This is a genomic window from Campylobacter sp. LR291e, from assembly GCF_008633915.1.
GTDB lineage: Bacteria > Campylobacterota > Campylobacteria > Campylobacterales > Campylobacteraceae > Campylobacter_D.
This window is the reverse complement of sequence record NZ_VJNV01000032.1, coordinates 1-57,187: the sequence shown is the minus strand read 5'-3', so window position 1 is coordinate 57,187 and position 57,187 is coordinate 1. Positions and strand designations below refer to the sequence as shown.

Annotated in this window: 64 protein-coding genes and 1 pseudogene (1 of these 65 cut by a window edge); 33 read left to right on the top strand and 32 right to left on the bottom strand. The window is 29.6% G+C overall.

Going from position 1 to position 57,187, the window contains the following annotated elements:
- The 6 genes in view from FMM58_RS07100 to panB are tightly spaced (at most 50 nt apart) and all read right to left on the bottom strand, a layout consistent with a single transcriptional unit that may run on beyond the window.
- Positions 1 to 1,341, bottom strand: partial view of a TolC family protein gene (locus FMM58_RS07100; protein ID WP_150141575.1) — the 5' portion only. 33 nt of this gene lie to the left of the window's left edge; 1,341 of the gene's 1,374 nt are visible here — the first part of the coding sequence; its start codon is at positions 1,339 to 1,341; its stop codon lies beyond the left edge, outside the window.
- A 1-nt stretch (position 1,342) separates the two neighbouring features.
- A complete protein-coding gene (locus tag FMM58_RS07095; RefSeq protein ID WP_150180538.1) occupies positions 1,343 to 3,268 on the bottom strand; it encodes an ABC transporter permease in 1,926 nt (641 codons plus the stop codon).
- Positions 3,268 to 4,422: an efflux RND transporter periplasmic adaptor subunit gene (locus FMM58_RS07090; protein ID WP_150180537.1), complete on the bottom strand. Its 1,155-nt coding sequence runs from the start codon at positions 4,420 to 4,422 to the stop codon at positions 3,268 to 3,270. Before FMM58_RS07090 ends, FMM58_RS07095 begins: the two co-directional genes overlap by 1 nt.
- 50 nt (positions 4,423 to 4,472) lie before the next feature.
- Entirely contained in the window at positions 4,473 to 4,865 is a 393-nt protein-coding gene (gene panD, locus FMM58_RS07085; RefSeq protein WP_150180536.1) for an aspartate 1-decarboxylase, read from the bottom strand.
- Positions 4,862 to 5,713 (bottom strand): pantoate--beta-alanine ligase, encoded by an 852-nt coding sequence (gene panC, locus FMM58_RS07080; RefSeq protein ID WP_150180535.1) that lies wholly within the window; start codon positions 5,711 to 5,713, stop codon positions 4,862 to 4,864. Before panC ends, panD begins: the two co-directional genes overlap by 4 nt.
- A 9-nt stretch (positions 5,714 to 5,722) precedes the next feature.
- Positions 5,723 to 6,550, bottom strand: a complete 828-nt coding sequence (panB, locus tag FMM58_RS07075) for a 3-methyl-2-oxobutanoate hydroxymethyltransferase (protein ID WP_150141565.1) — start codon at positions 6,548 to 6,550, stop codon at positions 5,723 to 5,725.
- 125 nt (positions 6,551 to 6,675) lie between these two features.
- Between panB and FMM58_RS07070 the strand changes: the two genes are divergently transcribed.
- From FMM58_RS07070 to FMM58_RS07040, 8 genes and pseudogenes are all read left to right on the top strand, one after another.
- Positions 6,676 to 7,287: an NAD(P)H-dependent oxidoreductase gene (locus FMM58_RS07070; RefSeq protein ID WP_150141563.1), complete on the top strand. Its 612-nt coding sequence runs from the start codon at positions 6,676 to 6,678 to the stop codon at positions 7,285 to 7,287.
- Entirely contained in the window at positions 7,284 to 7,883 is a 600-nt protein-coding gene (locus FMM58_RS08800) for a nitroreductase family protein (protein WP_150141561.1), read from the top strand. Before FMM58_RS07070 ends, FMM58_RS08800 begins: the two co-directional genes overlap by 4 nt.
- A 60-nt stretch (positions 7,884 to 7,943) precedes the next feature.
- A pseudogene (locus FMM58_RS09030) lies at positions 7,944 to 9,657 on the top strand (DNA methyltransferase).
- Complete coding sequence (locus FMM58_RS07060; protein WP_150180534.1) at positions 9,629 to 10,186, top strand: DEAD/DEAH box helicase family protein; 558 nt, start codon at positions 9,629 to 9,631, stop codon at positions 10,184 to 10,186. Before FMM58_RS09030 ends, FMM58_RS07060 begins: the two are co-directional and overlap by 29 nt.
- Positions 10,122 to 10,835, top strand: a complete 714-nt coding sequence (locus tag FMM58_RS07055) for a hypothetical protein (protein WP_190317968.1) — start codon at positions 10,122 to 10,124, stop codon at positions 10,833 to 10,835. Before FMM58_RS07060 ends, FMM58_RS07055 begins: the two co-directional genes overlap by 65 nt.
- A 22-nt stretch (positions 10,836 to 10,857) precedes the next feature.
- Complete coding sequence (locus tag FMM58_RS07050; protein WP_150180532.1) at positions 10,858 to 11,148, top strand: hypothetical protein; 291 nt, start codon at positions 10,858 to 10,860, stop codon at positions 11,146 to 11,148.
- 258 nt (positions 11,149 to 11,406) lie between these two features.
- The gene (locus FMM58_RS07045) at positions 11,407 to 11,934 is read left to right on the top strand and encodes a hypothetical protein (protein ID WP_150141557.1); all 528 of its coding nucleotides are present in this window, start codon (positions 11,407 to 11,409) and stop codon (positions 11,932 to 11,934) included.
- On the top strand, positions 11,891 to 12,178 hold the full coding sequence (locus FMM58_RS07040; protein ID WP_150141555.1) for a hypothetical protein: 288 nt from the start codon (positions 11,891 to 11,893) through the stop codon (positions 12,176 to 12,178). Before FMM58_RS07045 ends, FMM58_RS07040 begins: the two co-directional genes overlap by 44 nt.
- 23 nt (positions 12,179 to 12,201) lie before the next feature.
- Here the strand turns inward: FMM58_RS07040 and thiF are convergent, their stop codons facing one another.
- From thiF to FMM58_RS07015, 5 genes are read right to left on the bottom strand one after another with little or no spacing between them, the layout of a single operon-like run.
- On the bottom strand, positions 12,202 to 12,996 hold the full coding sequence (gene thiF / locus FMM58_RS07035) for a thiamine biosynthesis protein ThiF (protein WP_150141553.1): 795 nt from the start codon (positions 12,994 to 12,996) through the stop codon (positions 12,202 to 12,204).
- The gene (gene thiS, locus FMM58_RS07030; RefSeq protein WP_150141551.1) at positions 12,996 to 13,187 is read right to left on the bottom strand and encodes a sulfur carrier protein ThiS; all 192 of its coding nucleotides are present in this window, start codon (positions 13,185 to 13,187) and stop codon (positions 12,996 to 12,998) included. The genes thiF and thiS overlap by 1 nt, the downstream gene beginning before the upstream one ends.
- 8 nt (positions 13,188 to 13,195) lie before the next feature.
- Positions 13,196 to 14,293: a succinyl-diaminopimelate desuccinylase gene (gene dapE / locus FMM58_RS07025; RefSeq protein WP_150141549.1), complete on the bottom strand. Its 1,098-nt coding sequence runs from the start codon at positions 14,291 to 14,293 to the stop codon at positions 13,196 to 13,198.
- Between the two features lie 9 nt (positions 14,294 to 14,302).
- Complete coding sequence (locus FMM58_RS07020; RefSeq protein ID WP_150141547.1) at positions 14,303 to 14,899, bottom strand: LysE family transporter; 597 nt, start codon at positions 14,897 to 14,899, stop codon at positions 14,303 to 14,305.
- Positions 14,892 to 15,581, bottom strand: coding sequence for an SIR2 family NAD-dependent protein deacylase (locus tag FMM58_RS07015; RefSeq protein WP_150141545.1), 690 nt, complete (start codon positions 15,579 to 15,581; stop codon positions 14,892 to 14,894). Before FMM58_RS07015 ends, FMM58_RS07020 begins: the two co-directional genes overlap by 8 nt.
- A gap of 326 nt (positions 15,582 to 15,907) precedes the next feature.
- On the opposite strand from FMM58_RS07015, the gene FMM58_RS09385 reads away from it, so the two are divergent.
- The 4 genes from FMM58_RS09385 (at position 15,908) to FMM58_RS06995 (ending at position 17,394) form a co-directional block, all read left to right on the top strand.
- A complete protein-coding gene (locus tag FMM58_RS09385) occupies positions 15,908 to 16,063 on the top strand; it encodes a DNA methyltransferase (RefSeq protein ID WP_150141676.1) in 156 nt (51 codons plus the stop codon).
- A 45-nt stretch (positions 16,064 to 16,108) separates the two neighbouring features.
- Positions 16,109 to 16,351 (top strand): hypothetical protein, encoded by a 243-nt coding sequence (locus FMM58_RS07005; RefSeq protein WP_150141543.1) that lies wholly within the window; start codon positions 16,109 to 16,111, stop codon positions 16,349 to 16,351.
- A complete protein-coding gene (locus FMM58_RS07000) occupies positions 16,348 to 16,593 on the top strand; it encodes a DNA methyltransferase (RefSeq protein WP_150141541.1) in 246 nt (81 codons plus the stop codon). Before FMM58_RS07005 ends, FMM58_RS07000 begins: the two co-directional genes overlap by 4 nt.
- A gap of 597 nt (positions 16,594 to 17,190) precedes the next feature.
- Positions 17,191 to 17,394 (top strand): hypothetical protein, encoded by a 204-nt coding sequence (locus FMM58_RS06995; RefSeq protein WP_150180531.1) that lies wholly within the window; start codon positions 17,191 to 17,193, stop codon positions 17,392 to 17,394.
- A gap of 2 nt (positions 17,395 to 17,396) precedes the next feature.
- On the opposite strand, the gene FMM58_RS06990 is transcribed toward FMM58_RS06995, so the two are convergent.
- From FMM58_RS06990 to waaC, 8 genes are all read right to left on the bottom strand, one after another.
- Positions 17,397 to 17,807, bottom strand: a complete 411-nt coding sequence (locus FMM58_RS06990) for a hypothetical protein (protein WP_223810459.1) — start codon at positions 17,805 to 17,807, stop codon at positions 17,397 to 17,399.
- A 202-nt stretch (positions 17,808 to 18,009) separates the two neighbouring features.
- Positions 18,010 to 19,212: a transcriptional regulator gene (locus tag FMM58_RS06985; protein ID WP_150180530.1), complete on the bottom strand. Its 1,203-nt coding sequence runs from the start codon at positions 19,210 to 19,212 to the stop codon at positions 18,010 to 18,012.
- A 286-nt stretch (positions 19,213 to 19,498) separates the two neighbouring features.
- The gene (locus FMM58_RS06980) at positions 19,499 to 19,828 is read right to left on the bottom strand and encodes a hypothetical protein (protein WP_150141535.1); all 330 of its coding nucleotides are present in this window, start codon (positions 19,826 to 19,828) and stop codon (positions 19,499 to 19,501) included.
- A 44-nt stretch (positions 19,829 to 19,872) separates the two neighbouring features.
- A complete protein-coding gene (locus FMM58_RS06975; RefSeq protein WP_150141533.1) occupies positions 19,873 to 20,259 on the bottom strand; it encodes a DUF4878 domain-containing protein in 387 nt (128 codons plus the stop codon).
- 239 nt (positions 20,260 to 20,498) lie between these two features.
- Positions 20,499 to 21,020, bottom strand: a complete 522-nt coding sequence (gene msrA, locus FMM58_RS06970; protein WP_150141675.1) for a peptide-methionine (S)-S-oxide reductase MsrA — start codon at positions 21,018 to 21,020, stop codon at positions 20,499 to 20,501.
- A 93-nt stretch (positions 21,021 to 21,113) separates the two neighbouring features.
- On the bottom strand, positions 21,114 to 22,652 hold the full coding sequence (locus FMM58_RS06965; RefSeq protein WP_150141674.1) for a glycosyltransferase family 2 protein: 1,539 nt from the start codon (positions 22,650 to 22,652) through the stop codon (positions 21,114 to 21,116).
- Positions 22,639 to 23,532 carry a lipid A biosynthesis lauroyl acyltransferase gene (locus tag FMM58_RS06960; RefSeq protein ID WP_190317967.1) on the bottom strand — a complete coding sequence of 298 codons (894 nt, stop codon included), beginning with the start codon at positions 23,530 to 23,532 and terminating at the stop codon, positions 22,639 to 22,641. The genes FMM58_RS06965 and FMM58_RS06960 overlap by 14 nt, the downstream gene beginning before the upstream one ends.
- Positions 23,516 to 24,538: a lipopolysaccharide heptosyltransferase I gene (gene waaC, locus FMM58_RS06955; protein WP_150141532.1), complete on the bottom strand. Its 1,023-nt coding sequence runs from the start codon at positions 24,536 to 24,538 to the stop codon at positions 23,516 to 23,518. Before waaC ends, FMM58_RS06960 begins: the two co-directional genes overlap by 17 nt.
- A gap of 68 nt (positions 24,539 to 24,606) precedes the next feature.
- Here waaC and FMM58_RS06950 point away from each other — a divergent pair, with 68 nt between their 5' ends.
- From FMM58_RS06950 to FMM58_RS06915, 9 genes are all read left to right on the top strand, one after another.
- On the top strand, positions 24,607 to 25,404 hold the full coding sequence (locus FMM58_RS06950) for a 3'-5' exonuclease (RefSeq protein ID WP_150141673.1): 798 nt from the start codon (positions 24,607 to 24,609) through the stop codon (positions 25,402 to 25,404).
- 39 nt (positions 25,405 to 25,443) lie between these two features.
- The gene (galE, locus tag FMM58_RS06945) at positions 25,444 to 26,457 is read left to right on the top strand and encodes a UDP-glucose 4-epimerase GalE (RefSeq protein WP_150141530.1); all 1,014 of its coding nucleotides are present in this window, start codon (positions 25,444 to 25,446) and stop codon (positions 26,455 to 26,457) included.
- Between the two features lie 197 nt (positions 26,458 to 26,654).
- Positions 26,655 to 26,840, top strand: coding sequence for a DUF4878 domain-containing protein (locus tag FMM58_RS09380; RefSeq protein ID WP_150141671.1), 186 nt, complete (start codon positions 26,655 to 26,657; stop codon positions 26,838 to 26,840).
- 11 nt (positions 26,841 to 26,851) lie between these two features.
- Positions 26,852 to 27,004 carry a hypothetical protein gene (locus FMM58_RS08780; protein WP_190317966.1) on the top strand — a complete coding sequence of 51 codons (153 nt, stop codon included), beginning with the start codon at positions 26,852 to 26,854 and terminating at the stop codon, positions 27,002 to 27,004.
- Between the two features lie 29 nt (positions 27,005 to 27,033).
- Entirely contained in the window at positions 27,034 to 27,315 is a 282-nt protein-coding gene (locus FMM58_RS06935) for a DUF4878 domain-containing protein (RefSeq protein WP_150141528.1), read from the top strand.
- Positions 27,316 to 27,417: 102 nt separating this feature from the next.
- Positions 27,418 to 28,131, top strand: coding sequence for a DUF2726 domain-containing protein (locus tag FMM58_RS06930; RefSeq protein WP_150141526.1), 714 nt, complete (start codon positions 27,418 to 27,420; stop codon positions 28,129 to 28,131).
- 210 nt (positions 28,132 to 28,341) lie between these two features.
- Positions 28,342 to 28,749 (top strand): DUF4878 domain-containing protein, encoded by a 408-nt coding sequence (locus FMM58_RS06925; RefSeq protein WP_150141524.1) that lies wholly within the window; start codon positions 28,342 to 28,344, stop codon positions 28,747 to 28,749.
- An 85-nt stretch (positions 28,750 to 28,834) separates the two neighbouring features.
- The gene (locus tag FMM58_RS06920; RefSeq protein WP_150151951.1) at positions 28,835 to 29,179 is read left to right on the top strand and encodes a hypothetical protein; all 345 of its coding nucleotides are present in this window, start codon (positions 28,835 to 28,837) and stop codon (positions 29,177 to 29,179) included.
- Complete coding sequence (locus FMM58_RS06915; RefSeq protein ID WP_150141520.1) at positions 29,148 to 29,396, top strand: hypothetical protein; 249 nt, start codon at positions 29,148 to 29,150, stop codon at positions 29,394 to 29,396. Before FMM58_RS06920 ends, FMM58_RS06915 begins: the two co-directional genes overlap by 32 nt.
- Here the strand turns inward: FMM58_RS06915 and murG are convergent.
- Both murG and ftsW read right to left on the bottom strand, forming a co-directional pair.
- Positions 29,386 to 30,396, bottom strand: coding sequence for an undecaprenyldiphospho-muramoylpentapeptide beta-N-acetylglucosaminyltransferase (gene murG, locus FMM58_RS06910; protein WP_150141518.1), 1,011 nt, complete (start codon positions 30,394 to 30,396; stop codon positions 29,386 to 29,388). The two genes, FMM58_RS06915 and murG, sit on opposite strands and share 11 nt — an antisense overlap.
- Positions 30,390 to 31,553 (bottom strand): putative lipid II flippase FtsW, encoded by a 1,164-nt coding sequence (gene ftsW / locus FMM58_RS06905; protein ID WP_150141516.1) that lies wholly within the window; start codon positions 31,551 to 31,553, stop codon positions 30,390 to 30,392. Before ftsW ends, murG begins: the two co-directional genes overlap by 7 nt.
- Before the next feature lie 133 nt (positions 31,554 to 31,686).
- Between ftsW and FMM58_RS06900 the strand changes: the two genes are divergently transcribed.
- From FMM58_RS06900 to FMM58_RS06890, 4 genes are read left to right on the top strand one after another with little or no spacing between them, the layout of a single operon-like run.
- Positions 31,687 to 33,132 (top strand): acetyl-CoA carboxylase subunit A, encoded by a 1,446-nt coding sequence (locus FMM58_RS06900; protein ID WP_150141514.1) that lies wholly within the window; start codon positions 31,687 to 31,689, stop codon positions 33,130 to 33,132.
- Positions 33,132 to 33,302 (top strand): hypothetical protein, encoded by a 171-nt coding sequence (locus FMM58_RS08775; protein ID WP_190317964.1) that lies wholly within the window; start codon positions 33,132 to 33,134, stop codon positions 33,300 to 33,302. The genes FMM58_RS06900 and FMM58_RS08775 overlap by 1 nt, the downstream gene beginning before the upstream one ends.
- On the top strand, positions 33,302 to 34,021 hold the full coding sequence (locus tag FMM58_RS06895) for an arginyltransferase (RefSeq protein ID WP_150141512.1): 720 nt from the start codon (positions 33,302 to 33,304) through the stop codon (positions 34,019 to 34,021). The genes FMM58_RS08775 and FMM58_RS06895 overlap by 1 nt, the downstream gene beginning before the upstream one ends.
- Before the next feature lies 1 nt (position 34,022).
- Positions 34,023 to 34,829: an adenylosuccinate lyase gene (locus FMM58_RS06890; protein WP_150141670.1), complete on the top strand. Its 807-nt coding sequence runs from the start codon at positions 34,023 to 34,025 to the stop codon at positions 34,827 to 34,829.
- Positions 34,830 to 34,835: 6 nt separating this feature from the next.
- On the opposite strand, the gene metF is transcribed toward FMM58_RS06890, so the two are convergent.
- The 3 genes from metF to luxS all read right to left on the bottom strand — a co-directional run bounded on the left by metF (position 34,836) and on the right by luxS (position 38,693).
- Entirely contained in the window at positions 34,836 to 35,681 is an 846-nt protein-coding gene (gene metF / locus FMM58_RS06885) for a methylenetetrahydrofolate reductase [NAD(P)H] (protein ID WP_150141510.1), read from the bottom strand.
- Entirely contained in the window at positions 35,678 to 37,948 is a 2,271-nt protein-coding gene (metE, locus tag FMM58_RS06880) for a 5-methyltetrahydropteroyltriglutamate--homocysteine S-methyltransferase (RefSeq protein WP_150141509.1), read from the bottom strand. The genes metF and metE overlap by 4 nt, the downstream gene beginning before the upstream one ends.
- A 250-nt stretch (positions 37,949 to 38,198) precedes the next feature.
- Complete coding sequence (luxS, locus tag FMM58_RS06875; protein ID WP_150141507.1) at positions 38,199 to 38,693, bottom strand: S-ribosylhomocysteine lyase; 495 nt, start codon at positions 38,691 to 38,693, stop codon at positions 38,199 to 38,201.
- A 115-nt stretch (positions 38,694 to 38,808) separates the two neighbouring features.
- On the opposite strand from luxS, the gene gatB reads away from it, so the two are divergent.
- Positions 38,809 to 40,227 carry an Asp-tRNA(Asn)/Glu-tRNA(Gln) amidotransferase subunit GatB gene (gatB, locus tag FMM58_RS06870; RefSeq protein WP_150141505.1) on the top strand — a complete coding sequence of 473 codons (1,419 nt, stop codon included), beginning with the start codon at positions 38,809 to 38,811 and terminating at the stop codon, positions 40,225 to 40,227.
- Positions 40,228 to 40,244: 17 nt separating this feature from the next.
- On the opposite strand, the gene FMM58_RS06865 is transcribed toward gatB, so the two are convergent.
- The 5 genes from FMM58_RS06865 to ileS form a co-directional block, all read right to left on the bottom strand.
- Positions 40,245 to 41,030, bottom strand: coding sequence for a carbon-nitrogen hydrolase family protein (locus FMM58_RS06865; protein WP_150141503.1), 786 nt, complete (start codon positions 41,028 to 41,030; stop codon positions 40,245 to 40,247).
- Complete coding sequence (xseB, locus tag FMM58_RS06860) at positions 41,023 to 41,202, bottom strand: exodeoxyribonuclease VII small subunit (RefSeq protein WP_150141501.1); 180 nt, start codon at positions 41,200 to 41,202, stop codon at positions 41,023 to 41,025. The genes FMM58_RS06865 and xseB overlap by 8 nt, the downstream gene beginning before the upstream one ends.
- The gene (guaB, locus tag FMM58_RS06855; RefSeq protein ID WP_150141499.1) at positions 41,199 to 42,653 is read right to left on the bottom strand and encodes an IMP dehydrogenase; all 1,455 of its coding nucleotides are present in this window, start codon (positions 42,651 to 42,653) and stop codon (positions 41,199 to 41,201) included. The genes xseB and guaB overlap by 4 nt, the downstream gene beginning before the upstream one ends.
- 3 nt (positions 42,654 to 42,656) lie before the next feature.
- Positions 42,657 to 44,021, bottom strand: a complete 1,365-nt coding sequence (gene gatA / locus FMM58_RS06850) for an Asp-tRNA(Asn)/Glu-tRNA(Gln) amidotransferase subunit GatA (RefSeq protein ID WP_150141497.1) — start codon at positions 44,019 to 44,021, stop codon at positions 42,657 to 42,659.
- 106 nt (positions 44,022 to 44,127) lie between these two features.
- On the bottom strand, positions 44,128 to 46,887 hold the full coding sequence (ileS, locus tag FMM58_RS06845) for an isoleucine--tRNA ligase (protein ID WP_150180542.1): 2,760 nt from the start codon (positions 46,885 to 46,887) through the stop codon (positions 44,128 to 44,130).
- A gap of 86 nt (positions 46,888 to 46,973) precedes the next feature.
- Between ileS and FMM58_RS06840 the strand changes: the two genes are divergently transcribed.
- Both FMM58_RS06840 and FMM58_RS06835 read left to right on the top strand, forming a co-directional pair.
- Positions 46,974 to 48,074, top strand: coding sequence for a CinA family protein (locus tag FMM58_RS06840; RefSeq protein ID WP_150180529.1), 1,101 nt, complete (start codon positions 46,974 to 46,976; stop codon positions 48,072 to 48,074).
- Between the two features lie 103 nt (positions 48,075 to 48,177).
- The gene (locus FMM58_RS06835; RefSeq protein WP_150141493.1) at positions 48,178 to 48,717 is read left to right on the top strand and encodes a superoxide dismutase family protein; all 540 of its coding nucleotides are present in this window, start codon (positions 48,178 to 48,180) and stop codon (positions 48,715 to 48,717) included.
- A 141-nt stretch (positions 48,718 to 48,858) separates the two neighbouring features.
- On the opposite strand, the gene FMM58_RS06830 is transcribed toward FMM58_RS06835, so the two are convergent.
- Positions 48,859 to 49,125, bottom strand: coding sequence for a hypothetical protein (locus tag FMM58_RS06830; protein WP_150141492.1), 267 nt, complete (start codon positions 49,123 to 49,125; stop codon positions 48,859 to 48,861).
- A gap of 270 nt (positions 49,126 to 49,395) precedes the next feature.
- Here FMM58_RS06830 and FMM58_RS06825 point away from each other — a divergent pair, with 270 nt between their 5' ends.
- From FMM58_RS06825 to FMM58_RS06805, 5 genes are all read left to right on the top strand, one after another.
- Positions 49,396 to 49,896 carry a ferritin gene (locus FMM58_RS06825; RefSeq protein WP_150141490.1) on the top strand — a complete coding sequence of 167 codons (501 nt, stop codon included), beginning with the start codon at positions 49,396 to 49,398 and terminating at the stop codon, positions 49,894 to 49,896.
- Positions 49,897 to 49,931: 35 nt separating this feature from the next.
- A complete protein-coding gene (locus FMM58_RS06820) occupies positions 49,932 to 51,305 on the top strand; it encodes an MBOAT family O-acyltransferase (protein ID WP_150141488.1) in 1,374 nt (457 codons plus the stop codon).
- A 3-nt stretch (positions 51,306 to 51,308) separates the two neighbouring features.
- Complete coding sequence (locus tag FMM58_RS06815) at positions 51,309 to 52,301, top strand: GDSL-type esterase/lipase family protein (protein ID WP_150141486.1); 993 nt, start codon at positions 51,309 to 51,311, stop codon at positions 52,299 to 52,301.
- Positions 52,291 to 53,451: a GDSL-type esterase/lipase family protein gene (locus FMM58_RS06810; RefSeq protein ID WP_150141484.1), complete on the top strand. Its 1,161-nt coding sequence runs from the start codon at positions 52,291 to 52,293 to the stop codon at positions 53,449 to 53,451. The genes FMM58_RS06815 and FMM58_RS06810 overlap by 11 nt, the downstream gene beginning before the upstream one ends.
- 105 nt (positions 53,452 to 53,556) lie before the next feature.
- The gene (locus FMM58_RS06805; RefSeq protein ID WP_150180528.1) at positions 53,557 to 54,726 is read left to right on the top strand and encodes a pyridoxal phosphate-dependent aminotransferase; all 1,170 of its coding nucleotides are present in this window, start codon (positions 53,557 to 53,559) and stop codon (positions 54,724 to 54,726) included.
- Positions 54,727 to 54,730: 4 nt separating this feature from the next.
- Here the strand turns inward: FMM58_RS06805 and FMM58_RS06800 are convergent, their stop codons facing one another.
- Together FMM58_RS06800 and htpG are read right to left on the bottom strand one after the other, a co-directional pair.
- Entirely contained in the window at positions 54,731 to 55,195 is a 465-nt protein-coding gene (locus FMM58_RS06800; RefSeq protein WP_150141480.1) for a hypothetical protein, read from the bottom strand.
- Between the two features lie 55 nt (positions 55,196 to 55,250).
- Positions 55,251 to 57,080, bottom strand: coding sequence for a molecular chaperone HtpG (gene htpG / locus FMM58_RS06795; protein ID WP_150141478.1), 1,830 nt, complete (start codon positions 57,078 to 57,080; stop codon positions 55,251 to 55,253).
- Between the last annotated feature and the right edge of the window lie 107 nt (positions 57,081 to 57,187).

Sequence of the window (57,187 nt, the reverse complement as noted above, 5' to 3'; positions counted from 1 at the left end):
ATATTCAATAGTGGTTATTTGATAATAGCTATTGATTGTTGATAAAAGATTATAACGAGAACGAAGTAATTCTTGTGCTGTTGAATTTAAGCTATTGTTTGCGTCTAAATAATCCTTTAACTCACTTTTTCCAAGGCTGTATTTTTGATAATATGAGTTAGTGATTTGTTCTTGTTTAGTATAAATGTCTTGCAAATTTGCATAAAGGGCAATATAGCTTTGATAATCCTTTGTATTTAACCAAAACTCATTTATAGCACTTTGTAAAATTTGAACATATTCAAATAATAAGGTCTCGTAGGCAAATTGTGAAATTTTAATATTTTGACGCACCCTGCCATAATCTAAAAAAGGCAAATTTATTAAAATACTCCCACTTAAAACCTCAAATTTAAAGCTATTTTTTAAGCTCTCATCGCTCCCACTTAAACCACCACTTAAGCTAATGCTTGGCAAAATAGACTTTTGAACGCTGGTATAATCCTTAAAAGCTGAGTAAAGATTATGAATTTTTGATTTTACGTCCGGGCGATATGAAAAGAAATTTAAGGGCAAGTCATAATTTGGCTTTAATTCTACAAAATCCTTTAAAGAAAGACTTGAAAAATATTCTATGTAAGAAAAACCACTTTCATCTCCTATTAAATCTTTTAAGGTCTTTATCAAGGTGTTTTTATTTTGTTCGTTGCTTAATAAATTTTGCTTAGCATTTAAAAGACTTTGTTCTACGCTTAAAAGTTCTAATTCTTCTACCTTGCCAAGTTCGTATTTTAAAACATACAGCTTGCGCATTTGTTCTAAATTTGCAACATAATCTTTTAATAAAATATCTACATCGTTAAAATAAGCAAGTTCAAAAATTCCATTAATAGCCGAATTTAAAATACTTAGTTTTAAATTTTCTAAATCATAAGCACTAGCTATTGCATTAAATTCAGCTGCCTTAGTTTCATCGACTATTTTGCCATAAATATCAAGTTCATAACTTAAATTTAAATTATTTGAAATAACCCTTGAATTTGTAATGCCTGTATTTAAATTTTTACTCTTAGAAATTCCAAAATTTGCACTTAATGTTGGATACATATCATAATCAATTAAATTTGCATTTGCTATCATCGTTAAAAGCGTAGTTCTAGCCACATTTATATCAGAATTATTTGCTAAAATATAAGTCATAAATTCATTTATTTTTTCATTGTTATAGGCTTTCCACCAGGTCCTGCTTATATTTAAGTCGTTAAATTCATCTCTTGTAATGGTTTTTTCTTCAATCTTTGTAAGCTTTACCCCACAAGCACTTAAAAATATAAGTAAAAATATTAAAGATAATTTTTGCATATTATTCCTTTGATAAGGCACTTATTGGATTTAAATTTGCTGCATTTTTAGCAGGGAAAAAACCAAAAATAACGCCTATAAATACGGAGCTTAAAAGCCCTATTATAACAGAGGTAGCTGATAAAATCATAGGGAAATTTTCGCTAAAGGTATTAAAGGCAAAAACAACGCCTATTGATAAAATAACGCCTAAAATTGCCCCTATAGCACAAATCATAACAGCCTCAATTAAAAATTGCATTAAAATATCTTCTTTTCTAGCCCCTATAGCCATGCGAATTCCAATCTCTCTAGTCCTTTCGCTAACTGATACTAGCATAATATTCATAACCCCTATTCCACCGACAATCAAAGAAATAATAGCTATACAAGTAATCATTAAGGTTAGGGTTTGTTGATTTTCTTCAACAGCTTGTTTTATGCTATTTGAATTTATAGTAAAAAAATCCTTTTGTCCTCTTTTAATCTCTAAAATTCTAATAATAGCTTGTTCTGCTAAAATAGGGTCTGCATCATCCTTTATCTTAGTATTTATATCTTTTAACTCGCTTGAACCAGTGATTTTATTCATCATAGTAGTATAAGGCATGTAAACGCGAACCGTGCTATCATCAAACATTCTTTGAGTATTTTTTTCCAAAACGCCAATAATTCTAAAAGACTTGCCAGAAAAGATAATATTTTTATCTAAAATATCCCTAGCATTTACATTTGCAAATAAATTTTGATGTGCGTTATAATCAATCACAGCTACATTTGCACTCGTTTTTAAATCATTTTCAGAAAAAGATTGCCCTGCACTAAAGGTATAGCCCTTAATACTAAATTCATTTATCCCAACACCTTGCCCACTAGCATTTAAGGATAATTCTTTATAGGTTACTATGCCACTTGAACTAACCGTTGCTTCTACTGCATCAAGGTAAGGTAAGGAACGAAGCGTGGTTAAGTCGCTTAAATTTAGCCTTTTTGTATCTGAACGTGTATCACCAAAACCACGGCCTGTTTTTACCTCAATGGTATTTGTACCAAGCCTTGCAATAGAGGCTAATACCTTTTCTTGAGAACCAAGTCCAAGGGCTACGACGCATACAACAGAAGCAATCCCTATAATGATTCCAAGCATGGTAAGCAAAGAACGCATTTTATGAGCAATGATTGAAGAATAAGCAATTTTAAGGCATTCAAAAGCTTGATTTTTAAGCAATAAAAAAGTCTTTTTTTCAATTGGCATTTTTTTAACTTGAGGTCTTTGTTTTAACTCACCACCCTTGCTATCGCTTAAAATTCTACCATCCTTTATCTCTATGATTCTTTTTGCCCTACTAGCAATTTGTGGGTCGTGAGTTACTAAAACAATGGTATGACCTTCATCATTTAACTCTTTTAAAATTTCAAGCACCATAATACCACTTTTACTATCAAGTGCACCGGTTGGTTCGTCTGCTAAGATAAGTTCGCCACCATTCATTAACGCCCTAGCTATACTAACCCTTTGTTGTTGACCTCCGCTTAATTCATTTGGCTTTGAAAGATATTTATTGTTTAATTCTAAGTCATTTAAAAGCTTTTTAGCCCTTTCATCTCGCTCATAAGTAGATTTTCCTGCATAAACAGCAGGCAAGGATACATTGTCATTTGCACTAAGTAAGCTTAAAAGATTGTATCTTTGAAAGATAAAGCCTATTTTTTCGCGTCTAAGCCTTGCTTTATCATCTTTGCTAAGCGTGGTAACTTCATATTTATCAAAAATAAAACTGCCCGAACTTGGCTCATCAAGGGTGCCTATTATATTTAAAAGCGTGGTTTTTCCACTTCCACTTTGTCCTATAATGGCTACAAATTCACCCTTTTCTATGTGTAAATTTATATCCCTTAAAATAGCTGTTTGACCTATGGTTTTATTTATATCTTTTAAATGAATCATTATCTTACCCTAGGTTTTGACACACTTACGTCAAGGGACATTATAAGCTTATCGCCCTCATTTAACCCCTCTAAAATTTGAGTATTTAAAGAATCTTTTGCCCCAAGGGTAACATATTTTTTAGTCCTTACCCCATTTTCTAAAATATCAACATAATAGCCACCCCTATCATTTTTTATCAAATAAGTAGGCACAGCTAGAATATCTTTAACGCTATTTACTACTATTTCATTTTCTAAACTCATTCCTATGCGTAAAAAATTATCATTGTTTTGTACGAAAAAATTTGCATAGTAATAAATTGCTGTTGAAGATGAGCTAGAACTTGAACTTGAAGAACTTGTAGAAGAAGTAGAATCACTTACTTCTGTATTTGCTGGGTCTATTGAAGCTATGTTTGCTTCGTATTTTGTATCAGGATCGCTTAAAAGTGAGAAATTTACCACGTCCCCTATTTTAATCTTACCAACATCTGCTTCTGCAATCTCCATTTTTACTTCCATAATATCTAAATTTGCTATTCTAACAATGGTTGGCGTGTTTTGACTAGCATTAACAGTTTGTCCCTCATCAACTGCTACATTTATGATAACTCCATCAATGGGTGCGGTGATAGTGGTATATCCTAAATCTTTTTGAGCGTTTTTTAAGGTGATTTCATATTGTACTACTTGGGCATTTAACTCAGCCACATTTGCCTTTAATTCATAATAAGAATTTTTTAAAGTTTCTAAGCTTTCAAGCGAGGTAGCCTTGGCTGCAAAAAGCTTTTTTTCTCTTTCGTATTGTTTTGAGGCTATTTCAAAGGCTACTTTTTTACTTTCTAAATTTGCCTTTGCACTTTCAAGCTGGGCCTTTGTAATGTCAAGTTCATTTTGTTGTTTATCCTTATCAATTTGGGCTATTAAATCTCCTTGCTTTACCTTATCACCTATATCTACATAAAGTTTTATGATTTGTCCACTAACTTGTGCACCAACGTCAACTTGTTCTTTAGCATAGACCTCGCCAACTGCTTGAATTACTTCTTCTATATTTGATTTTCCTAATTCTTGGACCTTAATTTCACCTTGTGCATCCTTTTTAAAGAATAAAAAATAAATAACTATTATCAAAATACAAGCTAATAAAATAAATAAAATTTTCTTTTTCATTAAAAACCTTAAACTTAAATTTGTGCGTTATTGTATAGTATTATTATAAATTAATTGTAAATTTCAAATATTTTGCCATGTTTTTCATAGTTTGAAATTTGATAAGGCTTATTATTTTCATCAACTATTACAACCCTTGGTTTAAAATTACTTGCCTCTTCTATGCTTAAATTTGCATAGGCCATAATTATAACCTTATCATTGTTTTGAACTAGCCTAGCAGCTGCCCCATTTAAGCAAATCATGCCCTCTTCATTTGTAGCTATGGTATAGGTTTCAAAACGAGCCCCTGTGTTAATGTTTACAACTTGAACCTTTTCATATTCTAAAATTCCACTTGCCTTTAAAAGCCTTTCATCTATGCTTATACTTCCCACATAATCAAGCTTGGCCTCCTTTACAACAGCACGATGAATTTTAGCCCTTAACATATTTATCATCATTTTAAATCCCTTAATAAAAAATTATCAATTAATCTTGTTTTGCCTATATAAACTGCAATCGCCCCTAAAATTTTATCCTGTATAAAATCAAATTCTTGCATGGCATCAGGGTCAACTAAGCTTATATAATCAATCTTAGCTAAATTTTCTTTTTCTAATTCTTTTTGCATAGCATTTTTAATTATTTTTGTATTTCTTTCACCCTTTAAAACTAAATTTTGCCCTAAAAAAATCGCCTTTGATAAAATTGTCGCTGCCTTTCTTTCGCTATCATTTAAATACACATTGCGCGAACTTTTAGCTAGATTATCACTTTCTCTAACTATAGGGCAAACTTCAATTTTCACATTTAAATTTAAATCCTTAACAAGTTGCTTAACCACTGCACATTGCTGGGCGTCCTTTTGTCCAAAATAAGCAATATTAGGTTCTATTATATTAAAAAGCTTAGTTAAAATAGTACAAACCCCTCTAAAATGCCCCGGCCGGCTTGTGCCACAAAGTGAATTTGTAAGGCTTGAATTAATATCAACAAAGCTAGAAAAATCACTTGGATACATATCTTTTTCATTTGGTATGAAAAGAATGTCCACGCCGTTTTCTTCGCAAAGTTTTGTATCTTTTTCTAAATTTCTTGGATACTTAGCTAAATCTTCATTAACCCCAAATTGCATAGGATTAACAAAAATGCTTAAAACTAACTTATAATTTTTTTGACCTGCCCTAACTAAACTTAAATGCCCTTCATGTAGATAGCCCATAGTAGGCACAAAACCTATACTAAAGCCTTGTTTTTTCCACTGGCTAATACATTCTTTCATTTTTGAAATTTCATTAATAACTTGCATTTTTAAACCTTAATAAAGCCTATCTAACCACTCATCATTTATATTAAAACTAAAATTTTCATCAGGAAAAACCCCACTTTTAACCTCATCTATATAAGCTTTTAAAGCTACTTGATAATCTTCATTTAAATTTGCATAATTTTTTACAAATTTAGGCTTAAAATTTGTATTAATGCCAAGTAAATCATGCCATACTAAAACCTGTCCATCAGCGTACTTTCCAGCCCCTATTCCTATAGTTGGCACGCTTAAAGAATGGGTTATTTTTTGCATAAGTTTTAATGGTACGCATTCTACTAAGACCATAAAAGCCCCTGCATCTTGTAAAGTCCTTGCATCATCTAAAATTTTTTGTGCACTTTGCATGGTTTTTCCTTGTACCTTGTAGCCACCCGTGTTATTTATGTTTTGAGGCATTAAACCAATGTGTGCTATAACCGGAATTCCTGCTTCACTTAGTAATTTAATAGTTTTTGCCATTTCAGCCCCACCTTCTATTTTAACGCCATTTGCCCTACCTTTTTTTATAAATTTAGTAGCATTTTTTAAGGCGTTTTTTTGTGAGCCTTGATAAGACATAAAGGGCATATCAGCCACGACAAAGGCATCTTTTGCACCCCTTGTAACTGCCCTTGTAAAAACTAGCATTTCATCAACGCTAATACTTAATGTATCTTCATAACCTAGCATAGCCATAGCTAAGGAATCACCAACTAAAATCATTTCTACCCCGGCAGTATCTAGGGCCTTAGCACTAAAATAATCATAAGCAGCGACCATAACGATTTTATTATTATCTTCTTTTTGCTTTTGCAAGGTTAGGATTGTATGTTTCATTTACTTTCCTTGAAAATTTAAAATTTCATAATTATATTTTTTTTTCGTAAAAATACAATAAAAAATATTTATTATTTTTGATTTATTATTTTTGATTATAATTTTAAAATTACAAAGGAGAAAGTATGAAATTTAAAAAAATGTTAAAACTACGGCATGCTTGTAAGCTTTTTGATGATAGAAAAATTTCACAAAAGGATTTAAAATTTATCTTAAAAAGTGGAGTTTTGAGCCCTAGTTCTCACGGTTTTGAACCTTGGAAATTTTTAGTCATTGAAGATAGTGAAAAAAACAAGGCCCTTAGCAAATGTTGTCAAAATCAAGAAAATGTCGCTACTGCAAGTCATAATATCATTATCCTAGCCAGAACTGATTTACAAAGCAAGGATGAATTCGCTCAAAGTCAAATTCGCCGTTTTACAGGAAGTAGCGAAGAAAATTTTCAAAGGGTGTTAAAAATTTACACACATGATACGGATTTAATGGATGAAAAAGAACTTTTTCATTTTTCTCAACTTCAATGCTACTTAGCTCTTATGCAAATGAGCTTAGCAGCTATGAATAAAGGCATTGATTCTTGTATGATAGGAGGATTTGATAAAAAGGCAGTTGATGAGTTTTTAAATTTAAAATACCCATTTCAAACAGCAGTTATATTGTCGCTTGGTTATAAGAAAAACGAGCCAAAGTACGCAAAAGTGCGTTTAGATTATAAAGATGTAGTGGAGTTTATATGAGTTTAGATATTTTTAAAACAAGATATTCTTGTAGGAATTTTAAGGATGAAAAGATAAGTAAAGAAAGCTTGAATCAAATTTTAGAAGTAGCAAGGCTTAGTCCTAGTTCATTAGGCTTAGAACCTTGGAAATTTATAGTGGTACAAGATATCAATAAGCTTAAAGAATTAAGCGTTATTGCAAATGGACAAGCCCACGTTGCAAAGGCAAGTGCTGTTATTATCATAGTTTCAAGGCTTGATTTTGCTAAATATTTTGAAAAAAGGCTAAGACAAAGAAAGATGAGTGAAGAAGATATTAACACTCGTTTAAAGCTTTATAAGCCTTTTTTAGAAAATATGAACGCCTTTGAAAAAATAAATTATGCAAGAGAACAAGCCCATATCGCACTAGCTAGTATATTATACGCTGCAAATGCCTTAAATATCGCAACTTGTACCATTGGAGGCTTTGATAAGGCTAAACTTGATTCTTATTTAAAATTAAATGTAAATGAGATGCAAAGTAGCTTAATGATAGCCCTTGGAATAAGCAATGATGAGAAAATTCCAGCTAAAATGCGTTTTGATTTTGATGAAGTGGTAGAGTTTATTTAAAGGGAAAAAATGAAATCATTATTAGATGATTTATAAAAAGAATTTAAAACGCTTAGGGGCATTGAAAATTATGTTTTAGATAATGATGAAAGATTATTTGATTTTTTACTTGAAAAATCACAATTTAAAGATAAATATAAAAAGGAATTCTTTAAAAACATTAATACTTTCATTTTTGAAAAAGAAAAATTCCTAAGCTTTATAGCTAGTAAAAGCTTAAATGAAAGCTATACTAGCTATATTAAATAAAATAGGACTTAGGACTAAAAAAGATAGCTACATTAAGCAAGATTCAAGAGTTATTCTAAATTTTGCTTATAAGGATTGCGTTTTAAAGGGTTCTCAAAGCAAGGATGAAAAAGATAAAAAATATACTGAAATTTTTTTCAATGATATAATCGCAAAAATTGATGTTTTGCTAAGTTCTAAGGTCTTTTATAATTTTGAATTGATTAACAAAGATTCTAATAATGAAGAGAGAGAAAATACAAACAAACTTAAAGAAATCTTAAATAGCTTTGAAAACAATAATTTTTTAAATTTACTCATAAAAGGCAATAACCTTTTAGCCTTACATTCTTTGAAAGCTAAATTTGCTAAACAAGTAAAATTAATATACATTGACCCTCCTTATAATACAAGCAATGACAGCTTTAAATATAATGATAAATTTAAGCATTCTACTTGGCTAACTTTTATGAAAAATCGCTTAGAAATTGCAAGGGAATTTTTAAGAGATGATGGGGTGATTTTTGTAAATATGGACTATAATGAAGTTCATTACTTAAAGGTTTTAATGGATGAAATATTTGGCAGAGATAATTTTCAACGAGAAATTATTTGGAGAATGGGTTTTGTATCTGGGTATAAGACCATGAAAAAGATTATAAGAAACCATGATACTATTTTGCTTTATTCTAAAAATTATAATAGTGTCAAATTAAATAAAATTCATATATAAAACAAAGATTTTAAAGAGATTTTACCACAATCTAAAGAAAATATAAAATTATTTAAAAATTATGGATTAGATGAAATAAGTATAAATAAAATTTTTTATCAAATTAATCATGAGATGTGTGGAGATAAATACTCCTTAGAGGATACTTGGAATTGCAATAAATGGGATGAATTAAATAGTGTAGCAATAAAAAACTCTGTATCACTTGATGAAGAAACTGTTTTAGACAATAATAATGTAAATTTTAAAGGACAAAAACCCGAAGCCCTTTTAATAAAGAATAATCGAAATTTCAACACAAGAAAACGACCTAGTAATGAACTTTTTTGCAGGGAGTGGTACTACCTTAGCAGTAGCCCATAAAATGAAAAAAAGATATATAGGCATTGAACAAATGGATTATATTGAAAGTATCACAAAAGAAGGCTTAAAAAAGTAGTACAAAGCGAACAATGTGGAGTTTCCAAGGCTTTAAATTTTAATGGTGGAGATGAGTTTTTGTATTGTGAATTAATGCCTTTAAATGCTAAATTTAAGGAAAAAATAGACAATGCAAAAAATAACGATGAGTTAGAACAAATTTTTAATGAGATAAAACAAAGAGCTTTTATTGATTATAGAGTAGACATTAAAAGGCTTAATGATGATGAATTTAAAAAACTTAGCTTTGATAAGCAAAAAGAAATTTTAAGAAAAATTTTAGATACAAATATGGATTATGTTTTGTATTCTGATATAGAAGATTGTAGCCTTGATATAGATGAGTTTATAAAAAAGATAAACGATAAATTTCAAAGAAAGATTTGGCACTAAGGGCCTTGAAGAATTAGAAATTCCAAAACATATAAAAGATAATTTAAGCAAAGATTTAAGAGAATATCAAACAAATGCCTTAAAATACTATCTAACAAATGGAGAAAGCTTTAAGAAAAATCACCTTTTATTTAATATGGCAACGGGCAGTGGAAAGACCTTGATAATGGTAGCTTTAATGCTTGATTGTTTTAAAAAAGGATATAGAAATTTTGTATTTTTTGTAAATTCAAATCCTATTATACAAAAAACAAAGGATAATTTTTGTAATCAAATTTCATCAAAATACCTATTTAAACAAAAGATTATGATAGATAATAAAATCGTTAAAATAAATGAAATTTCTAATCTACAAGAAAGCGATAACTCGACTATAAATATCTATTTTACAACTATACAAAGCCTGCATTCTTTGTATAAAATTCCTAAGGAAAATAGCTTAACTTTTAATGATTTAAAAGAATTTGAATTTGTATTTAGCGGACGAGGCACATCATTTAAACGCTGGGACAAAGGGTGTAAAAAATAAAAAAGAAAAAGAATTAAAAGAAAATTGGGAAAGCGTTATAACACAAGCTTTTCAAAGCAATAAAGAAAATAAAATGTTTGAATTTAGTGCAACTATACCAAATGATAAAAATGTACAAGAAAAATACGAAGATAAACTCATTTTTGAATATAATTTAAAGAATTTTTGCAAGGATGGTTATTCTAAACGCATTTTTATAGAACAATATCCTAATGATAATATAAATTTACGCTTTTTAGGGGCTATGTTGCTTAGTTTATATAGGGAATTAGTTTTACATAAATATAATAGAGAATATATAAAACCTGTAATTTTATTTAAAAGCAATACCATTTCTAAATCAAAAGAAAATCAAGCTAAATTTGAGGAATTTGTATCAAATTTAAAAGAAGATGATATAAAAAATTTTTATGATACATTAAATAACAATAATCTTTTTACAAGTGAAGAACTTTTCAATAAAAGTCATATATTTTTTAAAGAATGTTTCAAGGATGAATATCTTTTAAAGCTTGTTGAAAGAATACAGCTTAAATTTAAAAAAGAAGTTATTATAAGTGTAAATGAGGATAAAAAAGATGAACCTTGGCAAGATGTTTTGAATAACCTTGAAGACAAAGACAATTATAAGGATAATTTTTGCTGTTAACAAGCTAAACGCGGGTTTGGATGTGCTAAATCTTTTTGATATAGTAAGGCTTGATAATAGTACAAAAGATACTATCTCGCAAGCCCAACTTATAGGCAGGGGTGCTAGGTATTATCATTTTTTAATAGATAATTTTGATGAAAAATTTAAAAGAAAATTTGATAATGTGGCTATCACAGAAAAAGAACTTGCTTGTCTTGAAAAACTAAGCTATCATAGCACAAATGATAGTGCTTTTATTAACGAACTTCAAAACGAACTTAGGCAAGAAGGTTTGATAGATTATATGCAAGAACATAAAAATACAAATTAATCCTACTTTAAAAGAAAAAATTAAAAATGAAAGAATTTATTTTGTAAACAATAAAAAATACGAGCTTAAAAGTAGCGAACGAAAGGCAAATAAAGAAAAATTAAAAAGTATATTAAAAGATGAAAAAATAGCATTAATAGGTGATAAAATTTTAGAAAGTGAGCAGTTTTTAAAATCTCAAAAAGCAAAAAGTAATGAAAGTTACTTTCCTAAAAAATTGAAGATTTTAATATAGAAGAAAGATTTTTTTTAAAGGCTATGAATATAATAGAACTTGAATTTAACGAACTTAAAAAGAATTTTAATTTTGAAAGCAAAGAAGAGTTTATAAAAGAATTTAAAACATACATAATACAATTTCACACAAATCAAAAAAAACACTTAAAAACTAATGGTAAACTCGAACTTGCAAAAGCAGTTTTGAACAAATTTAAAGACAACAAAGATAGGGTAATGGTCAATTATAAAATAGGAGATTTAAAAGTACATAAATTTGAGATTAAAGATAATCAAACTATATTGATAAGTAAAGAAACAAAAATAGTAAATAAAAATTATGAGTGGCTTTATTGCAATAAAATTATAAAAGATAGTGAGCTTGAAACTAAAATTTTAGACTATAGAAAACAAAAAAAAGAATTAGATGATGTTTATGATACTTGGTTTGTATTAAGAAACGAACGTTTTAAAGAATTTAAACTTTATGCTGATATAGGAAAAGAAGTGGTTAAAGCAAGAGGTTTTGAACCTGATTTTATATTGTTTGCAAAAGAAAAAAAATGGTGAAGATTTTGGTGTTGAATGTATATTAGAGGTTAAGGGAGAAATTTATGAAGAAAAAGATAAATGGAAAGAAGATTTTATGAAAGAAAATAATAATAAGGAATTTAAAATTATTAATAATATCTTTGATGATAAAATACTAAAATTGCTTGGTCTATCATTTTTTAAGGTTAAAAATAATAATAATTTTGAAAGAGAATTTGAAGACTTTGTATTAAAAAATAACAATAAACTTAAAGGACTTTAAATTCCTTTCAGTTAAATATCCTTTTACCTTGCCAAAAGTTCTAAAACCAAATTTGCTTGGTGTGCTGCACAGATATTAACGCGAGGGGCCATTAAACCATTACCATGTCTAGCTGCATTTTTTAAATCTCCACAAACATAAAAATTTTGTGCAATTTTTCGCGTTTGAATAGAATTTGAATCCCCATATCCAGCAAGACCAGAGGCACAGATTAAAATTTTATCCTTAAAAATAGAATGAAAATTTTGTGCTAACATGGCCTTAGCCTGAGCACTATCAAAGGCCTCACAAACTATATCATCATTTATAAAAAGTTCTTTGATATTATCCTTTGTAACCCTTGTAGTATGTATATTTACGCTTATAAAGGGGTTTATTTGCTTAATTTGAATTTGCAAAGCCTCGGTTTTAAACTTACCCAAATCATTAACTAAATAAGCTTGTCTATTTAGATTACTTGCATCAACTATATCAAAATCGATTAAATTTAAGTGCCCCACCCCACTTCTTGCAAGCATAATGGCTATGTTAGAACCAAGCCCACCAAGTCCACATATGCTAACACTTGCCTTTTTAAGCTTATCATGTAGTTTTGGCGTATGCCTTGCCCTCATCATAGCATCAAGGGCGTTTTCATCAGGCATAGTATTTTTAGGTATGCAAAAAAGCTCATCCCCCTCTTTCAAAGGCAAATTTTCCTTAGTAGCAAAGCCATTTACTATAAAAACATCGCTTTCATCCTTGCTTTGCGTTTTGAAAAAATCAAGGCTATTTTGAAACTGCGTCGTACATTCCTTGCCATTAAATTTAATACGCATCAACCACCTCCCACAAAATGCACAACCTCAGCTCTATCGCCTTCTTTAAAAACTAGGTCTTTAAACTCATCTTTTTTTATTATTTTGCCATTTAATTCTAAGGCTACAAATTCTTCCTTTAAGCCTCTTTGTGCTAAAAAATCCACAAATTTAAGTTCTTTAAAATCTAATTTTTCTCCATTAATTATCATTTTTATCCTTAAAAATTTTCTATTAAATCCTTGAAAATTAAACAAAGTTTTTCAAATTCATCAATGCTTACTCTTTCATCAACTGCGTGAATTCTATCATTACAAACGCCAAATTCAGCCACATTTACGCCAAATTGTGCAAAAAATCTCGCATCACTAGTACCTCCCTTTGTGTTAAGTTCAGGCACAACAGAGGTTATTTTTTGTACGCTTTTATTTAGAATTTGAACGATTTTATTTTGCGAATTTGTAAGAAAAGGCAAGGAACTTTGTTCTAAGCAAAGTTCGAAATTTAAACTCTCACAAATCTTTTCTACATAATTTTTAACATCTTCTATGCTAGTTTGACTAGAATTTCTCACATTAAACATTATTTTTAACTCACTTGGGGTTACATTGCTAAGCTCTAAACCCCCTCTTATATCGGTGATTACTATCTTTGAGGGGGCAAATTCAGCACTACCTCCATCTAGGTTAAAATCAGCCAAAAGCTTTAAAAGTGGGGCAAATTCATGCACTGGATTTATACATTTTTCAGGGTATGCTACGTGTCCTTGTTTTCCTTTTATACGCAAAATTCCATTTATAGAACCTCTCCTGCCTATCTTTATACTATCGCCTAATTCCTTAACGCAGGTAGGCTCAGCCACTATAGCAAAATCAGGCAATAAATCTTTTTCTTTTAAAAATTCCAATGCCTTTAAGGTACCAAATTTAGCCTCGCCTTCTTCATCGCTTGTAATGATAGCCGTTAACCTGCCCCCATTAAAACTAGCATTACTCATAGCCCATAAAAATGCTGCAAGCCCACTTTTCATATCTTGCGCACCCCTTGCGTAAATAAAGCCATCTTTTTCAACGGGCTTAAAAGGACTAGTATTCCAACAATCTCCTGGCGAAACCACGTCTATATGACCTCCAAAGGCTAGGTGTTCGCCCTCATCTTTAAACTTTTTGCTTAAAATTAAATTTCTAACCCCATTTTCATCAACAAAAAAGGCATCAAATTCGTTTAATTCTAAGGCTATAAAATTTAATGCCCCATCATCTTTTGGAGTGATTGATTTAAATTTTAAAAGCTCCATTAAAAGTTCTTTTGCATTCATTATCTTTTCCTAAAAAAAATTTTTGTATATTAGCATAATTGCGAAATATTCAATAATAATTGCTGAAACAAAATTTATAATATGTATAATTTTTGCCGTAAATAAGTGACTAAATTTACCCACAAAAAAAGATAGGCAAAATACCCAAGAAATAATGGCCAAAATCAATCCAAAAAACATAAAATTTGCGTGTTCATTTAAGGCACTAAGGGTTGCTACGCTTAGCCAAAAGCCTATTATGTAGGGGTTTAAAAAATTTAAAAATAAACCCTTGCTAAAACTTTTTAAAAGCCTTTCGTTTATGTTTTGACTTTGAATTTGTAAATTTTTTTGCTTACTTTTTAGCATTAAAAAGGCTATGTAGCTTAAAAAACAAAAGCCAAATATTGCTAGGGTTTTTAAAATATAATCTTGATTTAAAAATTTTAAAATTCCAAAGCTAAGCAAAAGAAAATAAATCATATCAGCACACATTGCCCCAAGCCCTAATAAAAAGGCGTTTTTAAAGGATTGTAATGCGTAAGTTAGTATTAAGATATTTAAAGGACCAAAGGGAACTGCTACCCCAAAACCTAATAACAAGCCATTTAATAATGCCTCAAGCACCTAAAAATTCCCTTATATCTTCTGAAATTTTAAGTATAGCCGTACTAGCATTTTCTTCATAAGCCTTATCAAAACATGGTCTTAACTCGGCTATATCAAGGCTATTTAAAATGCTTTGTTCGCACATTCTAGCATAGCAATGAACGGGTAAAACGGTCCCACTTGTGCCAATTGCTATAAATAAATGAGTTTGTTCTAAGAGTTTGTGAAGTGTATTATAGGCCGGGGCTTGTTCTTCAAACATTATAATATTATGCCTTATATGCTTACTATCACATTTAGGACAGCTTTTGTCTTTATAACTTTCATAGCCTATATTAAAGATATTTTCACATTCTAAACAGCGAAGTTCGGGTAAAAAGCCATGTAAATGAATGATCTCCTTACAACCTGCCCTTTCTAGTAAATCGTCTACATTTTGAGTTACTACAAAAAGATTATCTTTATAAGTATCTTTTAATTTGGCTATTACTTCGTGTGCCTTGTTTGGGACTACTTCTTTAAGTTGTGCCCTTCTTTCATCATAAAAATCAAGGACCTTGCTAGGATTTTTAGCAAAACCAGTAGCAGAACACACCTCCATTAAATCGTGTTGTTCCCATAAGCCTCCATTATCCCTAAAGGTTTTAAGACCACTTTCAGCACTTAAACCAGCGCCACTTAAAATCATTACATTTTTCATTTTTAACTCCCCTTTTATTAAAAGTTGAAATTTTAGCATATTTAGCTTGAAATTTAACAAAAAATTAATAATAATTAAAAATATATTCTTTTAACAATTAGTTATTAAACATAAGGAATTTATATAAAGTTTTTGCTAAAAAGCACGATATAGGATTGAATCTTTTCAAAATATTGCTTAAAAGCCTAGCTTAGCTAGGCTTTTTTTTATGTCTATTTTTTAATCTATAAAAGGTATAATTACACAAAAACAAGGCTCAAATATACAAGATATAATCATTAATTGCGATATGCTTGATTATGTAAAAACGCTAAAAAAACAATAGTATAGATTTAATCATTGCAGACCCTCCTTATTTTGAGATTAAGGGCGAGTTTGATTTTGGTGTTTTTAAAGATAAGAATGAGTATTTAGCTTGGTGTAAAAAATGGCTTATGCAGATGCAAAGAATTTTAAAGGATAATGGGACCTTGATATTATAGGGTGGGGTTGGACATAAACCACTTACCTTTGCAAGAGTGGCTATTATGATTGAAAATGAAAAATTATTTAAGATTAAAAACTGGATAACCCAAAGAAATAGTCGTGGTATAGGGACTAAGAAAAATTATATGTCAGCAAGGGAGGATTTTTTATTTTTAACAAAAAGCGAAAATTATACCTTTAATATCCCTTATACTAATGAAAAATCTACTAGAAAAGACTTAGGGGCTAATGGAAAGCCTAGAAAAATACACATAAAAGGGTTTCTAATGTATGGGCTGATATAACGGAAGCTTCTCAATCAAGCATTGAAAGGTGTGGCCATCCTACTATAAAAGCCCAAAAGCTTTGCGATAGGATAATTCAAACGCATTCAAATGAAGGAGATATTATCTTCGTGCCCTTTGTAGGAAGTGGAAGTGAAATAATATCTGCAATTCATAACAATAGAAAAGCCTTTGGCTGTGAAATAAATAAAGAATACTGCAAACTAGCAAAAGAAAGGATGAAGAAGTTTTTAAATGATTGACATAAAAGATATTATTTGTATTGATTGTGCTAAATTTAATATAAACGATAAAAATATACAAAGATTACAAACCATACACATAACACTTGGCAAGAAAACAGATATAAGCTAACAAAGAAAAAAGATACTAAGCTTGGAAAAATAGCTGAATTTTGTGTTAATCAATATTTAAAAACTAATATAAAAACTCTAAATTTACCTAGTTATAATGATTTTAGAACAGATAATTTTAAAAAACACGCACCCTTTGATTGTCTTTTATTTAATGATAATGTAAATATAGAACAAATCATAAATAAAATAAATAATGAAGTAAGTAAGTTTGCTTATGGGAGTATAAGCGATAAATTAAAATATGAGTGTTTGCAAAATAAAATTTATATTTGTAAGATAAAATCAACTAGGATTAACAAAAGACATTTATTAAATAAAAAAAATAAATTTTCAAGCTATTTTAAATGATGATTTTTTAACATATCTTAAATATTTAAGGATAGATAAAAACAATTTAATAAATAGCATTGAAGATTATAAAAACTATATAAATAAAAGATTTAGCGTAAATATAATTAAATTTTAAAAATAGAACTTCAAAACATGGTCCATATTTATATAAGAGTTTACATAGACGAAATAAATAAAAAGGCTTATATTATAGGAATGGTTAGCAATAAAAGCTTTAAAAATAATCTTACTATAAAACATATGAGACAAAAAAATAAAAGTGAAAATGCCTTATATTTGGCTACAAATTTAAAAAATGGAGTTTGTATAAAATTATTATCAAAATTAAGTTTTTAATTTTATCTAGTACGCACCCTATTTTTATTAAGCTTAATTGAAATTAATTTATCAAACCACACAATATTTTTATATAAATTTAACTCATTATTTTTTATTTGTGCTATTAATTCGTAATTTTTGCTATTATCATAGATAAAAACATTATCACAAAAGGAAGTAACTTTTAATAAATTTTGCATACTCTCATAATATCTTTTTTCTATCAAATTTGAAGCTACATTATGCTTACCCTTGCTAACTCTTATTTTTACCCTTTCTTTTGCAATATCTACGCTATTAACCCCCATAAAATACAAGATTATATTATAGTTTTTTTCTTTTAACTCATTAAATAATCTTAATATAGACTTGCCACAAAACGTACTTTCTTTATTAAAACTTAAATTATCATTAATATACATATCACGCATTTTTATGGCTATCTTTGAGGCCCTAATTTGAGTTTGTCTATCTCTTGGGTCGCCTATGCTTTAGGCTATCTCATCCACATTAGTTCTATATCCTAAATTTATCTTTTCTTCTTGCATTTTATAATATAAAGTAGAGTTTTTCCTGTCCCATTAACACCCCTAAAAATGCTAACTTTAAGCATAATTACTCCTTATAAATTTTTTAACAACTTCTGCCCTTAAAAGATAATTTTTTAGTTTTTAAATCCTTGCTTTTTTCTTTTAAAATGTTAAGGGCCAATTTGGCTTGTTCTTTAATAAAAGTTTCAAAGGCATTTAACCATTCATCACTAAGATTAAAAAGTTCATGTTTTTTAATCTTAAAATTTAAAAGTTGTTTTAAAGAATTTTCATGTCTAGGTCTAACATAAATTGAAAGTTGTTGTTTAAAAGTATAATTCATGCTAGTAATATAGTTTTGTGCAATACTTAAAATATTTTTTAAATCCTGTGTTTGCATTAAATTTAACAAGACTAAGCCATTGTCAAAAATGGGGGCAGGTCTTAAAATTTCATTTGTATCATTATCAATAATCATTCCAAAATTTCCCAAATGCCTATCTGTATTGCCAATAATTGCATCAAAAAGCATTAAATTTTCAAAATTTTCCTTGCCAAAAATATCTTCAATATATTTTTCTTTTTTAAACGAAAATTTCTCTTTTCTTTCTTCTTTTGGCAAAAAATAATAAATCGGTACATAGCCTTCTTTTTCATTTGTAAATATAGGGCATGCACTAACTAATTCTTTATGAAATTCTTTTAAATCATAAAAAACAGCATCAAATCCTAAAATTTTAGCTACTTGATAAGAATAATACTCGCTAAATACTTCTTTTCCTTGAAAATTTCCCTTATACAAATAAATTTTTTCATTGAGTCTATGCCAGCATTTTTTAAGCATGCCATTTGTAGTAAACTCAGGTGAAATAGTTAAACCACTTATGCTTTCATTTTTACCAATAAAAGCCACTAGTTCTAAAATTTCACTAAAATTATTTTCATAAAGATTATAATCTTTCCATTTATAATTTTTATCAAAGGGCGTAATCCAGTAAGTATCATTTAAGGATAAGCCAAAAGAAATATCTATATAAGACATAAAATTATTTGGGTTATAATCTTTATGTGCTTTTAAAATTTTATTTGCAAAAGCCCTATTAGAAGGAATTTTTCTTTTTTCTATCCACTTGCTTATATTATCTTTGGTTAATTGAACTTCGTAATTTAAGGGTATAGGCAATAAATCTTTTTTTAAAACTAAAAAATTGACAATATGATATTCGATCCTAAATTTATCAATTTTTTCTTTTTTAATTTCAAATTCCAAAATATCGATATCTTTATTTTTTAATACATATCTCATTTTTCTAAACTTTGCATTAAGTCATTAATATTATAAAATGGTCCTTCAACCTCGCCATTTTCAATCTCCTTAATAGCCCTTAATGTATCCTTGCTAAACTTTTTAGTTAAAATTTTAGCTTTTTTAACTTTTTTTGTATATTTTTTTTATTCATAATCTGTGTATTTACCTTCTTCTATAAATTGTTTTTTAACTCCTAAATTTTTAAAGTCATATTCAGTAATTACAGCATGTTTTAGATTTTTTATATCAAAAAAGCATCCTTTTCCTATCAAAATAGGATTAACTAAAAAAAGTTCTTAAAATAGGAACCTATGTTAAATTTTTTTGCTAATTTATCATTAAATTCATAAATTACTTCTTTTTCTAAAAGCCCTTTAAGACTTCTATAAAAAGAACTTTTTGACATATAACCCTTAACGCAACCTTTAAATGAAGTACCCGTTATAACAATACCTTGATAATTCATGCGATCTAAAATATTAAAAAACAATTTCTTTTCATTTTTATCTAAATAAATAGCATAAGTAGTAAGATTATCAATCAAAAGTTGTAAGAATTCGTCTCTTGTTTGTGCTTTTGTTATTATAACTTCACTTTTAGTCTCATAATCCATTTTATCCTTTTCCTAAATGTAGTTTTTAAAATTATAACAAAAACTTAAAATTTAAATTCCACTTTCCACTCGTTATTTATATTTTTTAAAGTAAATGTTTCGGTGGCTGTTTTGCCATTTGTTAAATTTAATTTTAAAACAATCTTAGCATTTTCTTTTTCTATTATTTCTTCTAAAACTTCCACACCCTTAATCTCGCCATAGTGCTTAAAGCCCACATTTAATGCATTTACTAAAAAATCAATATCAGCGTCAATCTCTGCCTTTTCTAAGTTCTCAAATTTCTTATCGCCCATATACATTAAGGACTTTACCTTTTCATTGTCCTTATCTTTTATAGCAAAAAACATTTGAGAAGCTATTTCGCTAGGGTTAGCAAAAGAAAAATTTACAAAAAAGACTAAAAGAAAAAATCTAAATATTTTTAACATTAAATATCCTTTTTTTAAAAAAATATTATTTAATTTTCTTTAAATTTTTCTTTAATTTTTTAAAGATTAAGGAAATTTCACATTTTCTTTTAAATTCATAAAAAACCTTAAAAAAATATAAAAAAAATTTGTGAAAATATAAAGCTTAAAGTGCCTTTTTATAGGTATTTAAAAAGAAATTCACAGCGTGAAAAGGCTGTGAATAAAATGTAAAATTTCTTTAACTTAAAGGGAGTAAATTAGTGATTTTTAACCTTATCAAGCTTTGGAGCTATAACAAAACGACAATAAGCAGCGTTTGGATTTTTCTTAAAATAATGTTGATGATAATCTTCTGCCTTAGTATAGCTTTCAAGCTTATAAAGCTTAGTAACTATAGGCTTAGAATAGCTATTTTGAGCGTTTTTTATAAAATCATCTATGATTTTTTTATCATCATTACTTTCATAAAAAATAGCCGAACGATACTGAATTCCAGCATCTGCCCCCTGTCTATCAAGGCTAGTTGGGTCATGCATTTTAAAAAATAACTCAAGCACCTTATTAAGCGAAATTTTACTATCATCAAAGCTAATCTTTGCTACTTCTATATTGCCATCTCCATTACTTACTGATTTATAAGTGGGATTCATAGGTCCACCTGAATAACCAACCTCGGTATTTGTAACACCTTCAATAGTCTCAAAAACTGCCTCAACGCACCAAAAACAACCTCCTCCTAAAATTATACTTTTTTCGCTAGCATTTGAAATTCCAAGCATTAAAAGCACTCCTAAAATAATTTTTTTCATTATCTATCCTTAAAATATATTTAAAATCAAATTATATAAGTACTTTTTAAATAAAGACTAAATTTATATTTTTTTCCAAGAAATTTTGCGATTTTTAATGGTATCTAGGTAAAGTTGATGATTTTTATCTAACATATTTTTATCATTTTCAAGGTGATAAATATGATAAGCAATGGCATAAAATTTAAGCCTATGAAAAAATCCACCATTAAATAAAAATCTTGCCACAAATTCACTATCTTCCCTGCCCCAGCCCTCAAAATTTTCATTAAAACCATCAATTGCGTTAAAATCGGCCTTAAAAAAGCTCATATTGCAAGTCTTACTACCTCTAACAATCTCTTTTTTATCAAAAAAATTAGCCTTAGTTTTTGAAAATTTATACATAAAAAAGGCAAGTATTTTACTTCTTAAAGCCTTTATATCCTTGTGCTTAAAAGCCAAAGCAAAATCATTTGTTTTTAAAATTTTATCGCTTTCATTTTCATTTAAAATAATCCTAGAACCTTGCAACAAAACGCCCTTTTGTGCAAATGCTAAATGGTCTTTTATAAATTTTTTTTCTAAAATCATATCCCCATCGATTAAAATTATATATTCATTTTTTGCTGCTTTTATGGCTAAATTTCTACTTTTAGCTGCACGAAATCCCTTATCTTCTTGCCATACATGCTTTAAAGGACAAGAAAAATCTAGCATAAATTTATTTATAAGTTCTTTTGTATCTTCCTTGCTTCCATCATCTGCGATTATTACTTCATTGGGGGAAGGTGTTAAATTTTTTACAGAGTTTAAAACTAAATTTAATCTTTCTTTTTGATTGTAAGTAGTGATTATAAGAGAGGTTTTAGGAATGCTTAATTCAAAGGCTTTCATGTATTTAAACACCCCTCCCAGTGCGTTACAAAATGAGATTATAAAACCCTTATAGCCATAGCAAATTCCCTTTTTTAAAAAATAATGCTTAAAAAAGGTAAAAGCACCATGATTTAAAGCCTTCATAGGAGTTGATTTTTTATGTAAATTTTGCTGCGCCCATAGGGTTGAGTACTTTTGCATTTTAGTAATCAAATGTGAAATATCATTAAAAGCATAGTGAATAAGGGAAGTTTTAAGATAAATTTTTTGCGTTTCTTTTGGTAAAATAAGGCTTTCATGCACTAAATTATCATTAAATTTGCTAAAATTTTTATTAAAAATTCTAAATACAAAATCAGGATCCCATCCACAAGCCTTTATCCACTCATTTTTATAAAGATTTTTTCTAGGCAAGGCTACAATAGAATTTATATTTAAATTTATGTTTTTAAGCTCGTCTAAACTTTCAAGTATCTCATCGCTATCAATTAAAAAAATCCACTCATTTTTAGCCTTTGAAATGGCTAAGTTTTTTAAGGGGCCAAAGCCTATAAATTCGCTTGAAAAAAGTTGTAAATTCTTATAATTTTGTCTAAATTCTTCTATAAGTTCTATGGTTTTATCATCGCTTTGATTATCAACTATTACAATCTCACCAAATTCCTTAACCGAATTTAAACACCTTAAAATATGGTTTTGGGCATTTTTTACTATCATGCAAACTGAAATTTTACTTAAATTCATTGTCTCTCTCGTAAAGTTTTTTATCAAATCTCCTATGAAAGAAAAAATACTCATCAGGCTTAAATTTAATCATTTCTTCACAACACCTTGCTTGATAAAGAGTTAATTCTTCTATATTATGATTTGTACTATCCATAGTCTCAAAGCTTTTTATATGATATTTATTATCTTTTTGATATATAAAACAAGCAATCATTAAGGCATTTGTTTTCTTAGCTATAACACTAGCTGCCATGAAAAAATTTACTTCTTGGCCAAAAAATTTTATTTGTAAGCCCTCGGTGTGTGAAGATTGCTGGTCTGTTAAAAGGGCTAACATTCTATTATTTTTCAAGGCTTTTAGCATTTGTTTAACGCTTGTGCCACTTTTTTTATCTATTAATTCTATGCCAAACTGAATTCTATTTTTACTTAAAATTTTATCCATAACCTTACTATCAAGTCCCCTGCTAACTACTGAAATAGGACCAAAATTTATTGCAAAGGCTAAAGAACCAAGCTCCCAATTTCCATAATGGGCTGTTGTTAAAATGAGTGGTCTTTTTGAATTTAACGCCTTTTTAATGCTTTCTTCATCATCAAAAACTACTTTTTTTAATACTTTTTCCTTTGTAGTGTTTTGATTTTGCAAACAATCTATACCAAAATTTGCAAAATTATTATAAATTTTAAAAGAAAGTTTGTTTCTTGCTTTTTTGCTTAAATCCTTAAAACAAATTCTAAGATTTATATCAATTATGCGTCTGTGCTTTTTATCAAGCAAAAATACCACTTTTGCAACAAAATAAGCTAGAAATTTTAGTATGAAATTTGGCAAAATGCTAACTATAATTTTAAGCACATAATAAGTGCTTAAATAAAGCCTATCTATCATTGTCATATAAAATTTCCTTAGCTAAGTCATAAATATCTTTTTCGTTTATGTTTTCTATGCAATTATCATTTTTATCGATATGATAGACATCAATATCCTTTTTTCCAGCATTTATGCTTTTATTAATATGAGTTTTAAAAAAATTTCTTGCACTTGGCGTTGGTCCAAAAATGGTAATTGAGGGCTTATTCATAGCAAAGGCCAAATGAGTTGGACCGCTGTCATTTCCTATTACTAAGCTTACTAATCTAGTTAGGGCTATTAATTCTTTCAAATTTAATCTTGGCAAAATTTCAATTTGTCCATTAAGCATACTTAACTTTAAAACTTCCTTGCTAAAATTAAGTTCTTTTTCACTTCCATGACAAAGCCAAATTTTTATATTTTTATCATCGCAAAGCAAAGTACAAAGTCTAGCTAAATTTTCTTTTGGGTAAATTTTATTTTCAACGCTAGAACCCACATGAATTAAGATATTTTTTTGACTCAAATTTAAATTCTTAGCTAATCTTTCTTTGATACTCTCATCTGCTTCAAAAACGCTTTGTTTAAAAATGATATTTTTTGGCTCAAAATCAGCATTTAAAGCAAAGGCAACAAGACTTAGGTATCTTACATAGACATTTTCACTATAAGATAAATTTAATTTTTGATTATAAAAGTTATGGGCTAGACTTTCTTTTAAGCTTTTTGCATCAAAGCCAAAACTATTGCGACTTAAAATCCTTGAAACAAGGGCTGATTTTATAAGACCTTGCAAATCTAAAACGCTATTGTATTTATTTTTCCTAGCATTAAATAAAATCTTAAAGCTTTTAAAAATTTTTTTATCCTTTAAAGGCAGGGCATATAATTTATCAATCAAGGGGTGATTTTCTAAAATTTCTTTAAATTTTTCATCAATAAACCAATGAATTTTTATATTTGGATTATTTTTTTTAATAAAATGCAAAACGATAGCACTTTGGATAATATCACCAAGTGCAGATAAACGAACTATTGCTATTTTCATGCATACCTAATTTTTATAATTTTTTGCTATGATTTTAACAAATTTTTTTAAAAAAAGGGTAATGAATGATGCAAAACAATATAGAATATATTTGCGTTTTTGATTGTGAGACAATCCCTGATACAACGCTTATTAAAAAAATTTATGGCTTTGATGGTGATGATTTAGAAATTAGCCAAATGGCTCAAAGTGTGCAAAAAGAAAAAACAGGCAGTGAGTTTTTACCCATTCCCTTTCATAAAATAGTAAGCATTTGTGCGGTAATATGTGATAAATTTGGTCGTTTTATCAAGGTTGATAACATAAATGGGGAAAATGAAGAAGAAATGGTAAAGAATTTTTTTCACTTTGTTAATAAACGTAGGCCTCGCCTTGTTAGCTTTAATGGTAAGGGTTTTGATATGCCCGTGCTTATTTTAAGGGCATTAAAATACAATGTAAAGGCACATGCTTACCTTGATACTAGCGAAAAATGGAATAATTATAGAACAAAATATACAGAAAATAAGCATTGTGATTTATTAGAAATTTTAAGCAATTTTAATAGTAGTGGACGAATGACACTTGATTCTATTTGTTCTATGGCAAATTTACCTGGAAAATACGATATAAGTGGCGATAAGGTAATGGAACTTTACTATAACAACGAACTTGATAAGATAAATGAATATTGTGAAAGCGATACACTAAATACTTACATGCTTTTTTTAAAATATGAATTTATCAAGGGTTATGTAAATGAAGAAGATTATATGAATTATCTTTTTAAAATGAGTGAATATTTGCAAAAAAATAAAAAAGAAAGGGGCTATACGGAAATTTTTGTTAAGGCTTGTGAGGATGAGATAGAAAGGATTAAGACCTAATTTAAAAATTTATTTTAAAATAACAAAAAAGGATAAAAAATGAAAATTTTAATTACAGGTGGGGCTGGTTATATAGGCTCTCATACCCTAAGACAGTTTTTAAATACAAAACACGAACTTTTCGTGCTTGATAATCTTAGCAAGGGTTCAAGTATAGCTATTAATGATTTACAAAAATTAAAAAATTTTAACTTTATAAAACAAGATTTAAGCGATTTTAAGGGCGTAAAAGAACTTTTTAAGAAAGAAAAATTTGACGCAGTGGTTCATTTTGCAGCAAGTATAGAGGTCTTTGAAAGCATGCAAAATCCTTTAAAATACTATATGAATAACACTATAAACACTACAAATTTAATACATTCTTGTCTAGAAGAAAATGTAAATAATTTTATCTTTTCATCTACTGCAGCTACTTATGGAGAGCCAAAAACTGAGATTGTTAGCGAAACAAGTACTTTACAGCCTATAAATCCTTATGGTCGTTCAAAATTAATGAGTGAAGAGGTTTTAAGGGATGCAAGCAAAGCAAAACCAGAATTTAAGCATTGTATTTTAAGATATTTTAATGTGGCTGGTGCTTGTATGGACTTTGATATAGGTCAACGCTACGACAAGGCTACGCTTTTAATAAAGGTAGCTGCTGAATGTGCTGCAGGTAAGAGAGATAAAATTTTTATCTTTGGGGATGATTATAATACAAGGGATGGAACTTGTATAAGAGATTACATACATGTAGATGATATTTCAAGTGCTCATTTAGCAGGACTTGAGTATTTGCAAAATAATGAAAGTTCAGTTTTTAATGTGGGTTATGGCCATGGATTTAGCGTAAAAGAGGTGATTGAAACTATGAAAATGGTTAGTGGGGTTGATTTTAAGGTTGAAATTTCACAAAGAAGACCAGGAGACCCTAGCATTCTTATATCAAATGCAAATAAAATCAAAGAAAAAACCTCTTGGAAGCCAAAATTTGATGACTTAAAACTCATTTGTAAAAGTGCTTATGAATGGGAATTAAAACTAATAAAGGAAAAAAATGTTAAAAATGTTTAAGTTGAGTTTTTTAGCTCTTATTTTAATGTGCTTTATGCAGTGATGGTCCAGGTAAGGTTGTAGAAAATTTTACTAAGGATTCTTTTAGTAGCAATGTGAAAAAAATGTTTTCTCACATTTATATACCAGAAGAAGAATTGCAAAAAACAAGTACTAAGAAAGTATTTATAGGTAAAATGTCAATGATGGCAGGATAGATTAAAAAAGAAGTTGAGAAAAAAGGTGGTTTTAAATCAATAGAAATTTTAGATGAAAAAATATATAGTGAAACTGATACTGCTGTGGTAAAAGTTAGAGTAATTTTTAAAGATGGTAGTAGTGGTGATGAAAGTTACACTCTTCATAAAACAAAGAATGGTTGGAAAATTAACATGAATAAATAAAGCTTAAACCCTTGGGGTTTAAGGTTATAATAAAGGAAAAAAATGTTTATATTAAGTTTTTTAGCACTTATAATAGTTATTTTATAGCTTGTAGCAAGGAAGATACTAGTATTTCAAATAATAATATAACTAGTCCAAATGTGGTAGCACAAGATTTTATATAATAGCCTTTTCAAATAAAAATTATAAACAAATGATTGATTTAATTGATTTAGATGAAGAAAGATTACAAGACAAAGATTATATTAAAACTGATTTAAAACAAGATATAGATAAAATAAGCGATAGAAAACTACTAAATGGATATACTGAGATTAATCTTATAGAATTAATAGATGAAGAAATAAAAGAAGATGAAGCTAAGGTTATACTTAAAATAGAACTAAGAAGAGAAACTTCAAGCGTTCAAACTATAAGGCTTAAAAAGATTAAGGGCAATTGGAAAGTAAAAATGGACCAAAATTCTAGCCTTTAATTTTGTGTAAAATTGTTTCAAAAAGCTTAAAATAATTTAAATTTAAAGCATTAAAATAAAATTTTTGCTAAAATATAAGAAAGTTTATACAAGGATTAAAATATGGATAAGGAAATTCAAAGACTTCGTGCTGAAAATGAGCTTTTAAAAGAAGAATGTTTGCATTTAAAAAAATTATTAAAACCAAACGAAAAAGAAAACAAAATAAGGGTTGAGATAAATGAACTTATAAAGGATATGTTAGAATTTAATCTACTTGATGAGTTTTTACAAGAAATTAGTTTTAGCAAAGATGCCCTGGTTGCAAATTTGCTTAAAAAAACAGATGATGAAAGATATAAAACTATTAATTTTTTGCGTCATTTATGTTTTGAAGAAAGTATAAAAAAAGATGAGATAAGCACAAAGAAAAATATCTTTAACAAACAAGAAAAGGAGATTTACAAAGCACTTTGCAAGATAGCAAATAAACATAGTGCTAGTGTTTATCCGCAAATTTCTTTATCGGCTATTTTAGAGCATAAAAATAGGGCTTGTTTTGCAATGAGTGGAAAATTTGTTGATTTTTTAATAGCTTGTAGCGAACATTCAAAACCACTTTGCGTGATAGAATACTTTGATAATAATCACTATACTACAGATGATGATTTAAGAATTCATAAACAATACACAGATAAACTTAAAAAAATGCTTTTAAAAAAGGCAGGTGTAAAACTCATAATTTTAGACTTTGCAAATTTACAAAATGAAAAAGGCGAACTTTCAAAAGATAAGCTAAACAAGGCTTTAAAAAAGGGTTTGAAAGAAGTTTTTTAAGTTATTATTTTTCAAAATACCTAAATTTCAAAAAAATTAAAAAAAATATAATTTTGTATTTGATTTAAAGGGATAAAAATGAGCGAGTCTAATCATATAGACAAGTATAAAGAATTAGAAAAACAATGTACAAAATTAGAAAATGAACTAAAAGAAAAATTACAAAATTATTTTGATGAAAAAATTGAAATTTAACAAAAATAAGAAAAAATGTTAAAAAAATGTTTAAGTTGGATATTAGCCCTTATTTTAGTTAGTTTTGTGGCTTGTAGCAGTGATAGTCCAGGCGATGTTGTAAAAGATTTTACTAATAATGCCTTTAATAACAAAACAGAAAAAATGCTATCTAATCTTTTATCAAAAGAAGAAATGAAAGAAGAGTTTAAAAAAGAAGGAAAAAAAGAAGCATCAATAGGTAAAATGCAAATGTTAGCAGGACGCGTACAAAATATGACAGCTAGTCATGGAGGCCTTAAATCAGTAGAAATTTTAGAAGAAAAAATAGAAGGTGATACTGCAAAGGTAAAGGCTAGAACGAATTTTAAAGATGGCAAAAGTAGCGATGATAATTTTAGACTTCGCAAAGCAAAAGATGGCTGGAAAATTCAACTTAACTAAAAATTTTTAAGCCTTTATATGCTTAAAAATTTAAACTCAAATGAAGAAAAAATTATTTTTAATTTTATGCTTAATATCTTTTTTATTGATAATTATCTTTTTTAAACCCTTTAAAAATACTGAAAATAATGGCTTAAAAATACAAGATTTAAAGGATTTTCCAAAGTTACAAATAGCAGATTTGATTTTTAGACAAGGCATTGGGGCTGATAGCCTAATTATACAACAACTTAGCCAAAGTCCTTTTTATCATATAGGAATTATTGTTAAAACAAGCCCTATAATGATACTTCACGCAAGTGCTGATTACGAGGATAAAGACTTAAATAAAGTTGAAATTATAAGCCTTGAAGATTTTTTAAAACTTTCAAAAAACATAGCTATAAAAAAGATTAAATTTGACCCACGTACAAAAAGAAGAACTTGTTAAAAATTTAAAAAATGAGATTGGAAAGGAATTTGTTTTAAGTAGCGATGAGGATAATTTGTATTGTACTACCTTGCTTGAAAAGGCCATAAAGCCATTTTTAAATTTTGATTTAAATTATTCACATGTACAACTTCTAATTTTTCGTGGAAAATACCTATATCCAAAAGCATCTTATGATGATAATAATAGCGTTTTGATATATAAATTTAAAGATTAAGCGCCCTATAAAGCAAGATATCAGCCCCGTTTTTTTGAGTCACATTTGAAAGCTTAGAACTTATAAATTCTAAATTTAGCCTAAATATGCTTTTTAAGACATTTTCATTACTTAGTGTATTTTGCATAAAAAGATCGCATAAGTTTTGATTATATAAAAAAAGGGCGTTAAAAAATTGATGATTTTTTGTAGCATGTGGATAGGGGATAAATATGCAAGGTAAGGCATTTGCACAAAGTTCAAAAAGTGTGCTAGCTCCTGCTCTTGAAATAGCTAAATCAGCCTTAGCCATTTTTAAACACAAATTCTTATCAAAGTCAAAAATATCAGCACTAATTCCTAAATTTTCATAAGCCTTTTTACATTTTTCAAGATCATTTTTTCCACATTGATGAATGATTTTAATGCCCTTTTCATTTAAAACGGGGGCTAAATTGAGAGCTAATTCATTAATAAAACTCGCCCCTTGAGAACCACCTAAAAAAATGATACTTTCAAGTTTTTTTCTAATTCTTGCATTATCAAAAAATTTATCACTCACAGGATAAGGACAAGGATTTTTAATAAAAGCAGAATAAAAGCCCTTAGCAAAAGGTTTTAAAAGCATATTTAAAGACCCACTTTTTGAATTTTGTTCGTGTATAAAAAGAGGAATTTTACTAAATAAAGCCCCAAAAGAAGCAGGGGCTGCACTATAACCTCCTACGCTAAAAACAGCCTTAATATCATATTTTTTAAAAATTTTCTTACACTCAAAGGCAAGTTTTATTATGTGAAAAAAAGCACTAAATTTACCAAATTTAGCCTTATTTACAACCCCACTTGAACTTAAAAAATACTTAGCTTTAAATTTGTTTTCATTTTCAAACCAAGCCTTATCCTGCCCATTTTCACTTCCTATATAAATGCACTCAATACCCTTTTTTGTTGCACTTTCAAGTAGTGCACGAACTATAGCAAGGTGACCACCAGTGCCACCACCTGTTAAAACTATCATAATTTAACCTTTTTTGAAATCATTAACACATACCCAAGCCCTATACAAATAGCCCACATCGAACTACCTCCATAGCTTAAAAGTGGTACAGCAACGCCCTTTAAAGGTGTTAGTGAGATAACGCCAAAGGCATTCATAAAAAAAGAAAATAAAAGCAGCAAGGCAATGCCTGAACAAAATATAAAATGTTCTTTTTTTTCACAACGACCCGCAATGCGTAAAATTCTTAAAATCATATAAAGATATAAAACACAAATAAAGCCAAGCCCTACAAGCCCTATTTCTTCGGTAATACCTGATAAAACAAAATCGGTATGCACCTCGCTTAAAAAGCCTAATTTAAAGGTACCAAGTCCAAGGCCTTCTCCAAAAAAGCCTCCATGTGCAATAGCGTTTAAGGAGTGAGAAATTTGATAGGGTTCATTTTTTTCACTTACCTTTAAAGCTACACTCATCCACTCAGGAAAGATAGGTAAAAAGGCATCTTGAATATTGCCCCACCAACTTTTTATACGCTCTATTCTTCTTTGATTGCTAAAAATTACCATAAGCCCTATGATAAACACAAAGACACCACCAAGGGCAAAAAGCCTTTTACTTGTACCTGCAAAAAAAGCTAGGGAAAACACTAAAAATAAAGAAATAATACTTTGTCCTAAATCATTTTGCGTAAAATAAATATAACCAATAATCAAAGTAGATACGATTAAATAGGGAAGCAGTATTAAAATTTCGTTTTTAATAGCCTTTTTATCATCGTTAATTCTTCTTGTATAAGACCAGGCTAAAAAATATATCAAGCCTATTTTAAAAAACTCAACAGGAGAAACAGATATGGGCCCAAGTCTTATCCACCTTTTTGCCCCTCCACTTGCAGTAGCTAGTGAGGTTGGCAAAAAAGGTAAGATTATAATGCTTATAAAGGATATTAAAAGCACAAATATAATAAATTTATTTGCATAAGGGCTATCGGGGTTAAGTTGCGAAAGTAGAAACATTATTAAAATTCCACTTAAACCAAAAAAAAGTTGTCTTATAAAAAAATGAAAGTCATCATATTCAAAATATAACACGGCAAAAGAACTTAGCGAGTAAGAAAAAATTATGCCTATGGTGATTAAAACAGAACTAGAATAAAACAATTTTTTATCTGCACACATTAAAGACCTTGTTTAAATTATAAATTTCAATTATAGCTAAAATGAGTTTATGCTTTTTTATAAAAATTATCTTTTTACAAAGAATTTAAACTTAGTTTTGCTAAAATTAATGAAAATTTTTTAAGGTTGCTTTATGATACATATTCACAAAATTTTAATTGCAAATCGTGCTGAGATTGCCGTTAGGGTAATTAGGGCATGTAGAGATTTACATATAAAAAGCGTTGCTGTTTTTACTGAACCTGATAGAGAATGCTTACATGTTAAAATAGCTGATGAAGCTTATAGAATAGGAACTGATGCCATTAGAGGATACTTAGATGTAAATAGAATAGTAGAAATTGCTAAGGCTTGTGGGGCTGATGCAATACATCCTGGATATGGTTTTTTGAGTGAAAATTACGAATTTGCTAAGTCTTGTGAGGATGCAGGTATCATTTTCATAGGACCAAAATCAGAAGTAATTCATAAAATGGGTAACAAAAACATAGCAAGAAATTTAATGTCAAAAAATGGAATTCCTATAGTGCCTGGTACTGAAAAGCTAAATTCTCATACCCTAGCTGATATAAAAGGCTTTGCAGAAAAAATAGGCTATCCTGTTATTTTAAAGGCAAGTGGAGGAGGTGGGGGGCGTGGCATACGCGTAGTTTATAAGCCAGAAGAACTTGAAAATTCCTTAGAAGCTTGCAAAAGAGAAGCTTTGACTTATTTTAATAATGATGAAGTTTTTATGGAAAAATATGTGGTTAACCCTAGACATATTGAATTTCAAATAATAGGCGATAATTATGGCAATATAATCCACCTTTGTGAAAGGGATTGTTCTATACAAAGAAGGCATCAAAAGGTAATTGAGATTGCCCCTTGTCCTGGAATTTCTGAACATTTAAGAAAGACAATAGGCGTTACAGCAGTTGCTGCAGCTAAGGCGGTTGGCTATACAAATGCAGGAACGGTTGAGTTTTTACTAGATGATTATAATCGCTTTTATTTTATGGAAATGAATACAAGAATTCAAGTTGAACACCCGGTAACCGAAGAAATTACAGGGGTTGACTTAATAGTTCGCCAAATTCGCATTGCAGGGGGTGAAATTTTAGACCTTGAACAAAGCGATATTAAGCCAAGAGGCTTTGCTATAGAGGCTAGAATTACAGCTGAAAATGTGTGGAAAAATTTCCTTCCAAGCCCAGGTAAGATAGGCGAGTACTACCCTGCTTTAGGACCTTCTGTACGCGTGGATAGTCATATTTATAAAGATTATGCTGTGCCTCCTTTTTATGATTCTTTACTTGCAAAATTAATTATCAAAGCAACTAGTTACGATTTGGCAGTAAATAAGCTAGAAAGAGCATTGAAAGAATTTGTTATAGATGATATTAGAACCACAATTCCTTTTTTAATAGCTATTTGTAAAATGAGAGAATTTAGAAGAGGTTATTTTGATACCTCTTTTATAGAAACTCATATGCAAGAACTTTTAGAAAATACAGAAGACAGGCACCAAGATAATAAAGAAGAAGTTATCGTAGCCATTGCAGCGACCTTGAAAAAGATTAGAGAAAGTAGGCAATAATGGACTTTTTAGATAGCTTAAAAGACATAAAAAAACAAATGCAAAATGATGTTAAAAAAGAAGAAAAGTCTGATAACGAAGATGAATTAAAACAAATTTTTTTAAAGGAAAAAAAACTAAGAGATGAATTTAGCGAATTTATAGCTAGTGAAGATATTAAGAAAATTTAATGCTTAGTATTGATTTTTGTAGCTTGGAAGATGAGTGCCCTTATTTAGCAGATAAAAAATCAAGAATGGAATTTAAGTGTATTGTGGGTTGTTCTAAAAAATTGAATTTAGAACTTGTAAAAAGGGGCTGGAGAAGATTTGGATATTATTTTTCAAGGCCAATTTGCAAGGATTGCAAAGAGTGTTTAAATTTAAGGATAAATGTAAAAAATTTTGAATTTAGTAAAAGTCAAAAAAGGGTTTTAAGGAAAAATGAAAAAACTAAATTCATACTTAGAAAACCAAAACTTACAAACGAACACATTTTTTTATACGATAAATATCATACAATAATGCGTGAAAAAAGGGGCTGGAAAGAAGGTCTTATAAATTTTGAAAAATATTATAATTTATATATAGCAAATTCTTTAAATTTTGGCTTTGAACTTGATTTTTATATAGATGAAAAGCTTGTATGTGTGGATTTTATAGATATTTTAGAAGATAGTATTTCAAGTATTTATTGTTTTTATGACCCTGATTTTTCGCATTTAAGTTTAGGTAAACTTTCTTTATTATATGAGCTTAAATTAGCTAAAATTAACAAACTTGATTACATATATTTAGGATATTATGTAAAAAATTGTCAATCTTTATCTTATAAAGCCGATTATACACCAAATGAAATTTTAAAAGGAACTTTTTCACTGGATGAAAAAGTTTTTCTATGGGAGAGTTAAAATGCAGATAGTACAAACCTTAGAATCTCTAAATGTCAATACAGATGACATATCTTTATTTCATTATTTTAAGGATTTGATTATTAAAAATTTTAGCAAGGTTGTGGGTAGAAAGGATAAAGTTTTTTCTTTCTTTGATGAGAGTGAAATTCCACAAAGAAGGTATTTTTTAAAGCTTTTAAATCAAAAATTTAAAAAACTTTCTAATGAAAACATAGAAAATTTAAACGATGCACACCTAAAGACCTTTAAATTAAATTTCAAGCAAGAAAATATGCTAAAACCTATGCTTTTTATTAAGGTAAGTTTTGCACAACAAAATATTTTAATGAAACTAAGTTCTAATGAAAAAATTTTTCTAACCTATATGAGAAATTATTTTAAAAATCACCTTGTAGAATACGATGAAAGCACTAAGATAGCAATGTTAAAATATAATGATGAAATTACCTTTGAACTTTTTGAAGCCTTTGCTGATGAGAGTGAGCATTTAAAGTATTGTGTTGATTTTTGCATAGATAGCAAAGAATATAAGGATTTTAGGGATAATATCCACAAAAAAGAAAATATGAAATGGAAATTTAACGCCCTAGCAAAGCTTTTTAATAATTATTTTAATATCTTAGAGTGTACCCCACAAAATGATTTAAGCGAGATAAGGCAAAAATATCTTGTTATGGTAAAGCTTTATCACCCAGATTTCCACCAGGATAAAAGTGCTATTGAAAAGGCTTATTGTAGAGAACAATTTGAAAAAATTCAAATCGCTTATGATAATTTAAAGGCACTTTATAAAAATAATGCTTAGTCAAATTTATTTATCTAGCATATATTTAACTGTGTTATAAATTTTAATCGCAGCCTTTGATTTATTCATAGTATAAAGATGAATTCCACTAACCCCACTTGCGATTAAATCAACTATTTGGTCTATCGCATAAGCAATTCCTGCTTCTTCAAGTGCTAAGGGATTGTTTTCGTATTTATCTAAAATTTTTTGAAATTTAAGAGGAATTTTAGCCCCACATAAACTTGCAATCTTAGTAACCTGTCTTTTATTTGTAATTGGCATAATGCCCGTTAAAATAGGCACTTTAATACCTGCTATTTCGCAATGTTCTTTAAATTTATAAAAGTCTTCATTGTCAAAAAACATTTGAGTTATAAGCTTATTAACCCCTGCGTCAATTTTAATTTTAAGATTATGTATATCTTGTACAAAATCCTTTGCCTCGTTGTGTTTTTCAGGGTAAGCTGCAGCATAAATTTCAAAATCCCCTTGGGTTTTAATGAATTTTACCAAATCACTAGCATAAGAAAAATCCCTACTTTTTTCTTGTCCCTCGCACACATCGCCCCTTAGGGCTAAAATATTTTTTATGCCTAATCTTTGGCATTCTTTTAAAATTTGGCTTACTCTTTCTTTGCTAGAATGTATGCAAGGTAAATGAACAATACTGGGGATTTTATACTCATTTTGTATTAAATTTGCTACTTCTAGGGTATGTTTTGAGTTTATACTACCACCAGCCCCAAAGGTAACGCTAATAAAATTTGGCTTTAAAATACTTAAATCATCAAAAATTTGAGTTAAATTTGAGATATTATCCTCTCTTCTTGGAGGAAATATCTCGTATGAAAAGCTAAATTCAGCACTCATTTTAATTCTTTTCTTAACTCAATTGTCGCACTTACTAAATTTTTAAGGCTTTCAATGACCTCTTTATAAGCCCTTGTTTTAAGACCACAATCAGGATTTATCCAAATTTGATTTTGTGGCACTTTTTCTAAAATTTTTCTAATTGTATTTTTTATCTCATCAACACTAGGAACCCTAGGACTATGTATATCATAAACTCCAGGCCCCACTTGTGTTTGAAAATTCACTGCTTTTAGCGTATCTAATATGCTTAAATTTGATCTTGAAGCCTCAAAAGATATAACATCGGCATCCATTGCGTCAATTTCTTTTAAGATATCGCTAAATTCACTATAACACATATGAGTATGAATTTGAGTACTTTTTTTTACCCCACTATGTACTAAATTAAAAGCAGGAATGGCCCAATCTAAATACTCCTTATGCCAATCACTTCTTCTAAGTGGCAATTTTTCACGCAAGGCCGCCTCGTCTATTTGTATAATTTGAGTTCCCACGCTTTCAAGGTCTAGCACCTCATCCCTTATGGCTAATGCTATTTGTTGAGTACTTTCTTTTAAGCTAATATCTTCTCTTGGAAAGGACCAGTTTAAAATAGTAACAGGACCTGTAAGCATTCCTTTTACAATCTTTTGGCTTAGACTTTGGGCGTATTTTGTCCAAGAAGTAGTAATGGCCTTTTTACGAGAAACATCACCCCAAATAACAGGAGGTTTAACGCACCTTGTACCATAGCTTTGAACCCAGCCATTTTGAGAAAATAAAAAGCCTTGCAAATTTTCTCCAAAATATTCAACCATATCATTTCTTTCAAATTCGCCATGAACTAAGACATCAAGCCCTATTTCTTCTTGTATTTTAATACATTCTTTGATTTTTGCCTGATTAAATTCAGTATAGGTAGTATCTGAAATTTTTTGTTGCTTAAAGGCAAGTCTATTTGCCCTAACATCAGCACTTTGTGGGAAAGAACCTATTGTTGTGGTTGGTAAAAGTGGAAGTTTGAAAAGTTCAGTTTGAGTTTTAATTCTTTCTTTAAATTTAGGCAATCTTACAAAGTCACTATCCTTTAAATTTGCTACCCTCTCCCTTACCTTTTCATCGATTCTATTTGGAGCTTTTTTAAATAATTCTTCATTAGCCTTTAATAATGGGTGATTTGCATCCTTTGAATTTAGAATTTCTTTTAATTCTTTAAGTTCTATTAATTTTTCCTCAGCATAAGCAAAATGTTCTAAATAAGCCTTATCAAGCTTTGTTTCATACTTAATGCTGTAAGGTACATGCAAAAGAGAACAAGAAGTATTTAAAACTATATTTTTAGCCTTTTTTTGAAGTTTTTCTATGATTTTTAGGCTTTTATTATAATCATTTTTGTAAATATTTTTACCATTTACAACACCTGCAAAAAGAATTTTATCATCAGAAAAACCATATTTTTCAACCAAATTTAAACTTTCTTTACCCTCGATAAAATCAAGCCCAAGGCCGTCAATATCAAGTTTAAGCAAGTTTTCATAAATGTCTCTAATATCACCAAAATAAGTTTGAATCAAAACCTTAATATTGTTTTTACTTGCTAAAATTTCCTTATAAAAGCTTTCAAAAAGTGAAATTTCATCTTTACTTAAATCATAAACTAAGAATGGTTCGTCAAATTGAATCCACTGAACACCTAAATCATTTAGCTTTTTAAGCAATTCTTTATAGACATTAACAAGCTTAGTTTTAGCTAATTCTTTATTTGTTTCATCGCTAAAATTAATAAGCTTAAATAGGGTAAAAATTCCAACAATCACAGGCCTAGCCTCTATACCTAATTTTTTAGCCTCCTTATAAGCATTAAAAATCTTATCTCCTACAAGGGCGATATTTTCGGCATCATCGCATTCTGGTACCAAATAATGATAATTTGTATTAAACCATTTTTTCATAGCCAATGCTACCTCATCGCCTTGTTCGCCTTGATAACCTCTAGCCTGTGCAAAATACTCATCAAGCTTTGGTAAATTAAGCCTTTTATATCTTTTTGCAACTATGTTAAACAAAAAGGCAGCGTCTAAAATGGTATCATAAAATGAAAAATCATTACAAGGTATATAATCAATCCCTGCATCTTGCAAGCTTTTAAAATGTTTAAATCTTAATTCTTGTGCTAGAGTTCTTAACTCACCTGCTGAACTTTCTTTTTTAAAATACTTTTCAACTCCAAATTTAAGCTCTCTTAAAGCACCTATTCTTGGGTAAGATATAATCGAATTTTGCATATTTTTTCCTTAATAAATTTAATAAAGCTAAACTAGCAACTTTTTTACAAGAAAAGAAGTGATTAAAGTCAAAAGATAAATAAAACTAAATGCAACCTTTTCCTTGTCTTTTACAAAAGGCAGCTAAAAGTGCCTTAAATTACATATATTTGGCACATCAGTTTCATTTACATTCTCCTTCAAAGTTAAGAAATTTTTGAAAAAATTATAAATAAAAATCTATTAAATGAAACTGAAAATTTGCTCAAATTTATAAATTTTTAAGTTTTATATCCTCATTATTCATAACGCTAACGCCTAAATTTAAAACACTCTTAGCTATTTCTTGAGCCTCTTTTAAAGAATGCATTTTACAAGTACCACATTGATAAATATTAAGTTCAGGTATATCAGCTTCGCTTTTTACATTTAAAATATCTTGCATAGAAGCTTCCCATGAACGTGCAACTATCTCTTCATTAGGAGTTCCAATTAAACTCATATAAAAACCCGTTCTACAACCCATAGGAGATATATCTATAATCTCAACTAAGTCATTATTTAAATGTTCTCTCATAAAACCAGCAAAAAGGTGTTCAAGTGTATGAGTGCCTTTTTCACTCATTATTTCTTTATTTGGCAAACAAAAACGAAGGTCAAAAACGCTAATATTATCACCCTTAGGAGTAAGCATTGTTTTGGCAAGTCGCACGGCTGGTGCTTTCATTTTAGTATGGTCTACTTTAAAACTATCAAGTAGAGGCATTTTTTCTCCTTTGTTAAAAAAATTGAAAAAATTATAACTAAATTTGATTAAAATTTAAAATCCTTAAAAGACTTATTTTATATAATAGGGATTAAAAATTTTTCAAGGAAAATAAATGTTTGAAGTGGTTATAGGGCTTGAAGTTCACGCCCAATTAAATACAAAAACAAAAATTTTTTGTGCTTGTGCAATCTCTTTTGGAGAAGCACCAAATACCAATGTATGTCCTACCTGCCTTGCATTGCCTGGTGCCTTGCCTGTTTTAAACGAAGAGGCTGTAAAAAAAGCAGTTGCCTTTGGAAAAGCTATAAATGCTACTATTAATAAAAAAAGCATTTTTAATCGCAAAAATTATTTTTATCCAGACCTGCCAAAGGCCTATCAAATTTCACAATTTGACATTCCTATAGTAGAAAATGGGGAACTTTTTATTAATTTAGATGAAAAGTCTAAACGTATAGGCATTACAAGGGCACATTTAGAAGAAGATGCCGGCAAAAACATACACGAGGGCAATCATTCAAAGGTAGATTTAAATCGTAGTGGAACGCCCTTGCTTGAAATTGTTAGCGAACCTGATTTAAGAAGTAGCGACGAGGCAGTAGCTTACCTTAAAAAACTACATGCTATTATTCGTTTTTTAGATATTTCTGATGCAAATATGCAAGAAGGGAGTTTTCGTTGCGATGCAAATGTTAGCATTCGTCCAAAGGGCGATACTAAGCTTTATACAAGGGTTGAGATTAAAAATTTAAATTCCTTTCGCTTTATACAAAAGGCCATTGATTATGAGGTAAAAAGGCAATCAAGTGCTTGGGAGGATGGGACTTATGAAAGTGAAATCGTACAAGAAACTCGCCTTTTTGATACTACAAAGCTAGTTACAAGAAGTATGCGTGGTAAGGAAGATAGTGCTGAGTATAGGTATTTTCCAGACCCTGATTTATTGCCTGTTTTATTAAAGGATGAGTTTTTAAATATTAAAATACCAGAACTGCCCGATGAAAAAAAGGCTAGATATATAAGGGAATTTAACATTAAAGATAGCGATGCTAGTTTGCTTATAAATAGCCTTGAAATGAGTAGATTTTTTGAAAAATTAATAGATAAAAAATTAAATCCTAAGCTTTGTGTTACCTGGTTAAATACTGAATTAATGGGGCTTTTAAAGGGAGAACTTAGCATAGAAAAATCCCCTGTAAATGCTGATAAATTAGGAGCTTTAATAGCTAGAATTGAAGATGGAACAATTTCAGGCAAGGCAGGAAAAGAGGTCTTAGCCTTTATCTTTAAAAATACCGATGCTAGCGTGGATTTAGCCATTGAAAAACTAGGCTTAAAACAAGTTAGTGATGACGGGGCTATAGAAAAAATTATAGATGAAATTTTAAGCAAAAATGCTGATAAAGTAAATGAGTTTAAAAGTGGTAAAGACAAGCTTTTTGGCTTTTTTGTAGGTCAAGTTATGAAAGAAGGAAAAGGGGCTTTTAATCCTGCAAAGGTAAATGAGCTTTTAAAAGCAAAATTAAGCTAAATTTCAAGCCTTGAAATTTAGCTTTGTTGTTCTTTAAGAATTTTATCAAATCCCCATAAATTCCTAGTCTCGTTAGCTTTTTTAGGATTTATTATAAGCATTTCTTCATCACTCCCAAGCCTATCTTCAATCTCTCCAAAGGCATTTATAAACAAGCTATCACCATAAAAATTCCATTCTTCGCCTTGCTTTAAAGAACCTATCCTATTAACCCTTAAAATATTAACTGAATTTAAAAAAGCACGAGTTTTCAATAAAGACTCCCACCTATCCTTACTTTCAAATGCACAAGCTGTAGGCATTATAACAATATCAATTTTTTTAGCCATAATCTCTTGCCAAAATATATCAAAATGTGCTTCAAAACCAAAAAGTAAGGCACATTTAAGATTGCCATGAGTAAAGCTAAAAATTTTAATATTTTTTACTTTATTATTAAAAAATTTCCTTTCATTCCAGTGAGTATAAGGCATTAAAATTTGTTGTTCATAACTTTTAATCATAGTCGGCGAAACCTTTAAACAAAGCTTTTTAAAACCTTTACTTTCCACACTTACAAAGGGAGCTATTATATCTAATTCATATTTTTTAGAAAGCCTTATTAAACTTTCCTTTTTACTTTGACTTTGCTTTAATATCATGGATTTTGGCATGGTTAATAACTCAGTAAAAAAGCTATTTATCACATATTCGCCAAGTACTACTAAATTTGCCCCACTATCCTTTGATGCCTTTAAATAATAATCAAGCCTTGATTCACTCATTGCTAAGGTAGGAAACTGCAAGGCTGCTATTTTATTCATCTATATTTTCCACTTCTAATTTAGCATTTTGCAAAATTTCTCTTGCTGTTTTTATGCTTTTTAAGCCTTCTTTGTAAATTTTAACACACTCATCAAGGCTTAGTTCTTCATTATTTTGATTTAATTTTTCAAGCACTTCATTTGCTTTTTTTATACATTCTTCATATTTCATTGATGAACCTTATAATTTGGAGCCTCGTGAGTTATAGTAACGTCATGTACATGACTTTCTTTAAGCCCGGCACTAGTAATCTCAACAAATTCAGCCTTTTCTTGAAAAATTTCAATACTCTTAGCCCCAACATAACCCATAGATGAGCGGAGTCCACCAATTAATTGATGTATAACATCCCTAATAGCCCCTATGTAAGGAACTCGCCCTTCAATGCCTTCGGGTACTAATTTATCTTGTGCAGTTCCTTCTTGAAAATACCTATCGCTACTTCCTTTTTGCATTGCCCCAAGGCTACCCATTCCCCTATAGCTTTTATATTGTCTTCCTTGATAAGTAAAAAGTTCTCCAGGGCTTTCATCAGTACCAGCTAAAAGCGAACCTATCATAACAGAATGAGCCCCTGCTGCAAGTGCTTTAGCTATATCACCAGAATACTTAATACCCCCATCGGCAATCACAGGTACTTCATATTTTTTAGCCTCCCTCGCACATTCATCAATGGCTGAAATTTGAGGCACCCCAACGCCTGAAACAATGCGAGTAGTACAAATGCTACCAGGTCCAATGCCTACCTTTATGCCATCAACGCCCACATCGCACAAGGCCTTAGCTGCACTAGCAGTAGCTATATTACCAGCTATCACTTCTAATTTTGGATATTTATTTTTAATAGCCTTTATGGTATCAATAATGCCCTTTGAATGCCCATGGGCACTATCTAAAACGACAATATCGACGCCAACTTCAACCAAGGCATCAACCCTATCCATTTGCCCAACGCCAATAGCAGCCCCAACTCTTAAACGACCAAAATCATCCTTATTTGCGTTTGGATATTCCTTTTTTTTCTTTAAATCCTTTATAGTTATAAGCCCTTCTAAATAGCCATTATTATCAACTATAGGTAATTTTTCAATCTTATGTTTTGAAAAAATTTTTTCTGCATCATCTAGGGTACAACCTTGCAAGGCAGTAATTAAAGGCATTTTGCTCATAACATTTTCAACAAAGCTTGTATAGTCATTTTCAAAACGCAAATCCCTATTTGTTAAAATTCCTATAAGTTTTTTATCATTATCTACAACAGGAACGCCTGAAATTCTATACTCAGCCATTAATTCTAAGGCATCTTTAACACTGGCCTTTGGTCCTATAAAAATAGGGTCCATTATAACCCCACTCTCACTTTTTTTAACCCTTTTAATCTCTCTTGCTTGTGAGCTTATATCCATATTTTTATGGATTACCCCAAGTCCACCAAGCCTTGCCATCATAATAGCTGTTCTATGCTCAGTTACCGTATCCATAGCAGCAGAGATTATAGGCATATTAAGATTTATATTTTTTGTGAGTTTTGTATTAATGCTAACTTCTTTTGGTAAGACCTCTGAATAAGCAGGAAGTAAAAGTACATCCTCAAAGGTCAAAGCCCGTTTTACAATCTTCATTTGTCACCTTTCTTTTATGATATTTTCAAGACTTAAAGCACCATTTAATAAAGTTTGTTCATCATAAGCCTTGCAAATAAGTTGGGCTGAAATATTTAAGCCATCCTTATCCTTACCAACGGGTATAGAAATTCCACCAAGTCCAGCTAAATTTAGCGAAATAGTATAAATATCTTCTAAATAAGTTTGCATAGGTGATTTTGTACTTTCAAATTTAAAAGCAGTTGTAGGGGCTACGGGCATAAAGATTAAATCACAATCTTGTAAAATTTCTTCATATTTTGCCTTTATAAACGCCCTTGCCTTTTGGGCTTTTATATAATAAGCATCATAATAACCACTACTTAACACAAAGGTCCCTAGTAAAATTCTTCTTTTAACCTCTTCACCAAAACCCTGGCTCCTAGAATTTATATATAAATCCTTTAAATTTTCACAATCTGCCCTTCTTCCATATCTTACCCCATCATACCTACTTAAATTAGCACTAGCTTCTGCTGTTGCTATTATATAATAAGCAGCAATGTCAAATTTACTATCAAGCAAATGCTTATACACTATCTCATGCCCATTTGCTCTCATCATATCAATACTTTTTAACAAGGCATTTTTTACCTCTTCATCAGCCCCGTTTACATAATTTTCAATAACGCCGATTCTTAATTTTACCTTTGAATTTAACTTTGGGGCTGTTTTTTCAAAGGCAATATTTGCACTAGTACTATCTAGTTCATCATGCCCTGCGATTGCATCGTATAAAATGGCGACATCTTCTACATTCTTAGTTAAAACACCTATTTGGTCAAGGCTTGAAGAATACGAGGCAAGGCCGTATCTACTAACCCTACCATAACTTGGTTTAAAGCCTACGCAACCACAAAATGCTGCAGGCTGGCGAACCGAACCACCTGTATCACTTCCTAAACTTGCCAAAGCTAAATTAGCAACAACAGCCGCTGCACTTCCTCCACTACTTCCACCTGGTACATGGTCTAAATTTAAAGGATTTAGAGTTTTTCCATAAAATGAAGTAGCAGTGGAATTTCCCATAGCAAATTCATCCATATTACAACGTCCAAAAGGCACAAAGCCATTTTTCTTTAAATTTTTAATAGCAGTTGCATCAAAGGGGGCCTTATAGCCTTGCAAAATCTTACTTGCACAAGTTAAGTCCCAACCCTTAACGCTGATATTGTCTTTAATGGCAATAGGAATTCCACTTTCTTCCACCTGGCTTAAATCAGTGTTTAAAAATTGTTCTATGTAAGCCCCTATTTTTCTTTCTTTTTTAGCTTTTTCATTTAATTCTTTTTTTAAGGCCTCAAGTTCGTTTTGTGAGTATGATAAAGCTTCTTTTAAGGTAATCATTTTTTATCCTTTTTTAATTTAATAAAAAAAACTGCCACTGCACTAAGGGAAAATACCACTATAATAGTACTTAGTACTATGGATTGAGGAATAGGATTTGAAAACATTATTTATTCCTTAGTACTTCTTGGCATCTTTGGCAAGGTTCGTTTTCATTTATGCTATTTAATTTCCAACACCTTGGGCATTTATGTAATTTCGCCTTAACAATTTTAAATTTCTCATTTTTAAATTCAAATTCAGCTAATGCTTGATTATCATCAAATTTTTCAATCAAACTCACTAAGAAAAAATCAGCCAACTCATCCCTTGGCAATGCTAAAATTTGACTAGAAGTTATCTGAAAATGAAGTTCTAGGGTAGATTTTATAACTTTATTTTTCTTTAAAATATCTATTTGTTCAAAGAATTTTTCCCTTATTAAAAGTAAATTTTCATCATCAATACCAAAATCATAATTAAATTTTTCTTTTAAGCTTAAATCAAAAACATCCACTGCATCTTTTTTTATCAAAGAATTTGCATGTTCTAAGGCCTCATCAACGCTATAAGTTAAATAAGGGGCTAATAAATTTAAAAGTTCTCTTGCAATCAAAGCCATAGCAACTTGGGCACTCGTTCTTTTTTTGTCATTTTTGGCATTACAATAAAGCCTATCTTTGCAAATATCAAGATAAATTCCACTTAAATCAGCACTTAAAAAATTTAAAAGCAAATTAAAGGCCTTTGCAAATTCATAGCTTAAAAATAACTCCTTGCTTTCTTTAAATACCCTTGTAGCCTTGGTTAAAATCCACTTATCAAGGAAAGAAAACTCGCTTACTTCTAAGCTTTGTAAGTCATTTGTATTTGCTAGTAAAAAGCGAATTGTGTTTCGGATTTTTCTATATTGTTCACCAACTTGTTTAAGTATATTTTCAGACATTTTTAAATCACTAGAATAATCACTCAAAAATACCCATAATCTTAAAATTTCGATACCATAATGCTTTGCTACAAATTCAGGGGCTATAACATTTCCAAGGCTTTTACTCATCTTTTGACTTTTTTCATCAGTGGTAAAACCATGGGTTAAAATGCTTTTATAAGGGGCTTTTTCATCACTTCCACAAGAAACTAAAAGTGAGCTTTGAAACCAACCTCTGTGCTGGTCACTTCCTTCTAAGTACATATTTGCCATACTTTCACCTGCATCATATTCCCCACTTTGCAAAACGGCCTTAAAAGTACTTCCACTATCAAACCAAACATCTAAGATATCATATACCTTTTCTAAATTTTCTGCCTTATATTTTGAATTTGCAGGCAGTAAATCTTTAATATCAAATTCCCACCAAGCATCAGCTCCGTATTTTTCAAAAATACTAGCTATAAAGTCTAAAATCTCATCATCCAAAATAACTTCTTTAGTATTTTTATCTCTAAAAAAGGCTATAGGCGTACCCCAATCTCTTTGCCTTGAAATACACCAATCAGGGCGATTTTCAATCATAGAACTAATGCGTTTTATAGCATTTTGAGGATAAAATTTAATCTTTGAAATTTCACTTAGGGCTAATTCTCTAAGGCTTTGATTGTGTAATTTTTTATTGTCCATTGTGATAAACCATTGCTTTGTAGCCCTGTAAATTACGGGTTTATGTGTCCTCCAACAAAATGGATACGAGTGAGTAAATTTAGATGAATGTATTAAATTTTCGCCCAAAAGTTCTAAAATTCTCTCATTTGCCTTAAATACATGAAGTCCTATAAACTCATCTACCACATTTTCATTAAAAAGCTTTTTAGTTTTTAAGCTTTCATCAAAACAACCCCCATCATCAACAGGCATAATAACCTCTATATCATATTTTAAACTAGCATAATAATCATCTTCGCCATGACCTGGTGCAGTATGCACTAAACCTGTGCCTCCGTCCATTAATACATGTTCGCCTAAAATAAACATTGATTTTCTTTGATTTAAAGGATTTATAGCGTGATTTTTTTCAAGCAAACTTGCCTTAAATTCCTTTTGTATTTCACCCTTAGTAAAGTTCTTTTCTATCATATTTTTAAGCAAAGCTAGGGCAAATATAAAGCCATCCTTTGTTAAAACATATTTTTCATTAGGATTTAAGGCTATGGCTTGATTTGCAGGCAGTGTCCAAGGAGTAGTAGTCCAAATAACAGCTTTTGCCCTTTCTGCCCCAAGTTTTTCTAAGCTATTTTTATCTAAATCAAAGGCTACAAAACAAGAATAATCTTCTTTGTCCTTATACTCCACCTCTGCTTCTGCTAAGGCCGATTTTGCAGCCCAACTCCAAAAAACAGGCTTTAAACGTTCAATCACAAGCCCCTTTTTTGCAAGGGTACATAAGGTGCGATAAATTTGGGCCTCAAAGGCAAAGGTCATTGTTAAATAAGGCTTGTTCCAATCAGCTATGATTCCTAACTTTTTAAACTCATCCTTTTGAATTTGGACAAATTCTGTAGCGTGTTTTCTACATAAGGAGCGAATTTCTTTTTTACTTAACTCACTTTTTTTACCCTTTAAATTTAACTCAATTTGCTGTTCAATAGGCAAACCATGACAATCCCAGCCAGGCGTGAAACGAATTTTTTCTCCATTAAAATAATGAGTTTTAACAATGCTATCTTTTAAAATTTTATTTAAGGCATGTCCTATATGTAAGTGCCCATTAGCATAAGGGGGGCCATCATGCAAGGTAAAACTAGTTTTAGCATTTAATCTTTTTTGCTTCATTTTTTCATAAGCATAATTGTTATTAAACCATTTTTCAAATCTTTCTGGTTCAAGTTGTGCCAAATTTGCACGCATTTCAAAGCTTGTATTTGGCAATAATAAAGTATCTTTGTAATCCATATTTTTTCCACCTATTTTTTTAAAATTTCTAATTTTACTCAAAATTGCTTTAATTTAAGATATAATCACGCAAAAAAAGGAAAAAAATGAATCATTTGCTTTTTATTATAGGCGATAATATCATTATGAATGAAGATTATAAGGCCTATATTTTAAGAGTTTATAAGGATAAATTTAAAGAAGTAAATTCCATAAGAATGCAAAGTTCAAGCGATAAGGAATTGCCTTTTTTACTTGAAAAAATTAGCCTTGAATATGATTATATAACTATTTTTGTAGCAAATGAATATTATGCTGTGGTGGCTAAAATTCTAGCTACCTTGTGCGAGGACGTGCTTGTCTTAAAGGATGAAACCTTAGTGCCTGACAAGGCCTTTTATGATAAAAATAGCTTTGTTTGTGATTTTAAAGATTGTAAAATAAATTTAGTAAAAACTGATACTAAGGCTAAATTGCCAAAATTGCTTGGTGAGTTAAATTTAAATTTTTCTTATTTTTCCTTACTTGGCATAGATGAAGAAAGTGCTTTAATCTTACTTGAACCCTTAGCAAAATCCTATGAAATTGATATAAAATCCACTATGCTAACGGATAATTTAACTCTCATAAAAGCCTTTAGCTTACAATATGGCAAGATGGATGGCTTTTTAGCAAGTGTACAAAAGCTTTTTGATAAGAAATTTTTTAAAGGAAGTGACCCTATTAAATTTATAGTGGATAGGCTTTTAGAACGTAAAATAAAAGTTTCTTTTGTAGAAAGTTGTACTGGTGGGCTTTGTGCAAGTGAGCTTACTAAGATTGATGGGGTGAGTGAAATTTTTGAAGGTTCAATCATTACTTATTCAAATCGCTTAAAACACGAATGGGTAGGCGTTAGCAATGTGGTGCTTGAACAAGATGGAGAATATAGCGAAAAATGTATTTATTATATGTTAAAAGGGATTTTTAAGACTGCAAAACCTGATTTTGCCTTGGCTATTAGTGGGGTTGCAGGGGATGAAAATGACAACAAAAATGGCAAAGACATTAAATCAGGTACAATTTATATAGGGGCAATGTTTAAAAATGGAACATATATACAAGAAGTTTTAAATCTTTGTGGAGATAGGGAATTTAAACGCAGACAGGCTATGCTTAAAGCCTTTTATCTTATGCCAAAATTAAGACCTGAACTCTTTGAACTTTAATTTTATTCTTTAAAAGCATAAAATTATTTTTTAAAAAAAATTTTCTAAATAATAAATTTTTATTGTATAATTTACTCGCATCTTAAATTTTAAAGGAGAACAAATGAAAAAAATTATTCTTGCATCTATGGCCGTGGCTAGCTTTTTATTGGCTGCAAATACTGAGGTTTTTGACCCAAAATCAGTAAAAGAACACATTGTAATCAAAATGGATTTACTTGGCAAAGATGGCAATAAAGCAGTTGGCGAAGTAGTTGCTATTAATACAAAATACGGAGTTGCATTCTTCCCTAACCTACATAGTTTAGAACCTGGCGTTCATGGTTTTCATGTGCATGAAAATGGAGATTGTGGGGCAAATGACAAAGGTTTAGGAATGAAAGCTGGAGGTCATTGGGACCCGGCAAAAACTACAAATCATTCTTTTACATGGGATGATAATGGACATAAGGGCGATTTACCTGCACTTTATGTAGATAAGGATGGAAAAGCAACTAATCCTGTATTATCACCAAAGATTAAAAATATCAGTGAGCTTAAAAATCTTTCTTTAATGGTTCATGTTGGAGGAGATAATCACAGCGACCACCCAGCAGCACTTGGCGGTGGCGGTGCTAGAATGGCTTGCGGTCTTATTAAATAACACTTCACAAAGGCTATTGCCTTTGTGGATTTTACTACGAATTTTTAAAAAAACTACTATTAATTTTTAAGTTTATATTTTTTATAATTTTGCCTAAAATTTTAATCTGTTAAAAAATTTATTACCCAAGTTTATGTTAGATTATGCTACTATCTCATTAAAACCTAAATTAGTTGCTTCTTTGTTGGTTAAATAATAAAGTAAATTGTATTTTTGACCATATTTACTTTTAGTTTGTTTTGCAAAACAAGGAATGTCAGAGTGTGTAATGGTTTTACGAACAAATAAAATATCATCAAAATCATCATTTAAAATTTTTTCTAAAATTTCACTTTTAAAACTTAAAAATTTTTTAATAGCTATTTTGTCCTTAATAGTGAAAATTGAAGCATATTCTTTATTTTTCATTATTTAACCTTGGTTATTTTTATATTTTTTATAAAAAATGATATTTTTGAAAAATTATAACAAATGAAAGTTTTAACAACAATATATTAATAAAAAATTAAAATTAATACTTAAATAAATTTTTTTTTAAATGCCTAAATTAAACCCTTTAAATGCTTAGTTTTATTATTGTGTAAAAGTAGAAAAAGATTATCAAAAATGTCAAATTTTAAAAATTTTTTAAAAAATCTTTTTGTATTATTTTAATCACAAACTTTTAAAGGAGAAAGAATGCTTACACAAGAAGTTATAAAATTGCTTAGTGAGCAAATTAACAAAGAACTTTACGCTGCAAATTTATATTTAAGTATGAGTTCTTGGTGCTATGAAAATAGTTATGATGGTGCGGGTTTATTTTTATTTGACCATGCACAAGAAGAAAGTGAGCATGCAAGAAAGCTAATTACTTATTTAAATGAGACAGATTCTCATGTTGAAATAGGTCAAGTAGAAAAACCTGAACAAAGTTTTAAATCCTTGCTTGATGTTTTTGAAAAAACTTATGCACACGAACAATTTATCACAAAATCGATAAATACACTAGTTGAGCATATGTTAGCAAATAAAGATTATTCAACCTTTAATTTTTTACAATGGTATGTTAGCGAACAACACGAAGAAGAAGCCCTTTTTAGAGGCATAGTTGATAAGATTAAGCTTATAGGCGATCAAAGCCATGGTGTTTATTTGGCCGATCAATACATTAAAGATATAGCATTATCTAAAAAATAACATTCGCCCTTAGGGGCGATTTTTTTGGATTTGAAGTGACTTATTTTTCATTAGAATTTAGCATATTGATGATTGCATTTTTTGCAATTTATTGGTTTTTTAAAGAAAGCTATAAGATACAAAATGTACTTATTTTATGTTTTTCTTATTTAATTTATACACTGATAAATCCTTATTTTTCATTGATTTTATTTGTTTATACCTTTTTTATACATTATTTTGCACTTTTAATTTTTGTGCGTAGAAAACGGCATATTTTTGCTACTTGTCTAGCCTTTGTTATCTTAAATTTATGTGTTTTTAAATATTATCCAAGTATTAGAAGTAGTGCTGAAAGTATACTTGATATCTTTGGCTTAGAATTTATAAGTGTAGATGTTATTTTACCTATAGGCATTAGTTTTTATACCTTTAATTCAATTACCTATCTTGTAAATGTTTATAAGTATCATCGTATTGAAAAATTTATTGATTTAGCAACCTATCTATCTTTTTTCCCAACTCTCATAGCAGGTCCTATTATAAGGAGTCATTATTTTTTCGAACAAGCATATAAATTAAGGGAATTTAAACACGCAAATTTAATTATTATCTTGCTTGTTTTTGGTATAGTTAAAAAGGTATTAATAGCAAATTATTTAGAACTTTACGCAAAAGATATTTTAAACTCACCTGCAAGTTATAATTTTGTAGAACTTTTAAGTGCTATTTATGCTTATTCTGTGCAACTTTATTGCGATTTTAGTGGTTATGTGGATTTAGTTTGTGCTTTTGCTTTAATGCTTGGCTTTGTCTTGCCACCAAATTTTAATATGCCTTATTTAGCTAAGAATTTAAAGGATTTTTGGGTAAGGTGGCATATTTCTTTAACCACTTTTATAAAAGATTATATTTATATTCCCTTAGGTGGTAGTAGAAAAGGCAAGGCTAGAATGTATGTAAACATCTTTATAGCTTTTATACTTTCTGGAATTTGGCATGGAAATACCATAAATTTCTTTATTTGGGGGCTTTTGCATGGCGTTGGCGTTGCTTTAATGCACTTACTTGCAGAAAAAAAGGTTAATCTTAGTAAAATTCCAGCCCTTGGTCGTTTTTTAACCGTAAATTTTGTATGCTTTGCTTGGATTTTCTTTTATTATGCTGATGTCTTTGATGCCTTTGCTTATATTAGTGCTTGTTATGATAATTTTTTAATGAAACCAGAATATAAAGATATTTATATACTTGTAAGCTTTGTTGTACTTTTTATGATTTATCCTTTATTTGTGAATTTTAGAAAGTATTGTGTTAAAATTTTAGACCTTACTCCTTTTGTGCTAAAGCCTTTTATAATAGCCTTTATATTACTTTTAGTCTTTGCCTTTATGCCAAATGGAATTCCACAATTTATTTATGCAGGATTTTGACATATGAAAGTGCTTAGATTTTTTATTTTTATGATTAGCGTTTTCATACTTGTTGTAGCAGTTATGAATCAAAGCATTAGCTCTTATATAGAACAAAAATACCATATTTCATATTATCCTCAAAATGATATCTTAAAAGAGGCAAATGCCTTTAAGATGAAACTTGAACAAATTCGTGCAATTTTAAGCAATGAGCCCTTATTTTTTAGCGATGATTTAAATGAAAGCGTTATTTTAGATGAAAGTGATTTAAATAAAAGCATAGTACCTGAAAAGATTGATGAGAAAAAAGATGAAGAAAGCGAAGAAGAAAAAAAGGAAGAAAGCAAACAAATTAACCTTGCTGATTTAAATATAATAGACCCAAAAGAAGGCGAGGAATTCCTTTTAATAGGTGATTCTTTAATGCAAGGTGTATCTATAGCTTTAAGTAGGGATTTAAGGAATTTAGGCTTTAATGTTACTGATTTAAGTAGGCAAAATACAGGACTTGCCTATAAATCATATTTTAACTGGGCAGAAGCAACTAAAAAAGCTTTTTTAGCTAATAAAAATATAAAATATCTAGTTATCTTACTTGGGGCAAATGACCCCTGGGATATAAAAAGGGACGGCATATTTAGGCATTTTAATACACCTGATTGGTTAGAAATTTATACTGAAAGGGTTGATGAGATTATACAAATTGCAAAGAAAAACAAGGCAAGGGTGCTTTGGTTTGAGGTACCTCCTGTAAAAAGTGATGATTTTGAACGAAAAATGCAGGTTTTAAATAGAATTTATGGAGAAGAGGTACTAAAAAATAAAGAAATTTTTATAAACACTCGCCAAGCCTTTGCAATTAATAATAAATTTTCAAGCTATATAAAAGATAATGATAACAAAAGCGTAAAGATGCGAACAGATGATGGTGTACACTTTACGCCAGCTGGTGGCAGGCAAATGTCTAGTTTGCTTTTAAAGCACATCAAAAACAAGGAAGTTAATGAAGAGTAAAATCTTCTTTTTTTTACTTTGTTTTTCTTGTATATTAAAAGCAGACATTATAGATGAAATGCTTGCAAAAACTAGAAATTATAGTGCTTTAAAAAATTATACCTCAAGTACTAATTTACAAACTATTAAAAAAAAGCTTAAGGCTAATAAAGATATTTATATACGCGTTTTTGGCGATTCTCATATGGCAGCTGATTTTTTTCCAAGTGTGGTTAGAAATGTCCTTTTTAAGCCAAATTCCGTAGGTTTTGCCTTTCCTATGCAACCAAAATATCAACAACATTTAAATATAAAATACACTTCAAAAGACTTTGAGCTTTTTAATTCTAGGGTACTTGCACAGCAAAATAAAGACTATGCAATGGGTGGGATTATCGCAAGTGCTACAAAAAAGGGGGCTAAGATTACTTTGGATACAGACGAGCTTTTAGGTTCAAAAAATTATAAGGTAGGCTTTGTTTTTAAGGCATTAAATAATAAAAACGCCTTTACTATCAAGGATGCAAATAATAAAACTTACGAACTTAAGGCTAAAAAAGAAAATCAATGGTTTTATAAGGCCTTTGATTTAAAATTTCCCTTGCAAATTACGGCCCTACAAGCTAGGGCAGAACTTGGGGGCTATTTTATACTAAGAGATAAAAATAATAAGGTCTTAGATACCATTGCTGTAAATGGGGCAAAAAGTGATTTATGGCTACAATGGAATGAAAAAATTTTAAACTCAGAGTTAAAACTTTTTAAAAATGATTTAATCATACTAGCCTATGGTTCAAATGATGCATTATCAGGAAATTTTGATAAGGTAAAATATAAGGCTAATCTTAAAAAATTTATAAAACTTTTAAAAAAACACAATAAAAACGCTACTATTATGATAATCTCACCTCCTACAACTACTCAAAAAAAGGGTAAAACCTATGAATTAAGTCCTGATTTTAAACTAGTTAGAGAATTAAACTATGAAGTAGCAAAGGAAGAAAAGGCAATTTTATTTGATATGCATAAATTTATGCAAGATAGTGGAGGTAAAAATTTTTGGATAGAACAAAAGCTTTCCTTAAAAGACGTGCACTTAAGTACAAAGGGCTATGAATTAATGGCTAAAAAATTTGTTTATGATTTTGAAAAATTAATGCGTTTAAACTAGTATAAATTTAAACATTGCTTGTAAAAAATATTGAAATTTTGTTAAATTTATATTCTAATATACAAATTTTTGTTATTATTAGTCAAAATCAATTAAGGATACAAAATGTTATTAAGCGAACGTTCTCTTGCCCTAGGCGAGTCTTTAACCCTTGCAGTTACAGCACTTGCTAGCGAATTAAAGGCTAAGGGTGAAGATATTATAAGTTTTTCAGCAGGTGAGCCTGATTTTGATACACCTCAAATCATTAAAAATGCCGCTATAAAGGCTATTGAACAAGGTTGTAGTAAATATACAGTAGTTAGTGGAATGCCTCAAGTACTTGAAGCCGTGCAATATAAGCTAAAAAGGGACAATAAACTATCTTATGAAACTAGCGAGATTATTACAAATGTCGGGGCTAAGCATTCTTTGTTTGAGTGTATTGAGTGTTTAATTAATCATGGCGATGAAGTGATAATTCCAAGTCCTTATTGGGTTAGTTATCCTGAAATGGTAAAATTTGCAGGAGGTGTACCTGTTTTTATTGAAGGCAAGGAAGAAAATGGCTTTAAAATTACTGCCAGTGAGTTAAAACAAGCAATTACCCCAAAAACTAAAATTTTAATTTTAAACTCACCTTCTAACCCCGTAGGTTCAGTTTATAGCAAGGAAGAATTGCAAAACATAGCAAATGTTTTAAAGGATACTGATATTATCGTGTTAAGTGATGAAATGTATGAAAAGCTTGTTTATGATGATGTTAAATTTCAAGCCTTTGCAACACTTAGTGAGGATGCTTTGCAAAGAAGTGTTACTATAAATGGACTTAGCAAATGTGGGGCTATGCCTGGTTGGCGTTTTGGTTATTTGGCAAGTAAAAATAAGGATTTAATCAAGGCTATTAAAAAAATGCAAGGGCAAAGTACTTCAAATATTTGTTCAATAGTCCAACATGCAGCCATTCCTGCACTAAAAGGAGAGTGCGATAAGGACATTGAATACATGAGACAGGCATTTAAAAATCGTCGTAATGTAGCCCTTAAAATGTTAGAATCTGTGCCAAAAATTAGCGTTTATAAGCCTCAAGGTGCCTTTTATTTGTTTATAAATATTTCAAAGATTCAAAAAGATAGCGTTGAGTTTTGTCGCTTACTTTTAGAAAAGAAAAAGGTAGCTGTAGTACCTGGTATAGGCTTTGGAATGGATGGATATTTTAGACTTTCTTATGCTACAAGTGATGAGTTGATTAAACAAGGTATTCAAAGAATCAAAGAATTTATAATGGAATTTTAAAATCTTAATTTGGAGAATTTAAGCTTAGATATTTGCTATCTTTTTTAAGTTCTTCAAATTTATTTGCAAATTCTTGCCTTAAATTATCGTTTAATTCTTCTGCATTTTGTATAAATTCATTTATTAAATTTTCTAGGTTTTGAAAAAACTCAAATAACTCACTTTGCCAGATATTATCATTTTTCTTGCTTAAATTCATTGTTTGAATAAAGGTTAATTTTCTACTTAAATCCCCTAATTTTTCTAAGAATATATCCTTATCATCTTCATTTATTAATTTTAATTCTTCTTTTTCTATTTTAGTTCTTAAATCTATTATTTTTTCATCTATATAATCGCAAAATTTAGGATAGATATCAACTTTTATGGGGCTTGCAATTTCTTGTTCATCGGCTATTAATGCTACTTTTTTCACACCAAAATAAAGCACTAAAAAGGCTAGGGCACTGATTAATAAATAAAGGCTCATTTTTATTCCTTGTAAATTTTTTATACAAACCTTGTCTTAGACAAGGTTTGTAAGCTTAATTTAATGCTTTTTTAATGATTTTACTAAGACAATCATTAAAATTTGCAGGGTCACTAATGCCCATACCCTCGCTTAATTTTGCCATATTGAGCACTAAAATAGCAATATCACTTATAAAGGCTTCATTATTTTTAAGACCTGCGTAAATTGCGTGATTTGGGTTAAGTTCTAAGATAGGCTTTATATTTTGTTCTTGCCCCATTTGCTTTAAAATTTGTTGCATTGCAAAATCAGGTTGATTTTTATCATAAACAATACAGCTAGCACTTTCTTGAAGTCTAGTTGTAAGCCTTACATCCTCAACTTCATCCTTTAAAATTTCTTTAAATTTAGCCACAATCGTGCCAAATTCTTGTTTTTTCTCATCGCTTACTTCTTCATTACTTTCAAGTTGATTAATAGAACTAAATTTAAGCCCTTCAAATTCATTTAAACTAGGCATTATGATAGGGTCAATCTCATCATCAAGTAAGAGTACTTCTATATTTTTTTGTTTGTATTCTTCAAGAAGTGGAGAATTTTTTAACAAGGACTCGTTATTGCCCGTGATATAAAAAATTTCTTTTTGTCCTTCGCTAATATCGTTTTTATACTCACTAAGAGAACGCAAATTCTCGCTTTTTGTGCTTTTAAAAAGCATTAATTTTAATAAAAGTTCTTTATTATCCCCAAAGCCATAAAGCCCTTCTTTAAGCACTTTGCCAAAAATTTTAAAGAAAGTCGTATATTTTTCTAAGTCATTATTTTTCATCTTTTCAAGTTCGTTTAAAATCTTTTTAGTACTTGCTTCCTTTACTATTTTTAGAATTTGATTTTCTTGTAAAATTTCACGACTAACATTAAGTGGTAAGTCCTCAACGTCTACAATCCCACGTACAAAACGCAAATAAGTAGGTAAAAGTTCCTTATCGTCATCGCTTATAAAAACGCGTTTTACATAAAGTTTTAAGCCACTTTGATAATCTACCTTATAAAGGTCAAATGGGGCGTTTTGTGGTATGAAAAATAGGGTATTATACTCAACCTTACCCTCGCTTTTTGTATGTATATAAAGGGTTGGCTTGTTGCTATCGTGAAAATTTTGTTCGTAAAATCTTTCATAGTCTTCTGTTTTTAAGCTTGATTTTTGCATTCTCCATAAAGCACTTGCCTTGTTAATCTGGGCTATGACTTGTTCTGTTTTACCCTCGTCCTTTTCATCTTTTCCTGGTATATATTCTTCTTTTTGCATAAAAATAGGAAATTGAATGTGATTTGAATATTTTTCTATTATACTTTCAATTCTGTATTGATTTAAGAACTCATCATCTTTTAAATGCAAACTTATTTGAGTACCCTGCCCATCTTTTGTGCTTTCTTCTATCTCGTACCCACTTGCATCAGAAGTCCATAAATACGCCTTTTCATCAAGGGCTTTTTTGCTTAAAACATCTATTTTATCAGCCACCATAAAGGCAGAATAAAAACCTACGCCAAATTGACCAATGAGCTGAGAGTCCTTTTTTGCATCTCCACTTAATTTTTCTACAAAGCTTTTTGTGCCACTTTTTGCAATGGTACCAAGGTGATTTATCAAATCATCCCTATCCATACCTATACCATTATCGCTAATTATAAGTAATTTTTTATCTTTATCTAAACTAATATCAATGCGAGGGTTAAAGTCCATTTTTTTATATGCATCATCGCTTACACATAAAAAATTTAATTTATCCAAGGCATCGCTTGCATTTGATATTAATTCTCTTAAAAAAATTTCTTTATTTGAATATAAAGAATGTATCATAAGTTGTAGAAGTTGATTTACCTCTGTTTGAAACTGCATTATTTATCCTTTTGAAAATTTTTTTCTTATTTTAATAAAATTTGATTAATAAAAATTTATTATATTTGAAAGGTATTTTTGTAATGCAAATCTAAATTAGATTTGCA

Coding starts and splice junctions, on each gene's coding strand:
- panD (WP_150180536.1), bottom strand. CDS start 4,865: ATGATGATAAATATGTTAAGGGCTAAAATTCATCGTGCTGTTGTAAAG.
- ileS (WP_150180542.1), bottom strand. CDS start 46,887: ATGGATTACAAAGATACTTTATTATTGCCAAATACAAGCTTTGAAATG.
- FMM58_RS08775 (WP_190317964.1), top strand. CDS start 33,132: ATGGACTTTTTAGATAGCTTAAAAGACATAAAAAAACAAATGCAAAAT.
- FMM58_RS06995 (WP_150180531.1), top strand. CDS start 17,191: ATGGTCCATATTTATATAAGAGTTTACATAGACGAAATAAATAAAAAG.
- FMM58_RS07090 (WP_150180537.1), bottom strand. CDS start 4,422: ATGAAAAAGAAAATTTTATTTATTTTATTAGCTTGTATTTTGATAATA.
- FMM58_RS06890 (WP_150141670.1), top strand. CDS start 34,023: ATGCAGATAGTACAAACCTTAGAATCTCTAAATGTCAATACAGATGAC.
- waaC (WP_150141532.1), bottom strand. CDS start 24,538: ATGAAAATAGCAATAGTTCGTTTATCTGCACTTGGTGATATTATCCAA.
- gatB (WP_150141505.1), top strand. CDS start 38,809: ATGTTTGAAGTGGTTATAGGGCTTGAAGTTCACGCCCAATTAAATACA.
- FMM58_RS06980 (WP_150141535.1), bottom strand. CDS start 19,828: ATGGATTATGAGACTAAAAGTGAAGTTATAATAACAAAAGCACAAACA.
- xseB (WP_150141501.1), bottom strand. CDS start 41,202: ATGAAATATGAAGAATGTATAAAAAAAGCAAATGAAGTGCTTGAAAAA.
- FMM58_RS06960 (WP_190317967.1), bottom strand. CDS start 23,532: ATGACAATGATAGATAGGCTTTATTTAAGCACTTATTATGTGCTTAAA.
- thiF (WP_150141553.1), bottom strand. CDS start 12,996: ATGCGTATTAAATTTAATGGCAAGGAATGTACGACGCAGTTTCAAAAT.
- luxS (WP_150141507.1), bottom strand. CDS start 38,693: ATGCCTCTACTTGATAGTTTTAAAGTAGACCATACTAAAATGAAAGCA.
- FMM58_RS06815 (WP_150141486.1), top strand. CDS start 51,309: ATGAAAGTGCTTAGATTTTTTATTTTTATGATTAGCGTTTTCATACTT.
- FMM58_RS08800 (WP_150141561.1), top strand. CDS start 7,284: ATGAGTTTAGATATTTTTAAAACAAGATATTCTTGTAGGAATTTTAAG.
- metF (WP_150141510.1), bottom strand. CDS start 35,681: ATGAGTGCTGAATTTAGCTTTTCATACGAGATATTTCCTCCAAGAAGA.
- FMM58_RS06950 (WP_150141673.1), top strand. CDS start 24,607: ATGCAAAACAATATAGAATATATTTGCGTTTTTGATTGTGAGACAATC.
- FMM58_RS07045 (WP_150141557.1), top strand. CDS start 11,407: ATGAATATAATAGAACTTGAATTTAACGAACTTAAAAAGAATTTTAAT.
- FMM58_RS07095 (WP_150180538.1), bottom strand. CDS start 3,268: ATGATTCATTTAAAAGATATAAATAAAACCATAGGTCAAACAGCTATT.
- thiS (WP_150141551.1), bottom strand. CDS start 13,187: ATGATAATTAATGGAGAAAAATTAGATTTTAAAGAACTTAAATTTGTG.
- dapE (WP_150141549.1), bottom strand. CDS start 14,293: ATGAATGCAAAAGAACTTTTAATGGAGCTTTTAAAATTTAAATCAATC.
- panB (WP_150141565.1), bottom strand. CDS start 6,550: ATGAAACATACAATCCTAACCTTGCAAAAGCAAAAAGAAGATAATAAT.
- htpG (WP_150141478.1), bottom strand. CDS start 57,080: ATGCAGTTTCAAACAGAGGTAAATCAACTTCTACAACTTATGATACAT.
- FMM58_RS06825 (WP_150141490.1), top strand. CDS start 49,396: ATGCTTACACAAGAAGTTATAAAATTGCTTAGTGAGCAAATTAACAAA.
- FMM58_RS06965 (WP_150141674.1), bottom strand. CDS start 22,652: ATGAATTTAAGTAAAATTTCAGTTTGCATGATAGTAAAAAATGCCCAA.
- FMM58_RS06925 (WP_150141524.1), top strand. CDS start 28,342: ATGTTAAAAAAATGTTTAAGTTGGATATTAGCCCTTATTTTAGTTAGT.
- FMM58_RS06900 (WP_150141514.1), top strand. CDS start 31,687: ATGATACATATTCACAAAATTTTAATTGCAAATCGTGCTGAGATTGCC.
- FMM58_RS07070 (WP_150141563.1), top strand. CDS start 6,676: ATGAAATTTAAAAAAATGTTAAAACTACGGCATGCTTGTAAGCTTTTT.
- gatA (WP_150141497.1), bottom strand. CDS start 44,021: ATGATTACCTTAAAAGAAGCTTTATCATACTCACAAAACGAACTTGAG.
- FMM58_RS06830 (WP_150141492.1), bottom strand. CDS start 49,125: ATGAAAAATAAAGAATATGCTTCAATTTTCACTATTAAGGACAAAATA.
- FMM58_RS06990 (WP_223810459.1), bottom strand. CDS start 17,807: ATGCGTGATATGTATATTAATGATAATTTAAGTTTTAATAAAGAAAGT.
- FMM58_RS06810 (WP_150141484.1), top strand. CDS start 52,291: ATGAAGAGTAAAATCTTCTTTTTTTTACTTTGTTTTTCTTGTATATTA.
- FMM58_RS06800 (WP_150141480.1), bottom strand. CDS start 55,195: ATGAGCCTTTATTTATTAATCAGTGCCCTAGCCTTTTTAGTGCTTTAT.
- galE (WP_150141530.1), top strand. CDS start 25,444: ATGAAAATTTTAATTACAGGTGGGGCTGGTTATATAGGCTCTCATACC.
- FMM58_RS06985 (WP_150180530.1), bottom strand. CDS start 19,212: ATGAGATATGTATTAAAAAATAAAGATATCGATATTTTGGAATTTGAA.
- metE (WP_150141509.1), bottom strand. CDS start 37,948: ATGCAAAATTCGATTATATCTTACCCAAGAATAGGTGCTTTAAGAGAG.
- FMM58_RS06975 (WP_150141533.1), bottom strand. CDS start 20,259: ATGTTAAAAATATTTAGATTTTTTCTTTTAGTCTTTTTTGTAAATTTT.
- FMM58_RS07005 (WP_150141543.1), top strand. CDS start 16,109: ATGATTGAAAATGAAAAATTATTTAAGATTAAAAACTGGATAACCCAA.
- FMM58_RS06865 (WP_150141503.1), bottom strand. CDS start 41,030: ATGAATAAAATAGCAGCCTTGCAGTTTCCTACCTTAGCAATGAGTGAA.
- guaB (WP_150141499.1), bottom strand. CDS start 42,653: ATGAAGATTGTAAAACGGGCTTTGACCTTTGAGGATGTACTTTTACTT.
- FMM58_RS07015 (WP_150141545.1), bottom strand. CDS start 15,581: ATGAAAAATGTAATGATTTTAAGTGGCGCTGGTTTAAGTGCTGAAAGT.
- FMM58_RS06930 (WP_150141526.1), top strand. CDS start 27,418: ATGGATAAGGAAATTCAAAGACTTCGTGCTGAAAATGAGCTTTTAAAA.
- FMM58_RS06835 (WP_150141493.1), top strand. CDS start 48,178: ATGAAAAAAATTATTCTTGCATCTATGGCCGTGGCTAGCTTTTTATTG.
- FMM58_RS06935 (WP_150141528.1), top strand. CDS start 27,034: ATGATTGATTTAATTGATTTAGATGAAGAAAGATTACAAGACAAAGAT.
- FMM58_RS06805 (WP_150180528.1), top strand. CDS start 53,557: ATGTTATTAAGCGAACGTTCTCTTGCCCTAGGCGAGTCTTTAACCCTT.
- FMM58_RS06840 (WP_150180529.1), top strand. CDS start 46,974: ATGAATCATTTGCTTTTTATTATAGGCGATAATATCATTATGAATGAA.
- msrA (WP_150141675.1), bottom strand. CDS start 21,020: ATGCTTGGAATTTCAAATGCTAGCGAAAAAAGTATAATTTTAGGAGGA.
- FMM58_RS06895 (WP_150141512.1), top strand. CDS start 33,302: ATGCTTAGTATTGATTTTTGTAGCTTGGAAGATGAGTGCCCTTATTTA.
- panC (WP_150180535.1), bottom strand. CDS start 5,713: ATGCAAGTTATTAATGAAATTTCAAAAATGAAAGAATGTATTAGCCAG.
- ftsW (WP_150141516.1), bottom strand. CDS start 31,553: ATGTGTGCAGATAAAAAATTGTTTTATTCTAGTTCTGTTTTAATCACC.